Source organism: Candidatus Methylomirabilota bacterium, from assembly GCA_035709005.1.
In the GTDB taxonomy this organism is placed as follows: Bacteria; Methylomirabilota; Methylomirabilia; order Rokubacteriales; family CSP1-6; genus 40CM-4-69-5.
Map to the genome: position 1 here is coordinate 1 of DASTFB010000102.1, position 56,773 is coordinate 56,773.

54 protein-coding genes and 2 pseudogenes (1 of these 56 cut by a window edge) are annotated in these 56,773 nt (G+C 71.2%); 37 read left to right on the plus strand and 19 right to left on the minus strand.

The genetic code is table 11. The features are described 5' to 3' along the window. Window positions 1-132: 132 nt before the first annotated feature. From VFR64_18685 to VFR64_18730, 10 genes and pseudogenes are all read right to left on the minus strand, one after another. Window positions 133-852 carry a GvpL/GvpF family gas vesicle protein gene (locus VFR64_18685; protein ID HET9491764.1) on the minus strand — a complete coding sequence of 240 codons (720 nt, stop codon included), beginning with the start codon at window positions 850-852 and terminating at the stop codon, window positions 133-135. Further along, window positions 849-1,100, minus strand: coding sequence for a gas vesicle protein (locus VFR64_18690; protein ID HET9491765.1), 252 nt, complete (start codon window positions 1,098-1,100; stop codon window positions 849-851). The genes VFR64_18685 and VFR64_18690 overlap by 4 nt, the downstream gene beginning before the upstream one ends. Further along, window positions 1,097-1,885, minus strand: a complete 789-nt coding sequence (locus VFR64_18695; GenBank protein ID HET9491766.1) for a GvpL/GvpF family gas vesicle protein — start codon at window positions 1,883-1,885, stop codon at window positions 1,097-1,099. Before VFR64_18695 ends, VFR64_18690 begins: the two co-directional genes overlap by 4 nt. Before the next feature lie 19 nt (window positions 1,886-1,904). Next, on the minus strand, window positions 1,905-2,186 hold the full coding sequence (locus VFR64_18700; GenBank protein ID HET9491767.1) for a gas vesicle protein GvpG: 282 nt from the start codon (window positions 2,184-2,186) through the stop codon (window positions 1,905-1,907). After that, on the minus strand, window positions 2,183-3,043 hold the full coding sequence (locus tag VFR64_18705) for a GvpL/GvpF family gas vesicle protein (GenBank protein ID HET9491768.1): 861 nt from the start codon (window positions 3,041-3,043) through the stop codon (window positions 2,183-2,185). The genes VFR64_18700 and VFR64_18705 overlap by 4 nt, the downstream gene beginning before the upstream one ends. Then, on the minus strand, window positions 3,027-3,419 hold the full coding sequence (locus VFR64_18710) for a response regulator (GenBank protein ID HET9491769.1): 393 nt from the start codon (window positions 3,417-3,419) through the stop codon (window positions 3,027-3,029). The genes VFR64_18705 and VFR64_18710 overlap by 17 nt, the downstream gene beginning before the upstream one ends. Next, on the minus strand, window positions 3,419-5,590 hold the full coding sequence (locus tag VFR64_18715; GenBank protein ID HET9491770.1) for an ATP-binding protein: 2,172 nt from the start codon (window positions 5,588-5,590) through the stop codon (window positions 3,419-3,421). Before VFR64_18715 ends, VFR64_18710 begins: the two co-directional genes overlap by 1 nt. A gap of 129 nt (window positions 5,591-5,719) precedes the next feature. Next, a pseudogene (gene gvpJ, locus VFR64_18720) lies at window positions 5,720-5,935 on the minus strand (gas vesicle protein GvpJ). 3 nt (window positions 5,936-5,938) lie between these two features. Continuing rightward, window positions 5,939-6,298, minus strand: a complete 360-nt coding sequence (locus VFR64_18725; protein ID HET9491771.1) for a gas vesicle protein — start codon at window positions 6,296-6,298, stop codon at window positions 5,939-5,941. A 189-nt stretch (window positions 6,299-6,487) separates the two neighbouring features. Beyond that, on the minus strand, window positions 6,488-6,814 hold the full coding sequence (locus tag VFR64_18730) for an RNA-binding protein (protein ID HET9491772.1): 327 nt from the start codon (window positions 6,812-6,814) through the stop codon (window positions 6,488-6,490). A 337-nt stretch (window positions 6,815-7,151) separates the two neighbouring features. Here VFR64_18730 and VFR64_18735 point away from each other — a divergent pair, with 337 nt between their 5' ends. Further along, window positions 7,152-7,628 carry a hypothetical protein gene (locus VFR64_18735; protein HET9491773.1) on the plus strand — a complete coding sequence of 159 codons (477 nt, stop codon included), beginning with the start codon at window positions 7,152-7,154 and terminating at the stop codon, window positions 7,626-7,628. Between the two features lie 60 nt (window positions 7,629-7,688). Beyond that, entirely contained in the window at window positions 7,689-7,892 is a 204-nt protein-coding gene (locus VFR64_18740; protein ID HET9491774.1) for a hypothetical protein, read from the plus strand. A gap of 9 nt (window positions 7,893-7,901) precedes the next feature. On the opposite strand, the gene dut is transcribed toward VFR64_18740, so the two are convergent. Then, the gene (dut, locus tag VFR64_18745) at window positions 7,902-8,378 is read right to left on the minus strand and encodes a dUTP diphosphatase (protein HET9491775.1); all 477 of its coding nucleotides are present in this window, start codon (window positions 8,376-8,378) and stop codon (window positions 7,902-7,904) included. An 8-nt stretch (window positions 8,379-8,386) separates the two neighbouring features. Here dut and VFR64_18750 point away from each other — a divergent pair, with 8 nt between their 5' ends. Beyond that, on the plus strand, window positions 8,387-9,589 hold the full coding sequence (locus VFR64_18750; protein ID HET9491776.1) for a CoA transferase: 1,203 nt from the start codon (window positions 8,387-8,389) through the stop codon (window positions 9,587-9,589). Window positions 9,590-9,597: 8 nt separating this feature from the next. On the opposite strand, the gene VFR64_18755 is transcribed toward VFR64_18750, so the two are convergent. After that, on the minus strand, window positions 9,598-11,571 hold the full coding sequence (locus tag VFR64_18755) for a cyclic nucleotide-binding domain-containing protein (GenBank protein HET9491777.1): 1,974 nt from the start codon (window positions 11,569-11,571) through the stop codon (window positions 9,598-9,600). A 230-nt stretch (window positions 11,572-11,801) separates the two neighbouring features. On the opposite strand from VFR64_18755, the gene VFR64_18760 reads away from it, so the two are divergent. Further along, the gene (locus VFR64_18760) at window positions 11,802-12,209 is read left to right on the plus strand and encodes a prepilin-type N-terminal cleavage/methylation domain-containing protein (protein ID HET9491778.1); all 408 of its coding nucleotides are present in this window, start codon (window positions 11,802-11,804) and stop codon (window positions 12,207-12,209) included. Here the strand turns inward: VFR64_18760 and VFR64_18765 are convergent. Together VFR64_18765 and VFR64_18770 are read right to left on the minus strand one after the other, a co-directional pair. Next, a complete protein-coding gene (locus VFR64_18765; GenBank protein ID HET9491779.1) occupies window positions 12,206-14,770 on the minus strand; it encodes a M1 family metallopeptidase in 2,565 nt (854 codons plus the stop codon). The genes VFR64_18760 and VFR64_18765 overlap by 4 nt on opposite strands. A gap of 82 nt (window positions 14,771-14,852) precedes the next feature. Further along, entirely contained in the window at window positions 14,853-15,716 is an 864-nt protein-coding gene (locus VFR64_18770; GenBank protein HET9491780.1) for a DUF2877 domain-containing protein, read from the minus strand. 43 nt (window positions 15,717-15,759) lie between these two features. Between VFR64_18770 and VFR64_18775 the strand changes: the two genes are divergently transcribed. Continuing rightward, a complete protein-coding gene (locus VFR64_18775) occupies window positions 15,760-16,965 on the plus strand; it encodes a multiheme c-type cytochrome (GenBank protein ID HET9491781.1) in 1,206 nt (401 codons plus the stop codon). A gap of 2 nt (window positions 16,966-16,967) precedes the next feature. Here VFR64_18775 and VFR64_18780 read toward each other — a convergent pair whose 3' ends face one another. From VFR64_18780 to VFR64_18790, 3 genes are all read right to left on the minus strand, one after another. Beyond that, window positions 16,968-17,333: a PilZ domain-containing protein gene (locus VFR64_18780; protein HET9491782.1), complete on the minus strand. Its 366-nt coding sequence runs from the start codon at window positions 17,331-17,333 to the stop codon at window positions 16,968-16,970. A 77-nt stretch (window positions 17,334-17,410) separates the two neighbouring features. Next, a complete protein-coding gene (gene ggt, locus VFR64_18785; GenBank protein HET9491783.1) occupies window positions 17,411-19,024 on the minus strand; it encodes a gamma-glutamyltransferase in 1,614 nt (537 codons plus the stop codon). Beyond that, entirely contained in the window at window positions 19,021-19,422 is a 402-nt protein-coding gene (locus VFR64_18790) for a class I SAM-dependent methyltransferase (protein HET9491784.1), read from the minus strand. The genes ggt and VFR64_18790 overlap by 4 nt, the downstream gene beginning before the upstream one ends. A 486-nt stretch (window positions 19,423-19,908) precedes the next feature. Between VFR64_18790 and VFR64_18795 the strand changes: the two genes are divergently transcribed. The 7 genes from VFR64_18795 to VFR64_18825 all read left to right on the plus strand — a co-directional run bounded on the left by VFR64_18795 (window position 19,909) and on the right by VFR64_18825 (window position 26,485). After that, window positions 19,909-20,055: a hypothetical protein gene (locus tag VFR64_18795; GenBank protein ID HET9491785.1), complete on the plus strand. Its 147-nt coding sequence runs from the start codon at window positions 19,909-19,911 to the stop codon at window positions 20,053-20,055. A 58-nt stretch (window positions 20,056-20,113) separates the two neighbouring features. Further along, window positions 20,114-21,136 carry a methionine synthase gene (locus VFR64_18800; protein HET9491786.1) on the plus strand — a complete coding sequence of 341 codons (1,023 nt, stop codon included), beginning with the start codon at window positions 20,114-20,116 and terminating at the stop codon, window positions 21,134-21,136. An 18-nt stretch (window positions 21,137-21,154) separates the two neighbouring features. Then, the gene (locus tag VFR64_18805; protein HET9491787.1) at window positions 21,155-21,658 is read left to right on the plus strand and encodes an NYN domain-containing protein; all 504 of its coding nucleotides are present in this window, start codon (window positions 21,155-21,157) and stop codon (window positions 21,656-21,658) included. A gap of 80 nt (window positions 21,659-21,738) precedes the next feature. Next, on the plus strand, window positions 21,739-22,221 hold the full coding sequence (locus VFR64_18810) for a thermonuclease family protein (GenBank protein ID HET9491788.1): 483 nt from the start codon (window positions 21,739-21,741) through the stop codon (window positions 22,219-22,221). A 123-nt stretch (window positions 22,222-22,344) separates the two neighbouring features. After that, on the plus strand, window positions 22,345-25,800 hold the full coding sequence (locus tag VFR64_18815; protein HET9491789.1) for an indolepyruvate ferredoxin oxidoreductase family protein: 3,456 nt from the start codon (window positions 22,345-22,347) through the stop codon (window positions 25,798-25,800). Between the two features lie 2 nt (window positions 25,801-25,802). Next, complete coding sequence (locus VFR64_18820) at window positions 25,803-26,066, plus strand: hypothetical protein (GenBank protein HET9491790.1); 264 nt, start codon at window positions 25,803-25,805, stop codon at window positions 26,064-26,066. Window positions 26,067-26,113: 47 nt separating this feature from the next. Beyond that, a complete protein-coding gene (locus VFR64_18825) occupies window positions 26,114-26,485 on the plus strand; it encodes a hypothetical protein (GenBank protein ID HET9491791.1) in 372 nt (123 codons plus the stop codon). Here the strand turns inward: VFR64_18825 and VFR64_18830 are convergent. Further along, the gene (locus VFR64_18830) at window positions 26,482-27,891 is read right to left on the minus strand and encodes a DUF222 domain-containing protein (protein HET9491792.1); all 1,410 of its coding nucleotides are present in this window, start codon (window positions 27,889-27,891) and stop codon (window positions 26,482-26,484) included. The two genes, VFR64_18825 and VFR64_18830, sit on opposite strands and share 4 nt — an antisense overlap. Window positions 27,892-28,157: 266 nt before the next feature. Further along, window positions 28,158-28,589 (minus strand): alternative ribosome rescue aminoacyl-tRNA hydrolase ArfB, encoded by a 432-nt coding sequence (gene arfB, locus VFR64_18835; GenBank protein ID HET9491793.1) that lies wholly within the window; start codon window positions 28,587-28,589, stop codon window positions 28,158-28,160. 56 nt (window positions 28,590-28,645) lie between these two features. Here arfB and VFR64_18840 point away from each other — a divergent pair, with 56 nt between their 5' ends. From VFR64_18840 to VFR64_18960, 25 genes and pseudogenes are all read left to right on the plus strand, one after another. Beyond that, window positions 28,646-30,421 carry an adenine deaminase C-terminal domain-containing protein gene (locus tag VFR64_18840; protein HET9491794.1) on the plus strand — a complete coding sequence of 592 codons (1,776 nt, stop codon included), beginning with the start codon at window positions 28,646-28,648 and terminating at the stop codon, window positions 30,419-30,421. Between the two features lie 109 nt (window positions 30,422-30,530). Next, on the plus strand, window positions 30,531-31,784 hold the full coding sequence (locus VFR64_18845; protein ID HET9491795.1) for a DUF445 domain-containing protein: 1,254 nt from the start codon (window positions 30,531-30,533) through the stop codon (window positions 31,782-31,784). Between the two features lie 105 nt (window positions 31,785-31,889). Continuing rightward, complete coding sequence (locus VFR64_18850) at window positions 31,890-33,503, plus strand: ABC transporter substrate-binding protein (protein ID HET9491796.1); 1,614 nt, start codon at window positions 31,890-31,892, stop codon at window positions 33,501-33,503. 106 nt (window positions 33,504-33,609) lie between these two features. Next, complete coding sequence (locus VFR64_18855) at window positions 33,610-34,563, plus strand: ABC transporter permease (GenBank protein ID HET9491797.1); 954 nt, start codon at window positions 33,610-33,612, stop codon at window positions 34,561-34,563. Window positions 34,564-34,565: 2 nt separating this feature from the next. Then, a complete protein-coding gene (locus VFR64_18860) occupies window positions 34,566-35,483 on the plus strand; it encodes an ABC transporter permease (protein HET9491798.1) in 918 nt (305 codons plus the stop codon). A gap of 218 nt (window positions 35,484-35,701) precedes the next feature. Beyond that, on the plus strand, window positions 35,702-37,120 hold the full coding sequence (locus VFR64_18865) for an aldehyde dehydrogenase family protein (protein ID HET9491799.1): 1,419 nt from the start codon (window positions 35,702-35,704) through the stop codon (window positions 37,118-37,120). A gap of 4 nt (window positions 37,121-37,124) precedes the next feature. Continuing rightward, window positions 37,125-38,546 (plus strand): amidase, encoded by a 1,422-nt coding sequence (locus VFR64_18870; protein ID HET9491800.1) that lies wholly within the window; start codon window positions 37,125-37,127, stop codon window positions 38,544-38,546. 50 nt (window positions 38,547-38,596) lie between these two features. Then, complete coding sequence (locus VFR64_18875) at window positions 38,597-39,133, plus strand: DUF6212 domain-containing protein (GenBank protein ID HET9491801.1); 537 nt, start codon at window positions 38,597-38,599, stop codon at window positions 39,131-39,133. A 54-nt stretch (window positions 39,134-39,187) separates the two neighbouring features. Beyond that, entirely contained in the window at window positions 39,188-39,718 is a 531-nt protein-coding gene (locus tag VFR64_18880; GenBank protein HET9491802.1) for a hypothetical protein, read from the plus strand. 258 nt (window positions 39,719-39,976) lie between these two features. Then, window positions 39,977-40,417 carry a division/cell wall cluster transcriptional repressor MraZ gene (mraZ, locus tag VFR64_18885; GenBank protein ID HET9491803.1) on the plus strand — a complete coding sequence of 147 codons (441 nt, stop codon included), beginning with the start codon at window positions 39,977-39,979 and terminating at the stop codon, window positions 40,415-40,417. Between the two features lie 6 nt (window positions 40,418-40,423). Next, a pseudogene (gene rsmH, locus VFR64_18890) lies at window positions 40,424-41,296 on the plus strand (16S rRNA (cytosine(1402)-N(4))-methyltransferase RsmH). After that, window positions 41,293-41,703 (plus strand): cell division protein FtsL, encoded by a 411-nt coding sequence (gene ftsL, locus VFR64_18895; protein HET9491804.1) that lies wholly within the window; start codon window positions 41,293-41,295, stop codon window positions 41,701-41,703. The pseudogene rsmH and the gene ftsL overlap by 4 nt, the downstream one beginning before the upstream one ends. Next, on the plus strand, window positions 41,700-43,703 hold the full coding sequence (locus tag VFR64_18900; protein HET9491805.1) for a penicillin-binding protein: 2,004 nt from the start codon (window positions 41,700-41,702) through the stop codon (window positions 43,701-43,703). Before ftsL ends, VFR64_18900 begins: the two co-directional genes overlap by 4 nt. Before the next feature lies 1 nt (window position 43,704). Then, window positions 43,705-45,195, plus strand: a complete 1,491-nt coding sequence (locus VFR64_18905) for a UDP-N-acetylmuramoyl-L-alanyl-D-glutamate--2,6-diaminopimelate ligase (protein ID HET9491806.1) — start codon at window positions 43,705-43,707, stop codon at window positions 45,193-45,195. Window positions 45,196-45,200: 5 nt separating this feature from the next. Further along, window positions 45,201-46,595, plus strand: coding sequence for a UDP-N-acetylmuramoyl-tripeptide--D-alanyl-D-alanine ligase (gene murF, locus VFR64_18910; GenBank protein ID HET9491807.1), 1,395 nt, complete (start codon window positions 45,201-45,203; stop codon window positions 46,593-46,595). A gap of 9 nt (window positions 46,596-46,604) precedes the next feature. Continuing rightward, window positions 46,605-47,687 (plus strand): phospho-N-acetylmuramoyl-pentapeptide-transferase, encoded by a 1,083-nt coding sequence (mraY, locus tag VFR64_18915; GenBank protein HET9491808.1) that lies wholly within the window; start codon window positions 46,605-46,607, stop codon window positions 47,685-47,687. A gap of 43 nt (window positions 47,688-47,730) precedes the next feature. Next, window positions 47,731-49,152, plus strand: a complete 1,422-nt coding sequence (gene murD, locus VFR64_18920; protein ID HET9491809.1) for a UDP-N-acetylmuramoyl-L-alanine--D-glutamate ligase — start codon at window positions 47,731-47,733, stop codon at window positions 49,150-49,152. A gap of 215 nt (window positions 49,153-49,367) precedes the next feature. Continuing rightward, window positions 49,368-49,517 (plus strand): hypothetical protein, encoded by a 150-nt coding sequence (locus tag VFR64_18925; GenBank protein HET9491810.1) that lies wholly within the window; start codon window positions 49,368-49,370, stop codon window positions 49,515-49,517. Continuing rightward, window positions 49,517-50,614 carry a putative lipid II flippase FtsW gene (gene ftsW, locus VFR64_18930; protein ID HET9491811.1) on the plus strand — a complete coding sequence of 366 codons (1,098 nt, stop codon included), beginning with the start codon at window positions 49,517-49,519 and terminating at the stop codon, window positions 50,612-50,614. The genes VFR64_18925 and ftsW overlap by 1 nt, the downstream gene beginning before the upstream one ends. Continuing rightward, a complete protein-coding gene (murC, locus tag VFR64_18935) occupies window positions 50,607-52,007 on the plus strand; it encodes a UDP-N-acetylmuramate--L-alanine ligase (GenBank protein HET9491812.1) in 1,401 nt (466 codons plus the stop codon). Before ftsW ends, murC begins: the two co-directional genes overlap by 8 nt. Beyond that, a complete protein-coding gene (murB, locus tag VFR64_18940; GenBank protein ID HET9491813.1) occupies window positions 52,001-52,879 on the plus strand; it encodes a UDP-N-acetylmuramate dehydrogenase in 879 nt (292 codons plus the stop codon). Before murC ends, murB begins: the two co-directional genes overlap by 7 nt. After that, window positions 52,872-53,717: a cell division protein FtsQ/DivIB gene (locus VFR64_18945; protein HET9491814.1), complete on the plus strand. Its 846-nt coding sequence runs from the start codon at window positions 52,872-52,874 to the stop codon at window positions 53,715-53,717. Before murB ends, VFR64_18945 begins: the two co-directional genes overlap by 8 nt. Window positions 53,718-53,740: 23 nt before the next feature. Beyond that, window positions 53,741-54,967: a cell division protein FtsA gene (ftsA, locus tag VFR64_18950; GenBank protein ID HET9491815.1), complete on the plus strand. Its 1,227-nt coding sequence runs from the start codon at window positions 53,741-53,743 to the stop codon at window positions 54,965-54,967. Between the two features lie 34 nt (window positions 54,968-55,001). After that, window positions 55,002-56,159 carry a cell division protein FtsZ gene (gene ftsZ, locus VFR64_18955; protein ID HET9491816.1) on the plus strand — a complete coding sequence of 386 codons (1,158 nt, stop codon included), beginning with the start codon at window positions 55,002-55,004 and terminating at the stop codon, window positions 56,157-56,159. An 85-nt stretch (window positions 56,160-56,244) separates the two neighbouring features. Next, a protein-coding gene (locus tag VFR64_18960) for a polyphenol oxidase family protein (GenBank protein HET9491817.1) crosses the window boundary here: on the plus strand, window positions 56,245-56,773 show its 5' portion. 221 nt of this gene lie beyond the right edge of the window; 529 of the gene's 750 nt are visible here — the first part of the coding sequence; its start codon is at window positions 56,245-56,247; its stop codon lies off the right edge, out of view.

A 56,773-nucleotide genomic window follows, 5' to 3' on the forward strand; every position in this document is an offset into this window, starting at 1 on the left:
AGCGCGCGGTCTGAGCGGCGACCTGGCGCTCGAGCTCGGCCCGGAGCGGGTGGACGGCGGCGCGCGTGCCAGGTCGGCGTCGCTTCATGCCCGCCCGGGCTCGGGACTTCACCGGACCGCGCTTGCCGCGCCTCACGGCGAGTCCTGGGCGGCCATGGAGCTCTGATCGTCCACCGCGGCCGCGGCGAATGCATAGGGCGGCCAGGGGCCGCTGGCTCGCATCCTGAGCGGCCTGAGCTGCGGGCGGGCCCGGGCAAGGCTCGCCCGATAGCGCGCGCTCGTGCCGCGCGGCACCAGGTGGTGGACGCTCACCAGCAGCGGCGACCGGTCGTGGCGCTCCACGCGCTCGGCGCGAACCAGCCGGCCCAGCGCCCGGCGCAGCGGGGCGAGCTCGGGGGCGGTGCTGGCGCGCTGATGTGCGTGTAGACGGCGCGCGAGATAGCGGGCCCCGGGTCCGAGGGCCTCCAGCGCGCCAGCGGCGGGCTCCTCGACGCCGGCCGTGGCGCTCCCGTACACCCGGAGCGTCATCTGCTCGCCCCCGTCGACGAGCGAAAGCGCCTCGCGGAGGCCGGGGGCCCGTCGGCGCAGCCACTCGATGAGCGCCGGCTCGTCGCGGACGACCGACCCGAAGCGCGCCGGGAGCACGGCGGAGGCGCGACGGGCCAGGCGTCTCACCACCGCGTCGTGCGCGCGAAGCGCGGCGACCTCCACGGCAGGAGGATCGGGCAGCGTGCCGGTCACCGCGATGAGGTTCGACCAGCGCGCGAGCTCGAGCGGCTCGCCGCCCAGGCCGACCCCGAGCGCGCCGGGGGCCGGCGCCCTCAGCACCGCGTACAGGTAGCGTACGCTCACGGGCGTGCGCGCCGCGGAGGGCGCCGGCGGCGCTGCGCCCGGCGCAGGCCATCGGCCGCGCACAGCAGCGCGGACAGGCGCAGATATACGAGGTCGACGCCGGCCAGGCCGAGGACGACCTCGCCGTCGACGACGATCCCCTTGTTGAGCACCTGATCGACGAGGTCCAGGAGGCTCGGGCCGGCCCCGTCCAGGAGGGTATCAAGCCCGGCCCGAGGGCGAGACAACGCGGCCCGCCGAGGCTTCATCGGCTCCCCGCGACGAACGTGTAGGCGGGCCACGGACCGCTCACCGTGGCCCGAACGCCGGCCCGGGTGAGATCGGGCAGGAGCCGTTTCACGGCGGCCCGGAACCTTGCCGCGCGAGAGACGGGCACCAGGAAGGCCGCGTCGAGCAGGATGCGGACGCCGCCGGAGGCTTCGGCGATGGGCTGCCGACGCGACTGGTCGGCGAGCCGGGTGAGGCGCCGGTAGAGCTGGTCGGCCGCCCTCGCGGCATCCTGCCGGCGCCGGGCGACGAGCTCGCGAAGCTCCAGCTTGCGAAGCAGGAAGGCCGTGCCGCGGCCGCCGGTCGGCGCGCGCCCGGAGCTCTGGCGTCCTGCCCGGACCTCGTCCTCCGACCACGTCACGCGCACGCCCCACTCCTGGCGTCCCCCGATGCGGCGGGCCAGCCGGCGCAGGCGTCCCCGCTGGCGCCTGACGTGGGCCAGCGCCCGCTCGTCGCTGGCGAAGAGGGTGAAGAGCTTCATGGGGATCACCGTGGCGGCCCGGGAGAAGTGCTCGACTACGCCCTGGTGACTCATCGCGCAGGCCGACACCCACCGGAGATCCTTGAGCCCGCGCTCGATCGGCGCCGAGCCATAGCGGTTCAGCGGGGCGTCGGCCGTGACGAGCCACAGATCGTCGCCGGCCTCGAGGACGCGGACGTTGCTCGTGCCGGGCAAGCCGCGGGGCGCGCTGCGGAGGGACGGCGGTCGCCGGTGGTGGACCAGACAGTAGAGATACGTGGCACTGCCGTCGGCCGCCTTCACCATCGAGCGCGGGCCCCGACGATTACTCCTCGTCCCAGGTACGCGCCTCCACGCCGGTCACCTTCATGTCCCCGGGCGCCGGCTGCCCGCTCTGGGCCCGGAGCTCCCGGAGCCGGGCCAGGAGGGTCCGCTCGAGCGCGGTGAACTCCTCGGCGGACAGCTCGCCCAGCTCCAGCTGCATCTGCGCGGCCAGCAGCTCCTCGCGCAGCCGCTGCTCGTCGTCGAGCTCGGCGTCCACGGCCTGGGCGATCTTGCTCAGCACGAACTTGAGGCCGCCGACGAAGAGGCTGTCGAGGATGATCATGACGTGGCCTGCGCGCGCTCGAGCTTGAGGCGGATGTTGACGAAGTTGTACGGGGGCCACGGCCCCGTGTACCGGAAGGTGAGGGTGTCGTAGTGGGCGCCGATCTTCTTGACCCGGGCGTCGAAGGCCGGCTCCTGCTCGCGGGTCACCAGGAACGCGGCGTTCATGATCATGCGGTCGCCGATGGGCTTGTTGGCGCGGGAGGCCACGCAGACATCCCGGAGCTGGGCGAAGATCTCGCTCACGTAGCGCTCGGACCGCGCTTGCAGCGCGTGGTCGATCATCCGTCCGTACTGGACCCGGGCGAAGTACGTCGAGCCCTTCTGCGAGGCGATCTCGTTCTTGAGCCGGCGGATGTCCTCGTCGTCGCGCTCGATCTGCCGGATCACGACGTCGCGATCCCACAGGACCTTGAGCCCGAACTCCAGCTTGTCCGCCATCTTCGCCAGCACGTCGTGGAACGCGTGATAGGCGCTGCGCAGGAGCTCGACGATGTCCTCCCGGGTCTTGAACACGGTGCCGAAGGACATCGGGATCACGGTGTGGCGCTGCATCACCGTCTCGCTGACCCGCTCGTGGGCCAGGACGTTCTCGCGCGTGGGATCGTAGACCTCGATGGGCGAGTCGGAGACGACGGCCGCGATGTCCTTGTAATTGATGGTGTGAACCTCGGGGGACCCGGCCCCGATCCCGATGGGTCCGAAGCGCAGCGGGTCGGTGGCGTTGATCACGCAGTAGACGTACTTGCCCAGGTGGTCGACCGGCGCCGCGGCGTCCCGTCCCCGGCGCCGCGCGCTCGCGGGCGACGGCCGCCGCGCGGGTCTGACCGCGGCCCGCCCCTTACGCTTGCGTTTCATGTCTCTCGTTCTCCAGCAAGGCTCTGATCTCGACGACCAGCTCTTCGGGCAGACAGGGTTTGGTGATGAAGGCATCGCAGCCCGCATTGCGGGCGCCCTGCGAGTACCCCTCCAGGGCGTGACCGGTCAAGGCCAGCACGGGGATGCCCTTCGTGCGGGGGTCGCTCTTGAGCCGGCGGGTGGCTTCCCAGCCATCGAGCCCCGGCAGGGACAGGTCCATGACGATCAGGTCGGGCGACAGTTCGAAGGCGCGGGCCAGCGCCTCGTGGCCCGTGGCCGCTTCCGCCACCTGGTAGCCGACGTGCTCGAGGTAGAGCGCGTACATCTCCCGGTTGTCCGAGAAGTCGTCGACGAGCAAGATGAGGGGCCGCCCCATCACCGCGACACCGAACGGGGCAGGACCAGCGTGAACGTCGAACCCTTACCGGGCGCGCTCTGCAGCAGGATGTGCCCGCCCAGGACCGCGGCCAGCCGACGGCAGATGGCCAGGCCGAGCCCGGCCCCCCCGTACGCGCGGGAAGGCGAGTTGTCGGCCTGATTGAAGTCTTCGAAGATCCTGCTGTGATCGGCTTCGGCGATCCCGATGCCGGTGTCGGCGACGGCGATGAGGATCTGATCACGCTCGTCGTCGCAGGCCGCCGAGAGCGTGACCGTGCCTTCGGGGGTGAACTTCAGGGCGTTGGTCACGAAGTTCAGGACAATCTGCTTCACCTTCGCCCGATCGCTCTGCACCAGCGGCAGCGGCGCCGCGATCTCCTTGCTGAGCATCAGCGGGGCATGGCGGAGCATCGGCTCGACCTCGTGGATCACCTCGGTGATGAGCTCGGGCAGGGCGAACTCGGCGGTATGGATCGGCATCTTGCCGGCTTCGATCCGGGTGAGGTCGAGGATGTCGCTGATCAGGTTCAGCAAGTGGCGGGCGCTGGAGTCCACGCGGGAGAGGCCCTTCTTCTGCGGCTCGGACACGGCCCCGAGCACCCCCTGCAGCAGCATGCTCGTGTACCCCAGGATGGCGTTGAGCGGCGTCCGGAACTCGTGAGAGACGTTGGCCAGGAACTGGGACTTCAGCGCCGAGGCCTGCTCGAGGGCCAGGGCCTGGCGGCGGAGCAGCTCGTTCTGCCGTACGAGCTCGGCGGTGGCCTGCCGCACCTTCGCCTCCAGCTCGGTGGAGGCGCGCTTGACCTGCTCGTAGAGCCGTTCGCGCTCCAGGGCCACCGTCTCGTCGTGGAGAATGATGACCACGCCGATCAGCTCCTCGTGCGCGGAGCGAACCTTCCCGGCGACGGCTTCGTAGGGCACGCTCCGGCCGGTGGCCGGATCGATGAGGTCCACCGCGCCCCGGTAGCGGACGCTGTCACCGGCCACCAGGCAGCTGGCCACGAACGAGCCGATGTGCGCGTCGTTGGACTGGATCCGGGCGGTGACGTCGCCGGCGGCCCGGGGGCCAACGGTGAAGAGATGCTCGGCCGGATCGTTCATCAGGATGATGGCCCCGCCGGGGTCGGTGACGAGGACGGGGTCGGCCATGGCGTCGATCACGAGGCGCAGACGGTCGCGCTCGGCGCGAACGTCTGCCTCGGCGAAGCGCAGCCGGCGATAGTTCGCCTCCAGCTCTTCGCTGGCCGTGCGGAGGTCCGTCACGTTGTGCAGGACGGAGACGACGCGCCGCCCCGGCGCCTGCTCGCCGCCGGGGAGATCGCTGAGGACGGTGCTGATCAGCTCGAAGAGGAGGTCCGAGCCGTCGACGGGATCGACCAGGAGCAGCTCTCGCCGGGTCGGCTCGCGTTGGCCCAGGGCATGGCCGGCCAGCGCGGCGGAGAAGAGCATGTTGTTCAGGGCCACCGCCCGGCGCCGCCCCTCGCTCTCGCCTTCGACGCTGCCGAACAGTGACTCCGCCCGGCTGTTGCTCAAGACGATGCGGCCCTCTGCGTCGGTGAGGACCACGGGATCGGGGACCGCCTGGATGACGCCCTCGAAGAGGCCTCGCTCGCGCTCGAACCGCTTGCTTGCCGCCACGGCCCGGTGCGTGCGCTCTAGCCGTGCGAGCGTCGGTCCGAGCAGTCTGGCCAGCCACTCCGCCTCGCGCCGCGTGGTGTCGCCGGGCGGGCTGACCAGCAGCAGGCCGCTGGGCTCCCAGGAGCGGGAATCGCCGTCGGTCAGGGGGACGGCCAGCAGCGGAGCGCGGCCTCTGAAGGGGGCGCTCGCGCCGGGGCCGCCTCCGTTCAGCGAGATGAGGTGAGCTTCACCCCGCAGCAGCGCGGCGGCCAGGGGATGCCGCGCCCTGCCGAGATCCGCGACGAATCGGCTGGCGCGCACGGGCGACATGCCGAGGCCGGCGACGCCCACGAGCCGCGACCGCTCGGAATCGCGCACGAGGCAGAGCCCCTGCCGCACGCCGGCATGGGTACGCAGCCACTCCAGCGCCGACTGCGCGCACGCGGCGGGCTCCTCGCAGCCGAGCAGAAACTCGGCGAGGGCCAGCCGGGGCGGGCTTCCGTCGGCCCAGCCCGGGCGCGGGACGGGGCGAACCGAGGGACGAGTCGTCACCGGCTAGACGCGGGCGGGCCGCCGCCGCCGTCGGAGCAGGACGGCACCGTCGCTGGGCCCGTTGGGCGCGAGCTGGGCTCGGAGCGCGGTGTTTTCAGCGGCGAGGGACGCGGCCGTGCGCCCGTCCACGGCGGCCGGCCGGGACGCCGGAGCCACGTGGCCGACGGCTTCGGAGTACTTCAGATACGTGTCGATCGAGGCCACCACCACTCTGGCCTCGACCGTGATCAGGTCGATTCCCACCAGCGACACCCGAACCCAGGCGTCGATGACGATCCCCTTGTCGAGGACGCGATCGAGAACGTCGATCAGACTGGTGCCGCCTGACGCGCGCTCCACGGCCATCGGTCATCCTCCCTGCACGGACGCTCGGTTGCGTTGTCGACGGGGGCCGTTGCGGCGGCGCTGCGCGGCGAGTGCCGCCACCTTGCGTTCCAGGATACGGAGCTGCCGGCCCAGATCTTCGGCATCGCCCGGTGTCCGCCGGCCGGGCGCGAGATAGCGATCGTGCTTCCACCAGTCCAGGCCGATCTCTTGCGCTTTGTCGATCGAGCAGATGATCAGCCGGATCCGGATCGTGAGTAACTCCACTTCGGCGAGCGACACTTTGATGTCGCCGGCGATGGCGAGGCCCTTGTCGAGCACCCGGTCGAGGACATCGACGAGGGTACTGGCGCGGTAGTGAGTAGCGGGAAGATCGGCGCGCATCGCGGGATCCGAGCGGAAGTATAGATGGAGCGAGCCGTCCCGGAAAGGGCGACTTTCGCCCGCCGGTGGGGAATCGTTTTCTGACGGGAGCGGTCGCCGGTGCGGCGGAGGGACCCCCGATGTCAGATCGTCACATCGGCCCCTGAGACACCACGGGGGACGGCATCGCCGTCCCCCGTCGCTGCCGATCTAGCGCCAGCCGCCGCCGCCGCCGCGGCCGCCGCGGCCGCCACCGCCGTAGCCGCCGCCCCGGCCGCCGCCGCTCTCAGCCTTGGGCTTGGCGACTTCCACCTTCAGCCGGCGGCCGTCCAGCTCTCGGCCATCGAGCTCGCGGACCGCCTTCTGGGCGTCCTCCACCGTTTCCATCTCGACGAACCCGAATCCTCGCGAACGGCCCGAGAACTGATCGGTGACGACGTTGGCCGAGACCACCGTCCCCGACTGGGCGAAGAACTCACGTAGCCCCTCGCTGGTGGTGTTGAAGCTGAGACCGCCGATGAAGAGTTTTTGCGCCATGGTGGCGCCTCCTGATGCATCTTCCGCCTTGGTCTGAGCGTCTCGGAGCGCGGAAGGTTACTTGAGACGCCGTCTGACGAGGGTGACTCGGGGGTGAGCCCACAGCCGAACCAGACGGGCCCAGCTTACGTGAAAGCCCGCGCGTGCGCAATCGGCGTGGCGGGCCGGCGGTTCGGGACAGATTGACTCGCGCCGGGCAACCCCTTGTCACTCCCCGACGGGCGCGCGCGCTCGGCGCCGACCTTAACTGCCGGGCCCGGTTGAGAAAACGATTCTTCTCAGATTTGGCACCGCGCTCGCACTCCTTCGGGCCGCCATGTTCTCCAAGAAAGATTCCGTGCTCACCAGGACACGCAGCACGATGGGGCACCTGCCCCTGCGCCGGCTCATGCTCTGCGTCGACTGCGAGGTGTGCTTCGAGATCGGGGCGACGACCTGTCCGGCCTGCGGCAGCAACATCTGGGTCCCGCTGGCCCGGTTTCTCGAGGCCGCCCACCGCATGCGCCGGAGCGCCGACGCCACGAAGGTTCCCGCCAACCGCCGGCCGGGGGCCCGCCAGGTGCTCATCGTCGCGAAAAACCGTGTGAAGCTCTACCAGTACATGCGGCGGGCGTTCCAGGGGAACGAGAGCGTGCGGGTGCTCCTCGATCAGCGGGCCGGTGAGCGCCGCCGCTCTTCCAGCTCGGCTCCCGAGGCCGAGCGCCGGCAGGGTGACCGCCGTCAAGCCCGCCATGTCGACGACCTCCTCCGGGTCCTGGGCTGGGCCATCGTGCTGCAGGACGTCTCTGAGCCCCGGCGCCCGTCCACCCGCTGACCGCCCTCGCCGGCATCGTCTTTGCTCCGTAGCGCAAACGCACGGAAAGGAGGACCCCCCGTGATTGGCAGCCTGATCTTCGGTGCCCTGCTCGGCGGTGCAGCCGTCTGGTTCTACCGCGACCAGATGAGAGCGTACCTCGACGACAAGACCCGCTCCGCCCGCACCCGCGCGGCGGACACCCTGCAAGCGGCTTCCGAGAACTTGCAGGGCTCGAAGGAGACGATGGAGGGCGGGCTCGGCAAGGAGCGCCGGATCCGCTGACCGACGCGCTCAGGTTCCTGTCGACCCGAAGCCGCCACTGCCGCGCCCGCTCGGCGGGAGTTCCTCGCTCTCGCCGAGCTGGGCACGCTCCACTCGCTGGATGACGAGCTGGGCGATGCGCGTGCCCCGTTCGAAGGTCACCGGCGCCGCATCGTGGTTCACCAGGAGCACCTGGATCTCGCCGCGGTAGCCGGCATCGATCAGCCCGGGCGCATTGAGCACGGTGACGCCGTGCCGGAGCGCCACCCCCGAGCGCGGCAGCACGTATCCCGCATAGCCGGCCGGGATGGCGACGGCGATCCCGGTGGGGACGAGGGCGCGGGCGCCGGGCGCCAGCGTGACTTGGGACGCCGCCAGCAGGTCCAGACCGGCGTCGTCGGGGTGGGCGTACGTGGGCAGCGGCAGGTCGGGATCGAGACGGCGGACCGGCACGCGGACCAGGTCAGAGCCTCCCTCGTTGGGATTTGGCGCGGCGGATAGTAGCATGGTCAGCCGTGTCCGACGCCCTGACCGGCATGACGGTCGTCGACCTCGCCACCTTCCTCGCCGCCCCGATGTGCGCGACATTGCTCGGGGAGTTCGGCGCCGAGGTCATCAAAGTCGAGCAGCCGGGCGGCGGCGACGACCTGCGCCGGCTGGGGCGGGCGGTCGCTCCCGATGCCTCTTCTTACTGGTGGTTCGTCGAGGCCCGCAACAAGAAGTCCATCACCTGCAACCTGCGCTCGCCGGAAGGCCAGGCCCTGGTCAAGCGGCTGGCGGCCGGGGCGCACGTCATGGCCGAGAACTTCCGCCCGGGGACGCTCGAGCGCTGGAACATCGGCTGGGAGGCCCTGTCCGCCGTCAACCCGGCCCTGGTTCTGGTGCGGATCTCGGCCTTCGGACAGACGGGTCCCTATCGCCAGCGTCCAGGGTTCGGCCGCATCGCCGCCGCTGTCGGGGGCCTCGCCTATCTTTCCGGCTACCCCGACCGGCCTCCCGTCACGCCCGGCACGCCGACCGTGCCCGACTATCTGGCCGGCGTCTTCGGGGCGCTCGGCGCGCTGATCGCGCTGCGCCACGCCGAGCGCACGGGACAGGGCCAGGTGGTAGATGTCGCGCTCTACGAGCCGATTCTCCGCGTGCTCGATGACGCGATCGCCGTGTACGGCCGTACGGGCCACGTGCGCGAGCGTATCGGCTCCGGGACCGAGAGCGCCGTCCCCCACAACCACTATCGGACCGGCGATGGGCGATGGATCGCCATCGCCTGCACGAACGACCGGATGTTTCTCCGCCTGCTGACGGCTATGGGGCGGGCGGATCTCGGTGCCGATCCGCGGGTTGCGACGATGCCCGCCCGCCTCGCGCACCGGGCGTTCGTGGACGAGCTGGTGTCCGTCTGGGTGGCCGAGCGGGACGCGGCCCGCACGCTCGAGATCCTGGCGGCGGCCGAGGTGCCGTCGTCGCCGGTGATGAGCGTCGCCGACCTCTTCACGGATCCCCAGGTGCAGGCGCGCCACAACATCGTGTCCATCGCGGCGGGCGCGCTGGGAGCGCTGGCCATGCCGGGTGTGGTGCCGCGCCTCACCGCGACGCCGGGCCAGATCCGCTCGGCGGGGCCCGCGACGCCGGGCGAGCACAACGAGGAGATCTACTGCGGCCGGCTCGGCCTCGCCAGGGCGGAGCTCGGGCGATTGCAGGAGCGCGGGATCGTCTGACCGGGATGTCAGTGGGCGCTGCGGCTCGAGCGCTCGACCCGCCCGGCGTCGGTGGCGACCACCATCTCGCTGAGCTGGCGCAGGATCTCCTTGGTGAGCAGCGGGCGGTTGTGGATCAGCCAGTCCAGACGCTCGGCCTTGATGACCAGCAGGTCGACGTCGGTCTGGGCCACCGCTCCTGCCGAGCGCGTGCCGGACTCGCGGAAGAGCGCCATCTGCCCGAAGAGCTCGCCCTCGCCCAGCGTCGTCAGCACCCGCTCGGTGCCGTCGAATTGCCGGCGGATCTCCACGGTGCCGGCGTGGACGACGTACGCCTCGCCGTGCGGATCGTCGCCCTCCCGGAAAATCGTCTCGCCGGCCTTGACCTTGCGACGCTCGACGTCGCCGAGGGTGAGGTTCTTGTAGATCTCCAGGCCGATGGAGGGCAGCGACGATTTCGCCTCCACGGGCAGCCGGGCGTTCGTCCAGCCGCCCAGGCCGCCCTTGAGGACGCGGGCGTTGACGTAGCCGCGCTGGCGCAGGAGCCTCGCCACGCGGGCGCTCGTCTGCTCCTCGCGGCTCGTGCAGTAGGCCACGATGAGCTGCCGGGGGTCGGCGTCGAGCTTGATCCGCCCGCTCTCGGCCTCCTCGGGCTCGAGCCGCACGGCCCCGGGCAGCTTCAGCGGGCTCGTCTCGTAATCCGTCTTCGTCCGGGCGTCGAGCAACAGCGGATTCACCCCGTTCTCCATGAACCCGATCACCTGAGCGGGCAGCACGCGGTAGCGGTTGCGCCACCACCGTCGTCCGGCCATGCCCCCAAAGGCGCCGACGCTGAGCAGCGTCACGCCGATCGTCGCCCACGCCCAGGGAAAGCCGCGGGGCGGAGGGTTCTTCACCTTGAAATCTGCCTCGGCCAGGACCTTCTTGACGTCGGTCAGATTGGGTAGCAGGCGGTTGGCCTCCTCGAAGCGGGCCAGCGCCGTGCCGTAGCGTCCGGCGAACAGCGCTTCGAGCCCGGCCACCCACAGCGGGCTGAAGCGGCTCTCGCCCGGCTGCACACTGGTGCCGTCGAGAAACTTGAGCACGTCGCCGGCCGGGATGAGGAAGTTGAAGCCCTGCACGATGGCTCCACCCCCCGGCGAGAGGGAGACGGCCGTGATCACGCCGACCAGGGAGGCGTCGCTGCCGATGGCCGGTCCGCCGCTGTTGCCGTGGCTGGCCGGGGCATCGGTCTGGATGAAGTCCTGGCCGATGGCGTCCTTGGGGAAGCCGGACACGGCGCCGTTGGTGACCGAGGCCTCCGGCATCATGCTCTGGCTCAGCAGCTCGTGGGACAGCACCACGGCGGGGAAGCCGAGGATGTGGACCGGATCGCCGATCTTGGCGTCCCGGGTGGAGATGGGAAGCGCCGGGTAGGGCCCCGCGGGCACGCGCAGCAGGGCCAGGTCCCGCCCGGAATCGGGCACCGGGCGATTGCTCGCGTCGAGCAGCACCGGCGGGCTGAACTTCCTCACCTCGGCCGGCAGGCGCGTGCCGTTCGAGAGCAGGACCGTCAGCGAGGGCCGCGCCGTGAACTCCATCCGGGGCATCGCGCGGTCGGTGGCGGCGCGGCGGATCCGGTCCTCGAGCTCCGGGCTCTGGCCGCGCATGAGCCGCCGGGCCTTCAAGGCGGGGTCGACGCAGGCCTCCTCGATCGCCTTCTTTTTCAGCTCGTGGGACACCCAGGGGGGCAGGCGATGGACCGGATCGACGACGTGGGCGTTGGTGATCAGCCAGCCGCGGCCGTCCACGAACCAGCCGGTACCGGTCTCGATGAACGGCGCCGGCTTGACGATGACCGGCCCCTGCCCGCAATCGAGCGAGACCTCCGCGTCGACTCGAGCGGTGATGAGCGTGACGGCTGGCTTGGCGCGGAGGATTGCCTCCTGCACGGTCAGGGCGTGGCCCGCACCAGGCAACGCGAGTCCGGCGATGATGACGAGCGTGCCGAGCCAGCGTGACATCGTCCGCACCCTACCATGGAGCCCGAATGCTCTGCACAGCCCGGGCCGAGACTCGCGGGGGGTGACGTGTCCTGTCACGTCGCTGACGGTTTTGGCAAGCCCCCGCGGGGGTTTGGTGTAGCCCCAGGCTTCACTACCGAGATTCTAACAGCTTGATTTCGCTGAGGTGATTCAAGTTTTACCGGTCTGGCATCGCCGGTGCACCACCAGCGTCCTGGAGGCGCTGAGCCATGATGGGGCTGTGGAGTCGGATCCTGAGCCGGATGCGGGACCGCCGCGGCTTCACGCTCGTGGAGCTGATCATGGCCGTGGCGATCATCGCCATCCTCGCCTCGATCGCCATCCACCTTTATGTGAACCTGGCCGCCAAGACCCGGCTGACGAAGGCCCAGAGCGAGGTCCGGACCATCGCGACGGCCGTGTCGGTGTTCGAGGGTCACATGGGGGCGCTGCCGCCGAACCTGGGCGCGCTCACGGCGCCCGCCACCAATGCAGCCGGCATGACGGCCGGACCTTTCCTGGCCCAGGTGCCCACGCCGCCCGGCGGGATGTGGACCCCTTACGTCTATCTCCCGAACCCCGACGGGACGTTCGCGGTCACGGTCTCGGGAGAGGGCAACACCATCAGCTTCCCCTAGAAGCGCGCGAGGTAGCGCGCCAGCGGAGGCGCTTCCCGCTCTCCCAGCCGGACGGCGACCCGCAGCTGCTCGAGGTATTGCTCGAGCGTCCGGCCTCCCAGGTGGATCTTGCGCTCGGTGAAGAAGGCATGCACGTCCCGTTCGAGCTCGGCCGCGGCCAGGCCGATCACGCCCTCGCACATCCGACGCAGTCCGTGCTTGGGGAAGATCCGGTCCATCTGCTCCCAGCGGTCCTTGACGAACTGCCAGGCGCGCTCGCGCGCGTGCACGCTCATGAGCGCGGCTCGCAGCACGAACGGGCCGTCCTGGGTGCGGACCTCTCCGTTGACCGTCCGCTCGAGTGTCTGGGCGACGAGCTCGGGCGGCCGGAAGCCGATGAGCGCGTAGAGGTAGCGTTGCTCTTCCTGGGGCGTGGCGGCGGTGCGGAAGCGCTGCAGGAACTGGGCGTAGCGACTGGCGTCGCCGGCGTGGGCCAGGATGGCGATGAGGGCCGGCACCACGCTGGCATCCACGGTGGTGGGGTCCCGCAGCCACTCGGCGTACAACTCGGCGGCGCGCGCCTGGGTGACGGGATCGTTGCCCAGCGTGCCCATCGCCCGCAGCACGTCGGCGCGGAGCTGTCGCGTCAGGTCGTCTTCTCCCTCGCGGGGGGCCCAGCCCAGGTCGGACACGATGGGGGCGAGCAGAGCTCGGGCGAAGGCTTCCAGCCGCGGGCGGTCGGTCGGGCCGAGGACGCGGTTGAGCGTCCCCAGCGAGGCCAGCAGGAGTGTCCACACGTTGCGGTCACGCTCGCCGTGGAAGCGGGTCGCCAGATCCAGGTACTCGGTGGCCGGCATGAGGCCGGCGGTGACGGCGGCCCAGGCGTCTGACACGAGGTTGAACCGCTCGATCGGCGCCAGGGTGTCGAGCCGCTGCACCAGCGCGTCCAGGAGATCGCCGGCGTAGCGGACCCGATAGAAGCCGTGCCCGCCGGCGTTCACAAGCGCCCACTGGAACCCCCGGGGCAGGGCGATTCGGGTCTCGGCATCCGTCAGCAGCAGCCGTTCGGTGGCCGTGCCGCCCGATGCTCCGAGCTGGAGCTGCACCGGAATCTGCCAGCGCTGGTCCCGGCCGTCCGCCGCCGTGGTGAAGGGCGGAGGCTCCGGCAGCGAGGTGAAGCGTTGCTGGGAGAGCACGAGGTGGGTGCCCTCCCGGCGGGCGCTCACCAGCGGGAAGCCCGGCTTGAAGACCCAGGCGTCCATGACGGCGGCGATGTCCGCTCCCGAGACGCGGCCCAGCGCGGCCCACAGGTCCCCGGTGTCCGCGTTGGCGTAGCTGTGGGCGCGCAGGTAATCACGGACGCCCGCCCGAAAGACGTCGGCCCCGAGGTACTGCTCCAGCATGCGCAGGACGGAGGCGCCCTTCTCGTACGTGAGCACGTCGAACATCGCGTCGGCATCCCGGGCCGCCCGCACCGCGTACTCGATGGGGCGCGTCGACCAGAGGCCGTCCACGGTGAACGCGGCCGTCCGAGAGACCCCGAAGGTGTTCCAGCGCTTCCACTCGGGCTTCCAGGCGTCCACGGCCAGCATCTCCATGAACGTGGCGAAGGCCTCGTTGAGCCAGATGCCGTTCCACCAGGACATGGTGACCAGGTCGCCGAACCACATGTGGGCATTCTCGTGGGCGACGACGTCGGCGATGCGCTCGAGCTCGCTGTGCGTGGCCTGGCGCTCGTCGACCAGGAGGGCCGTCTCCCGGAAGGTGATCGCGCCGAGGTTCTCCATCGCCCCGGCGGCAAAGTCCGGGATGGCCAGCAGGTCCAGCTTGTCGCCCGGATAGGGCAGCGCGTAGTACCGCTCGAAGAACGCCAGCGACGCCGCTGCCACCTGGAGCCCGAAGCCGGCCAGCCGGCGCTTGCCGGGCACGCACCAGACGCGGACCGGCGCCTGACCGACCGGCACCGGGTCGGTGGCCTCCAGCTCGCCGACCACGAACGCGACCAGATAGGTGGACATCCGGATCGTGTCGGCGAAGGTGACGACCTTCTTGCCGCCTGCGATCCGCTCCCCCGTGATGCGGGTGTTGCTGACCGCGGTGAGCGCGGGATCGATCACGAGGGTGGAAGCGAACACGGCCTTGAAGCTCGGCTCGTCCCAGCACGGAAAGGCCCGCCGGGCGTCGGTGGCTTCGAACTGGGTGGCGGCCAGTGTCCGGGTCGCTCCGCTGGCGTCCTTATAGGTGCTGCGATAGAAGCCGCGGAGCTTGTCGTTGAGCGTTCCCTGGAAGGCCAGACGGAGCTGCCAGGTGCCCGGGCCCAGCGGCTGCTCGAAGGCGAGGCGGCACCGCTCGAGGTCCTCCTCCAGGCTCACCGCAGCGCGGTACGTCGCGCCGGCCCCGCCGGTGACGACCGCCTCGGTGATCTTCAGCTCGGCGGCGTTCAGCACGATCTCCGCGGTCGCTTCGGTCACCTCGAGGGTGACGACCTCCGAGGCGGCGAAGCTGGCCGTGGTGAGATCGGGCTCGAGGCGCAGCTCGTAACGCGTGGGGGCGACGTGGCGAGGTAGCCGGTACGGATCCACCGTGTTGACCTCCCGGGTGAGCGATGACCGCGCTCCCACTCTACTCCAGGAGTGGACGCGTGTGCGGCCGCCGTCGTCCGTTTCATGTTGATTCGTCCCCGACCGAGCGTGCTGCAGCCGCGGTGCGATCCAAAGCGGCTGCTCCCAGCACGCCGGCGAGCAGACCCGCCAGCAGGTCCCACCCGGAGGAATGGCCGATCCGGGTGAGCCGGCCGGCGGCTACGATGGCGCTCGAGGTGGATCCGGCCGCCAGGGCGCCCGCGAGGTCGTGGAGCGGTTCGTAGCCTTCGCCCGCGAGCAGATCCGCCAGCAGCACGGCGCTGATGGGATGGGTGCGGGCGCGGGCGACGGCCCGGAGCCGCGCGGCCGCGCCGGCCCAGTCCTTCGCGGTCCGATCGTTGCTTCCGAGCAGCGCGCGCGCGAAGAAGGCGCCCCCGACGAAGTCGTCGCCGGCGGGGGTCAGGCCCGGCCCCAGCCCGATCAGGCCCTCGGCAGCGAGGGCAGCCGCGGCCGGGTCGTCCTCGGCGCACGCGCGAGCCAGAGCCGTGGCCGCCTCCCTCGCGCCGTCGAGGGGAAAGGCCGGGACCCGGCCCAGCAGCAGCACGCCGAGGCCCGCGGCCTGGCCAAGCCTCGGCAGGACGCTGCGCAGCGCGCGGCAGGCATCCGCCAGCCGGGCGCGGTCGGCGCGATCCACCGGCGACGGCCGCCAGACGGAGGCCTGCGAAGCGTCCAGGCTCACGCCCTCGAGCTGATCGGGCAGGCGGGGCACCAGGACGGCACGGGGGTGCAGGCTCGCACCCGCCCGGCCGAGCCAGATGAGCTCACCGCCCGCCGCGAGGTAGGCGGATGCCGAGAAGGCTCCGATCGGGTGTATCGCGTCGGCACGCGCGAGGGCGACCTGCGCCCGCCAGCCTATGCAGAGGACGGTCAGCGGGGACGGAGCCACGGGGCGGAGGCTACCACGTGGCCTGTCCTGATAAGGTGAGGCGGTGCGCCTCACTCGGCTCGCGGCACTGGCTCTCTCGCTGAGTCTCGTCGCCGCCGCGCCCGGCGAGCGGACCGCCGTCGAGGAGTTCGTGCAGCGCCACTGGAAGACCCCGCTGGCCGAGCAGGGGCCCGCGCCGGCAAGGTTCTCCCCGCTCGAGGCCTCGCTGCACCCCGAACAGTGCGGCGCCTGCCATCCCGCGCAATACGCGGACTGGCGCACGAGCTGGCACGCCGCCGCGATGGGACCGGGAGTGCTGGGGCAGGTGCGCGAGATGCTGGCGAGCTCGCCGGCCCAGGCGCTGTCCTGCCTGGGCTGCCACGCCCCGCTCGCGGAGCAGGCGCCCGTCGTTCGGGCGGCCGAGGAGTTTCGTATCAATCCCGTGTTCGAGGCCGATCTCCTCGGCAAGGGATTGACGTGCGCGGGCTGCCACGTGCGCGCGCACCAGCGCTTCGGACCGCCGCGGCGCGATGGCACGCTGGAGAGCCCCGGACCGCGGGAGCGTCTGCCCCACGGCGGCGCCACCCGGACGGCGGCGTTCCTGGCGGCCGAGTTCTGCCGGGGCTGCCACCAGTTCGACTCCCGGGGCCTGGCTCTCAACGGCAAGCTTCTGGAGAACACCTACGAAGAGTGGAAGGCCAGCCGATTCGCGCGCGCGGGCGTGCAGTGCCAGGACTGCCACATGCCCGACCGCCGCCATCTCTGGCGCGGCATCCACGATCCCGACATGGTTCGGGCAGGGTTGACGATCACCGCCGAGGCCGGTGCGGCCCGCTACCGCGTCGGCGACACGGCGATCGTCACCCTCCGCATCGCCAGCACGGCCGTCGGCCATGCCTTCCCGACGTACGTGACGCCGCGCGTGGTCGCCGCCATCGAGGTGGTCGATGCCGCGGGCCGGGCCGTCGAGGGCAGCCGGGTCGAGACGGTGATCGGTCGTGAGGTCTCGCTGGATCTCTCGCGCGAGCTATCCGACACGCGCCTGAGCCCCGGGCAGAGCGCGAGCCTGGTCTATCGAGGACGGGTCGAGCGACCGGGCCTTCGCGCGCGGGCCAGCGTGACGGTGTACCCGGATGCCTTCTACACCCGCTTCTTCGAGGCCTTGCTGGCCCAGGGGGCCGGGCAGGGCGCCCCGGAAATCCGGCAGGCCCTGGAACAGACGCGCCGCTCGTCCTTCAGGCTGTTCGACACGGAGCTACCGCTGAGCTGACCTCAATCGGGCAGGCGCTCGCCCGGCCACGCCCAGAACAGAAGGTCCACCTCCGGCTCGGTGAACCTGAGCCCGTGCCGGAACGGGGCGCTGGGAAGGGGCGCGAGCTGGGAGACCCATACGACGGTGGCGGACTTTTTTATCTCGCGACGAGCGGGCGCCTCGTCGCTCGTCGGCAGGAAGGCCAGCTCGATGGCAGAGCCGGGGCGCAGCGACTCGGGCAGGACGACCGATGCGCCTTCCATGCTGACGTCGCCGGCGACGCCCGCGGAGTAGCCCCACGCCGGTTGCTCGGACTCCTGAGAGTACTTGACCAGGACCGGCGCATTGCACGACAGCCGGAACGTCCGGCGCTCGCGTAACGACATCCCGCCTCCTCGAAGGGTCTCCAACCCTAACAGGCGACGCCCGGGCCTGCCAAGGGGAACGCGCTGATGCAATTTGCCTAGCAGCCAGCGGCGGCGCCGTCGGCCCTGGAATCGGACCCCGCCGCCAGGTCATCCCCTTCGAGCCGAATCACCTGGGCGTGACCCATGAGGTCGCTCCAGGCCTCGACGACACGGACATCGTGGCCGCGCGCGCGCAGGGCGTCGGCGACGTCAGGGGCGAAGCGGGCCTCCAGCCTGAGCGCGTGGGAGCGCTCGCCCCAGGTTCGCCCGTAGAGCCAGCGCGGGGCGTCGACGGCCGCCTGCGGTGAGAGCCCGCGGAGGACCATGCGTGTCAGCACCGCGGCCTGCGTCTGGGGCTGGCCGTCGCCACCCATGGTGCCGTACACGATGCGCGGGCGGCCCCCGACCAGGTACATGGAGGGAATGAGCGTGTGCGCCGGGCGCTTCCGCGGGGCCAGGCAGTTGGGATGCGCGGGATCGAGGGAGAAGGAGGCGCCCCGGTTCTGCAGCAACACGCCGGTGTCGCCGGCCACCACGCCGGCCCCGAACTCGTGGTACGTGCTCTGGATGACGACCACCGCGTTGCCCGCGGTGTCGGCGGCGACGACGGCCACCGTGTCTCCCGCCGCCGGCTTGGCCACCGGCGGCGCGGCCAGGCGGGAGATGGCCTGACGTCGGCGGGCCAGCCGCTGGGGATCCAGACAGAGGTCCACCGGTACGGGAGCGACCGTGGGATCGGCCAGATAACGGTCGCGGTCCTCGAAGGCGAGCTTCGTGGCCTCGACGGCCAGGTGGACGTACTCGGCGTCGTCGACCGCGTCGAGCGGGAAGCCCGCGAGCAGGCTCACGATGGCCAGGGCGGCGAATCCCTGGGTCGGTGGCGGGGCGCTCGCCACCTCGCCGTCGCGATAGGGCACGCGCAGCGGATCGACCCAGTCGGCCCGGTGCTCGGCCAGGTCGGTGGCGCGCAGCGGGCTTCCCGCCGCCGCCGCACCGGCGGCGATGCGGCGGGCCAGAGCCCCCCGATAGAACTCCTCGGCGCCGCCCTCGGCGATGGCGGTCAGCGTCGCCGCCAGCGCCGGCTGCGCGAACCGATCGCAGGCCAGCCGGTCCGGGTGGTAGATCGGCCACAGCGAGCGCTTGATCTCGTCGGCCGCCTCGTCGGCGAAGAGGGCGGCGGCCTGGGCCGTCACCCGCCGCTGGCCGGCCGAAACGGCGAACCCCGAGCGGGCGTGGGCGATGGCGTTCTCGAACAGCGCGCTCCACCGGATGGGGGAGTGCATCCGCTCGCGGCTGGCCACGTGCGCGTCCCACCACCCGGAGACCGCGCCGGGCACCGTCAGCGCCGCGGGCCCGCCGCGGGTGGGAAGCGCGGAGCCGTACCGGGCCCGGTAGCTCTCGGCGTCGACGGCCGCCGCCGAGCGGCCCGCGGCATTGAGCACGCGCAGCGTCGCGTTGCGCGCATCGAACACCAGCCAGAAGCTGTCGCCCCCGACGCTGTTCATGTGCGGGTAGACGACGGCGATCGTGATGGCGGTGGCGATGGCCGCATCCAGCGCGTTGCCTCCCTGGCGGAGGATCGCGCGGCCGGCCTGGGAGGCCAGGACGTGGGGCGAGGCGACCAGCCCTCGCTGAGCGGGCGCCTGGGGCCGGTCGGCGGCGCGACTCACGGCCCGGTCAGGATCGCGGTTCCATCGTCGGCCGCGAGGCCTTCCCTGGCCAGCATCTCACGGGGCAGGGCCACCACGCCCGGAGCGGGGTCGAGGCCGCTGACCCGATGGCCCCGCTCGAGCAGCGCGATGAGGTCCCGTCCCGTGCCGCAGCCGATCAGGAAGATCCGGTCGTCGGGCTTCAGCGCGTGCCCGTACAGCTCTTCCCAGGACATGAGCCCCGACAGAATCGCCGCTTCGTGGCGGCCGAAGTCGGCCCAGGCGCTGGCGATGCCGTGTCGCAGATCGGAGAGTCGCAGGATTCCTGCGGCGAGGTACATCGCGGCCCGTGCGGAGAGGTCCAGACCTCGCGCGGCGCCCCACAGCAGCGTGTACGGCACCGCGCGCCCGCCGGACATGGCTGGATGATACTCCGCGCCGTTCAGAAAACGCCGGGCGTTCGTCGACCGGCTCCGGGCGCGGAGCCTGCTGACGGTCGGGGCGGCCCCCCCAGGCGCGGGCCGTGGCCGGGCATGGGTGCCGCCTGCGCGGCCATGATGATGAAGAACTCCTGAGGACCGCCGGCCTCGTGCCCGATCTGACCGGCTGGCTGTTCGACAAGACCGCATCCCCCTGTCCGTGCACATCGACCTGACCATGCGGTGCAACGAGCCTGGGACAGTACTGCGAGATCCGCGCCCTGGCCGACGGCCTCGGTGTCCTCTGCGGGTTCGATCCCATGATCACGGCCAGGAACGACGGGGACGCATCGCCGGTCGCGCTCCGGATCAGGCCGGCCGACCTCGAGCGGGTCCTGCGAGATCCGCTGGTGAACCCGGATGCGGGCGCGACGCCGGCGGGCGGGTGCCCGCCGCAGCGTCCCGATCCCGCCGACATTCCCTGCGGTGCCTCCCACAATGCCTCACCGGCTGGCCGACGCGCACTCGTGGAGCTTCGACCTGGCCTACGATCGGGCGACGCTCTACGCGGGGCCCGGCGGCGTTCACGTGGATCTGCACTGGTCGCTGGGCGACGCGGATCGGCGGCCCTGACCCTGCGCGCGGGCTGGCGTTGCGCACGGCCGGGGCCCGCGGCTACCATCGGCACCGCATGCTGCCCACCACCATCGTCGGCAGCCTTCCCAAGCCACGCTGGCTGGCCGAGCCCGAGCGGCTGTGGGCGCCCTGGCGGCTGGCGCCGGAGACGCTCGCCGAGGGCCGGCGCGACGCCGTGCTGGTGGCCCTCAAGGAGCAGGAGGCAGCCGGCATCGACGTCGTCACCGATGGCGAGCAGACCCGCCAGCATTTCGTCCACGGATTTCTCGAGTCGCTCGAGGGCATCGACTTCGGCCGGCGCGTCACGATCGGCATCCGCGCCAACCGATACAAGGCCGAGGTCCCCACGGTGACCGGGCCGCTGCGCCGTCGCCGGGCCGTGCACCTGGAGGAGATCCGCTGGGCCCGCGCCCACACCGAGCGGCGGCTGAAGTTCACCATCCCCGGTCCCATGACGATCGTCGACACGCTGGCCGACGAGCACTATCGCGACCGGGCCAGGCTGGCCCTGGAGTTCGCCCGCATCATCAACGAGGAGGCGCGGGATTTGGTGGCGGCCGGGCTCGACGTCCTGCAGCTCGACGAGCCGGCGTTCAACGTCTACATGGACGACGTGGCGGCGTGGGGCATCACGGCCCTCGAGCGGGCGATCGAGGGGCTCGCCTGCGCCACGGCCGTTCACATCTGTTACGGCTACGGCATCGACGCCAACATCGAGTGGAAGCGGACCCTGGGCTCGCAGTGGCGGCAGTACGAGAAGACGTTCCCGCTGCTGGCGGGCAGTCGCCTCGACGAGGTCTCGCTGGAGTGCGCCAACTCGCGCGTCCCCCTGGAGCTCGTCGAGCTGCTGGCGGGCAAGCGGGTGGCCGTCGGGTGCATCGACGTGGCCACGCACGAGATCGAGACCGCGGAGGCCGTGGCCGCGACGATCCGGCAGGTGATGCGCCACGTCCCGCCGGAGCGGATCTCGCCGAGCACCAACTGCGGCATGGTGCCGCTGCCCCGCGATGTCGCCCGCGGCAAGCTTCGCGCGCTGGGCGCCGGCGCCCGTCTGGTCAGGCGCGAGCTGGCGGGCTGAACGCCGCTCCGCCGGGCGATGCGCTGGCTCATCGACGGCTACAACGTGATTCGCGCCGATCCCGATCTGCGGGCCGTCGAGGCCCAGGGGCTTCCGGCCGGCCGGGCCGCCCTGCTGCGCCTGGTCGCCGGGGCGGCCGGCCGCGCCGGCGACCTGTTCACCGTCGTGTTCGACGGGGCGCCGATTCCGGGCGCGGCCGCGCCGCCGGGCCGGCTGCAGGTGGTGTTCTCGCGCCCGCCGCAGCGGGCCGACGACGTCCTGGTCCGCATGGCACGCCAGTACGGTAACGGCGCCGTCGTGGTCAGCTCCGACCGGGCCGTCCAGGACGCCGCGCGCCGGGCGGGCTGCGCCGTGCTCGGCGCCCCCGAGTTCCTGGGCGGGCTCGCGAGCCCGGCCGATACCGCCGAGACCGCCGACGACGCGGAGCCCGATCGCGCCGCTCCCAAGCGCGGCAACCCGCGTCGGCCTTCCAAGCGCGCCCGGGCCGCGGCGCGCGCGCTCAAGCGCCTGCGCCCGCGCTGACCGGCCTCGCCGGCGCCTGCCGGCGCCCCTGACGTATCCATAAATTGACACCGGACGGGGCGTCGTGACACCGTCGCCGCATGCTCCACCGGCTGCGGCTCGTCGTCTGGCCGCTGCTCGCCCTGCTCCTCAGCGCTGCCGCCACGGCGGCCCAGCCGGGCAGCGTCCCGAGCGTCGTCGTGCGCGTGGTCGACGGCGACACCATCCACGTGCGCGTCGACGGCCGGCTGGAGCGGGTCCGCTACATCGGCATCAACACGCCCGAGCTGCACCATCCCGCGCGCGGCGCCGAGCCCGGCGGGCAAGAGGCGCGGGAGGTCAACCGGGAGCTCGTCGACGGCCAGCCGGCGCGCCTGGAGCTCGACGCCCAGCGGCGCGACCGCCACGGCCGGCTGCTGGCCTACGTGTGGGTGCGCGGAGTCATGGTGAACGCCGAGCTCGTTCGCCGCGGCTACGCTCAGGTGATGACGGTGCCGCCCAACGTTCGCTATCAGGAGCTGTTCCTGACCCTGCAGCGCGAGGCCCGCCAGTCGGGGCGCGGGCTCTGGGGCGGCGCGTCGTGAGGCTGTCGGCGTGACGGTGTCCGGCCCCGTGTTTGCGCCTGTCGGCGCGGCCCCGTATCATACGAGCGACCCGTCTCACTCACACGGACGGTCAGGTTTGGAGGGACGGTGGTCACACCTCACGTGAGAGCGTTCACGCTCGAGGCGAAGTATCGCACCGAGGAAGGAACGATCTTCCTGTCCGGCATTCAGGCGCTGGTCCGGCTTCCCCTCGACCAGCACCGGGCCGACCGGCGGCGGGGCCTGCGCACGGCCACGCTCATTTCCGGGTACCGCGGCTCGCCGCTGGGCGGGCTCGACCAGGCCCTCGAGCGCAACGGGTCACTCCTGCGCGAGCACGACGTCGTCTTCGTGTCCGGCGTCAACGAGGACATGGGGGCGACCGCGGTCTACGGCAGCCAGCTCGCCAACCTGTTCCCGCGGCCCCGGTACGACGGCGTCCTCGGCATGTGGTACGGCAAGGGGCCGGGCGTCGACCGCACCGGCGACGTCTTCAAGCACGCCAACTACGCCGGCGTCGGCCGCCACGGCGGCGTGCTGGCGCTCGGCGGTGACGATCCGCTCTCGAAGTCCTCGACGATCCCCTCGCATTCCGAGGTGGCGTTCTACGACGCGCTCATGCCCGTGCTCTTCCCCGGCAACGTGCAGGAGATCCTGGACCTGGGGCGCCTGGGCTTCGAGCTCTCGCGCTACTCGGGACTCTGGGTGGCGTTCAAGATCGTCACCAACGTGGCCGACGAGATCTCCACCGCCGAGATGTCGGCCGACCGCATCGTCGTGCGCGACCCCGGGTTCGCCTTCGAGGGCCGCCCCTGGCAGGCCCAGCAGGCGCCCATGCTGATGCCGCCGTTCGGGCTCGAGACGGAGCGGGTCATCCAGTACGGGCGGCTGGAGGCGGCCCGGGCGTTCGCCGCCGCGCACGGGATCAACCGCATCACGGTGCCCACCGCCGATGCCTGGCTCGGGATCGCCGCTCCCGGCAAGACGTACTACGACCTCCGCGAGGCGCTGCGCGACCTGGGCCTCGACGAGGCGGCGCTGCGGCGCTACGGGGTGCGGCTGCTCAAGATCGGCATGCTCTTTCCCCTGGAGGCCGGCATCGTGCGGGAGTTCGCCCGGGGCCTGGAGGAGCTGCTCGTCGTGGAGGAGAAGCGCGCCTTCACCGAGCTGTTCATCCGCGACATCCTCTACAATCAGGCCGAGCGGCCCCGGGTGGTGGGTAAGTTCGACACGGCGGGCGCGCCGCTCGTGCCGGCCAGCGGGGAGCTCGATGCCGACCGCATCGCCCAGCTGGTGGCCTCGCGACTCGAGCGGCGCGTGCACCTAGAGTCGGTCACCGCCCGCGTGGCCCTCCTGGAGGCGCTGCGCGAGCGGCCGCAGCCGATCACGCTCGCCCGCCAGCCCTATTTCTGCTCGGGCTGCCCGCACAACCGCTCCACGACCGTGCCGGAGGGCTCCATCGCCGGGGCCGGCATCGGCTGCCACGGGATGGCGCTCTACATGGACCGCCAGACGATGGGCCTCACGCACATGGGGGGCGAGGGCGGGCAATGGGTGGGCATGGCGCCGTTCACCGAGACGCCGCACATCTTCCAGAACCTGGGCGACGGGACGCTCTTCCACTCGGGTTCCCTGGCGATCCGCCAGGCGGTCGCCGCCGGCGCCACCATCACGTTCAAGATCCTCTACAACTCGGCGGTGGCCATGACGGGCGGGCAGAACGCGGCCGGGGCCCTGCCCGTCCCGGACCTGACCCGGGCGCTCGAGGCCGAAGGCGTCAAGCGGATCCTGGTCGTGACCGACGAGCCCGGGAAATACCCGCGCGGGACGCGGTGGGCCACGGGCGTCGAGGTGTGGCACCGGGACCGTCTCGACGAGGCCCAGCGCCTGCTGCGCGAGACGCCCGGCGTGAGCGCGCTGATCTACGATCAGCGGTGCGCCGCCGAGAAGCGCCGGCTGCGCAAGCGCGGCCGGCTCCCCGACCCGGCGATGCGGGTCTACATCAACGAGGCGGTGTGCGAGGGCTGCGGCGACTGTGGGGTCAAGTCCAACTGTCTGAGCGTCCATCCCGTCGACACCGAGTTCGGGCGGAAGACCCAGATCCACCAGTCGTCGTGCAACAAAGACTACTCGTGCCTCGACGGCGACTGTCCCTCGTTCGTCACGATCGTGCCCCGGGGCGCCTCGCGCCGAAAGGAACATCCGGCGTTCACGGTGGAGCGCGAGCTGCCCGAGCCCGTCCTGCGCGTGGGCCGGCAGTGCAACGTCTTCATGACCGGGATCGGCGGCACGGGCGTGGTCACCGTGAACCAGATCCTGGGCACCGCCGCGCTGCTCGACGGCAAGCACGTGCTCGGGCTCGATCAGACCGGCCTCAGCCAGAAGGGTGGCCCCGTCGTCTCGCACCTGAAGATCTACGACCGCGCCGAGGAGGTGTCCAACAAGGTGGGGGCCGGGGAGGCCGACGCCTACCTGGGCTTCGACATCCTGGTCGCGACGTCGGCGCAGAATCTCGACCACGCCAGCCCGGACAAGACGCTGGCGGTCGTGTCCACCAGCAAGGTGCCCACCGGGGCCATGGTGACGTCCACCGAGGTGCAATTCCCCGAGACGGCGGGACTGCGGGCCAGCGTCGATCGCGTGAGCCGCAAGGACGACAACGTCTTCCTCGACGCCCTGGCCCTGGCCGAGCGCCTGTTCGACGATCACATGGCGGCCAACCTGATCGTCCTGGGCGCCGCCTATCAGGCGGGCGCCATTCCGGTCAGCGCCGCCGCCATCGAGCAGGCGATCACCCTCAACGGCGTCGCCGTGCCGATGAACACCCAGGCCTTCCGGGCCGGACGCCTCGCCGTGGCCGACCCCGAATGGGCTGCCGGCGTGGTGGCCAGGCGCCCGGGGGCCGCGCCCATGGCCCAGGCCCTCACCGCGGAGGCGCGGGCCCTCGTCGATAGTGTTCCGGCCGACGCCGAGCTGCGCCGGCTGCTCGAGGTCCGCGTGCCCGAGCTCGTCGCCTACCAGGACGCCCGGTACGCCCGCCAGTACGTCGAGTTCGTGCGGCAGGTGCGGGAGGCCGAGCAGCGAGCCCTGCCGGGCGAGAGCCGCCTCAGCGAGGCCGTGGCCCGCTACCTCTTCAAGCTCATGGCCTACAAGGACGAGTACGAGGTGGCCCGGCTGCACCTGCGTGACGATCTGCCCCGGCGCCTCGCCGACGAGTTCCCGGACGGGGTGGAGGTGCACTACCGCCTCCACCCGCCGTTCCTGCGGGCCATCGGCTTGCGCAAGAAGCTGAGGCTCGGAACGTGGTTCGACGTCGTCTTCCGCCTGCTCGTCAGCCTGCGCGGCGTGCGCGGGACCGCGCTCGACCCGTTCGGCTATGCTCGCGTGCGTCAGGCGGAGCGCGAGCTGATCGGCGAGTACCGGGCCCTGGTCGACAAGGCGCTGGTGGACCTGTCCGAGACCGGCTACGAGCGCGCCGTCGCGCTGGCCCGGCTCCCCGACCTCGTTCGTGGGTACGAAGACATCAAGCTCGGCAACGTCAAGCGTTTCCGCGAGGCGGTCCGGGCACTGGGGTTTTAGCGATGAGCAATCTCGAACGTCAGCTCGACACGCTGCAGCGGCAACTCAAGACCCTCCGCGCCCAGACGGAGAAGGCGCGCGGAGAAGCCCAGAGCCGGCTCACCGATCTGGAGCGTCAGGCCCGGGGGGCGCTGGAACGGGCCCTGCGTGGGGCGGAGCCGACCATGCGCCGGGCGATGGTCGAGGCGACGGCGATCGCCCGCGGGCTCAAGGCCGGCGTGAAGGCGGGCGTGACCGCCTACCGCGCCGGCGGGCGGAAGCGTTGAGGCTCGCCGTGCCACCGGCACTACTGACCGCCACCAGGAGGTGGAGCATGTTCCGTCGCGTCGTCGCAGTGCTGGTGCTGACCATGGCCGGGGCCGCGCCGGCGGCCGGGCAATCGTCTCCGGCCCCGCGGGTGTGGACCCAGGTCGAGGGGACCGTCGTGTCGATCGAGGCGACCCGGCTCACGCTCAAGACGGATCTGGGCTCGCGGATCAAGGTCGACATCTCGTCGATGGGCATCGCCGACCGCAATGCGCTGGCCCAGGGTCGGCGGGCGGCGCTGATCGGGTACACGGAGGCCCGCTCGGGGGAGTTCGTGGCGTGGTTCGTTCCCGCCGGGGCCGAGGAGCCCGTGGCCCAGGCGTCCCCACCGACCACACCGGCGGCGAAGGCGGCGCCGATTCCGCTTCCGTCGCGCTAGCCGGCGGGCGGCAATCTCCTCAGAGCGTGAGGATGCAGGACGTCGATCGCCCAGCGCACATCCAAGCGCTCGCCGAGCCAGCCTGGGCAGGATGTCCGCGGGTGGATGTTGAGGTCTTGCGCGACGTGGCCTGAGCGAAGGGCGTGCGCCGGATCGTTCGGCACTCCGGTTGCCGGTGGGACCTCGGGGAGGAGGCGGCCATCCGGTCGACGGAATCGCAGCGTCCCATCGGGTTCTCGATCGATCTGGAAGCCTTCTTCGTGGACTGCGCGGTGGTGCCGGCGACAGAGCAGCGTGAGGTTCGAGAGCGTCGTTGGGCCGCCTTGCGCCCAGTGGCGGATGTGATGCCCCTGGCCGAAGCGCACGCCGCACCCCGGGAAGCGGCAGCCGCGGTCCCGATGCTGGAGCGCCCGGCGTAACGCGGGTGGGATCGTGCGGGTACGGGCGCCGACTTCCAGTAGGTGACCGGCTTTGTCGTGGCGCATCATCACCCTGCTCGCGTCGCATGCCAGGCGCTGGGACGTTCCAGCTGGAACGCGTGTGCCCTCCTCAAGCACGGATTGACCAGGCGCGTCCTGGTTTGCCAGGACCTCGGCGTCGACGTGGACCACGATCTGGTAGCGCTCACCCGGGGCCCCGGGGTCGAGGCTGTGGTGCAGGGCGGTCTCCGCCAGCAGGGCTAGGGCGTCGGCCTGCTGCTGGGCCAGGGTGGAGATGTCCGGGAGCACCGTCGCCGGAGACATTCCAGCGGGAACGTCGCCTGACCCGGTGTCGCGCTCCGGCTTTTTGGCGCGCGCTGTCTGATACAAGGCCTCCCGCGCCGCCGCCAGCGCCTGCATGAGCAGCGCGCCGACCTCGGGTTCCAGCCGCCCCCGCACGACGACCATGCCGTCGTCATCGTGATACATGTGCAGACCCCGGCTCTTGTGCCGCTGTGCGGCCTCCTGCGCCTCGGCTCGCCGGTCGACTTTGCGCCAGCCCCGCACGATGCGCTCGACGTGCTCCGCCGTGCCCGCCCGGCCGACCGCGAGCAGTCGCTCTTCGGTATCAGGAGTGGCTACCCTGGTCAGGGCCCGGACCTTCGAGTACGAGAGCTCCCCGCGGGCCAGAGCCTGGGTCAGCAGCGGCAACGTCCCCAGGGCGCGGGCCACGCGCACGTGCTCGCGGGCCGCGCCGGGAGCCAGCCCGATCCGCCAGGTCAACCAGTGGGCGCAGGACGTGAACCCGTTGCCCCAGCCACCGCGCGCGTCGAACTCCCGGATCAGATCCAGGAGTCGCGCCGTCGCGGCATCGAGATGGGCCGCCAGCTCGGCGATCTCGTCGCCCAGCCGGTCCAGCTCTGCGGTGCGATCGTCAGTGGGAACACGATCGTCAGTCGGAACACGAATCGGCGAGTGAGTATGCATGTCGCCCCCTTCGTTGGGGCGACTGTACACCCCGATTTCCCAGGCCACTGAGAGGCGCCACAAACGCCGATCGTTCGGGGTCGGGATTTCTCGCAACGACATCGCTTTCTCTGGCCCTACAGCCCTTTGCGGCCCACTGGGCACGACTCTCAGTGGAGCGCCGGGGCGGGGGCGGCGCGACCCTCAGAACTTGTCAAGTGAGCAAAATTTCAGACACAGGGTGCTAGCCTAGTGTCCTGAGTTCGAGACACTAGCGGCGCGCTGCCTCAATCCTCCCCGGCCGGGCGGGCTCGCCAGCGCTTTATCACCGCCCGCCGCTTCTTGCCGGCCAGGCGCGCCTCGCCGACCGCCGCCGGAGGCCGCGTCGGGCGCCGAATCCGCGGCTCGCGGAGCGCCGCGGTCACGAGGTCCCGCACCCGCTCGCGGGCCAGCTCCAGATTGCGGACCTGGTCGCGCGTGGCCTGGCTGACCACCACCAGGTGACCCCGCGCGTCGAGCCTGCGGCCGGCCAGCAACCGCAAGCGCCGGCGAGCCGGCTCGGTCAGCCCTTCGATGGCATCCAGATCCACGCGAAGATCGACCTTGCTGGCCACCTTGTTCACGTTCTGCCCGCCCGGACCGGACGCGCGCACGGCGCGCACGGTCAGCGCGCGCGCCGGGATGCGCACGGCGTCGGTGACGACGATGGCGCGGCTCACAAGGTTATTGTAACGAAGCCGCGAGGGTGGGCTGTCGTGACTATAATCGCCGTGAGATGACGAATCGGCGTGACGTGACGGCGGCCCAGCGGCGCGAGCTGGCGCGGGTGGCCCGGGGCGAGGCGTCCGCCGACCTCTATGTGCGCGGCGGCACGCTCCTCAACGTCTACACCGGCGAGCTCTATCCCGCCAACGTGGCGGTGCGCGGCGAGCGCATCGCCTACGTCGGCACTCGCGACGACATGGTGGGCTCGCGCACACGGGTGCTCGAGGTCACCGGGCGGATCCTCGTCCCCGGCTACATCGATCCTCACGTGCACCCGGCGCATCTGGTCACCCCGTCGGCGCTGGCCAGCCACCTGCTCCCGCTCGGCACGACGAGCGTCTTCGCCGACACGCTGCAGCTGTGGGAGCTCGGCGGGCTGGCCGGGTTTCGAGCGGTGGCCGACGCGCTGGCCCGCTCGCCGCTGAAGTTCTACTGGATGATCCGGCCGCACGCCCAGTCGCGCTCCCCGGACGAGACGCGCCGGTTTCGCCTGGCGGACCTGGCCCGGGCCCTGGCCCACCCCCAGGCGGTGGCCCTGGGCGAGGTGACGCGCTGGCCCGATGCCTGGAAGGGCCAGCCCGACATGCTCAGGCGGCTCGGGCTGGCCGGCGGCCGGCGCGTCGAGGGCCACACGGCCGGCGCGACGCCCGAGAAGCTCGCCGCCATCGCCGCCGCCGGCTTCACGTCCGACCACGAGCCGATCACCGCCGCGGAGGTCCTGGCCCGGGCGCGTCAGGGCATCGCGGTGATGCTGCGCCAGTCGTCGCTGCGCCCGGACCTCAGCGGCCTGCTCGACGCCTTGAAGGAGGCGCCGGGGCTCGCCTCCCGGGTGATGCTGACCTGCGACGGCTCGATGCCGGCCTTCATCCGCGCCCACGGCTTCGTGGACCATCTGCTTCGAGTCGCGCTCGATCGCGGCGTGCCGCCGATCGACGCCTACCGGATGGCGACGCTGAATCCGGCCACCTACTACGGGCTCGACGCCGACCTGGGCGGCATCGCGCCGGGCCGCTGGGCCGACCTCTGCGTGCTGCGCGACCTCAGCGAGCCCCGGCCTCAGACGGTCGTGGCGCGGGGGGCGGTGGCGGCTGAGGACGGCCACCTGCGCGTCCCGGTGCCCGAGGTGCCGTGGCGGCGGGTGACCGCCTCGCCGCGCGCCCGGCTCACCGTGCGCTGGCGGGCGCGGGCCGAGGACTTCGCCCTCCCCCGGCGAGAGCGCTATCCGGTGATCCGCCTGGTGAGCGCGGTCATCACCCGTCTGGAAGACCGCGCGCTGGCGCCCGGCGACCTGTTCGCCGCGCTGGTCGACCGCGACGGCCGCTGGGTCGCGCCCGCGGTCGTCGCCGGCTTCGCGGAGCGGCTCGACGGCCTGGCCTCCAGCATCACCACCGACTTCAACATCCTGGTGCTCGGTCGCAGCCCGGCCGCCATGGCCGCGGCCGTGAACCGTCTCCTCGACCTCCACGGAGGCATCGTGATCGTCGACGGCGATCGCGTGGCGCACGAGCTGCCGCTGCCGCTGGGCGGGGTGATGATGCCCGGCTCGCTCGAGGCCGCGGCGGTCCGCGAGGACGCCCTGCGCGCGGCGCTGGTCGCCCGCGGCTATCCGCATCACGAGCCGCTGTTCACGCTGTTCTTCCTGGCGGCGGACTTCCTGCCCGCCGCGCGGCTCACGCCGCGCGGCGTCTGGGACGTCAAGCAGAACCGGGTCCTGCTTCCCGCCCGCCGCGTACGGCGAATGCAGCCGCGCGCAACGAACGGGCGTGACGGAGCCACGCGTGCCTAGAGCAGCCCACCCTCGGCCATAACCGAGCAAGCGGCTCCGTTACAGACGTGGCCACACGTACCCAGAGCAGCCCACCCTCGCTCCTAGCCGGGCTCGCGGCTCCGTTACAATGAAAACCAGGCGACGGCTGGCGCTCAGCGTGCTCCTGGGAGCGGTGGCGCTCGCCGTCGCGGCCTTTCCGTTCCGCGCCACCTGGTGGGGCGGGTGGATCCTGGCCGTGGCCGAGGCCGGCATCGTCGGCGGGCTGGCCGACTGGTTCGCGGTGACCGCGCTGTTCCGCCGCCCGCTGGGACTCCCCATCCCTCACACCGCGATCATCCCCGCCAACTGGGAGCTGCTGGCCCGCCGCGTGGGCACCATGGTGGGCGACCGCGTCCTCACCCGCGAGTATCTCGTGCGCGAGATCGACCGACTGGATCTGGCGCAGTGGCTGGCTCGCACGGCCGAGCGGGTGGGGCGCGCCGACGCCGAGTCGGCCGTGCGTACCGTGCTGGACTGGATGGCCCGCGAAGCACCGGTGGCCTCGGCCGGCGATCTGGTGACACGCCTGCAGCGGCTGCTCGTGGCCCGGCCACTCGCGCCGGCCCTCGGCGCGGCGCTGGAGCTGGCGCGCCAGCACGGCTGGGACCAGCGGGCCATCGGCGCCACGGCGGCAGCCCTGGTCGACGCGCTCAAGCGCCCGGCGCTGCGCGACGCCGTCGGCCAGCTGGTCGACGAGCTGCTCGCCCGCTACCGCGAGCGGATCAGCTTCTACCCGCGGGTCGCGCTGGGCCTGGCCGACCTGTTCGGCCTCATCAATCGCGAGCGCATCGTGGCCGCCGTCGCCGCCGGCCTGGAAGAGCTCGCCGCCGAGCCTGCCCATCCGATCCGCACGCGCCTCGGCGACGCCCTCGCGGACTTCGCCCTGCGCCTGCGCACGGACGCCGCCCTGGCCGCCCGGGTCGAGGCCGTCAAGGACGAGTTGCTGGGCAGCCCGGTGGCGGCGCGGCTGGCCGACGACGCGGCCCGGGCCCTGCGCCAGGCCTTGCTGGCCGATCTCGAGCGCCCGGACTCGGAGGTCGTGGGCTGGGTGACCGAGCGGCTGGAGCGCGCCCGTCACGCGCTCCTCACGGATGCCGATCTGCGCCGGCGGATCGAGACCTGGGTGAAGTCCCGGGCGGTGGAGTCGGTGGACCGTTTCCACGGGCGCATCGCGACGTTCATCGAAAAGGGCGTGCACGCCCTGGGCCCCGAGGGCGCCGTGCACCTCATCGAGGAGCACGCGGGCGACGATCTGCAGTACATCCGGGTGAACGGGACCGTGGTGGGCGGCCTGGCCGGCGGCCTGCTCTACGCGATCCACCTCCTGCTCAAGCTCGTCTGACGGCGAGCCCCGTGCGGTGACCGGCGGCCGATCATTTGTCGGCCTGCTGATTTTCACGTACACTCCAGTCAACTTCGATCGCTCACGCCCCCGGGAGGTCGTGGAATGACACGCTCGTGCGCTCTGACAGTCCTCGGTATCCTGCTGTCCATCGCTCTCGCCGTCACGATCGTCAAACCCGCCGTTGGTCAGGCCCCGAAGTCCGGCGGGGTGCTCAACGTCACCCAGCGCGAAGACCTGGCCCAGGGGTTTTCGATCCACGAGACGGCGACGATCTCCACCGTTTGGCCCAGTAGTCCTTGCTTCAACAACCTCGTGCTCTTCGACCCGACGAAGCCGGTGGAGAGCATGGACACCATCGTTCCCGAGCTGGCCGAGAAGTGGTCGTGGCAGGACAATAACCGCAACCTGGTGCTGTTCCTGCGCAAAGGCGTGAAGTGGCACGACGGTCAGCCCTTCACCTCCAAGGACGTCAAGTACACGTTCGACGTGGTGCGCGAGGCCAAGGACGCGCCGGCCAAGCTCCGCATCAATCCTCGCAAGGACTGGTACGCCAATGTCACCAACATCGAGGCGCCCGACCCGCACACGGTCATCTTCCATCTCAAGCGGCCCCAGCCGTCGTTGCTGATGATGCTGGCCACGGGCTACTCGCCGGTGTACCCGGCCCACGTCCCGCCGGCCGAGTTCAGAACGCGCTGCGTCGGGACTGGTCCCTTCAAGCTCAAGGAGTGGAGGCGGGGCGAGTACATCGAGTACGTCAAGAACCCCGATTACTGGGCCAAAGGCCGCCCCTACCTGGACGGCCTCCGCTACGTGATCATCCCCGAGCGCGGCACCCGCACGGCGGCCATCCAGGCCGGCCGGGTCGACATCTCGTTTCCGGGTGAGACCTCGAAGGCCGCCTCCGAGCAGATCAAGGCGGCGGTACCCAAGATGGTCATCCGCCAGGTCGGCTCCAACGTCAATGACAACCTCCTCCTCAACACGAAGAAGCCCCCATTCGACAACGTGAAAGTCCGGCGGGCCTTCAGCCTGGCCATCGACCGCCGGTCCTACGTCAAGGCCGTGCACCAGGGCGGCGCGGTGGTCGGCGCGTCGATGCAGCCCAAGCCCTACGGATTCTGGGGGCTGCTGGACAAGGACCTCAACCAGCTTCCCGGATATGGCAAGCCCACCGATGACAAAGCGAAGGCCAAGCAGTTGCTGGCCGAGGCGGGTTTCACTCCGGCCAACCCGCTCAAGGTGGAGGTCAAGACCCGGGCCATCGCCATCTACGTGGATTTTTCCTCGTTCGTGATCAACGAGCTCAAGCAAGTCGGCGTCGACGCCACGCTCACCCAGATCGAAACGGCCCAGTGGCATCCGCTGGCCACGCGGCGGGACTACCTGGTCGGCACGAACCTCACCGGGCTCGGCATCGACGATCCCGATGGAAACTTCTACGAGAACTTCGCCTGTGGCTCGCCGCGCAACTACACCGACTACTGCGACGAGGAAGTCATGAAGAGGTTCGACCAGCAGTCACAGGAGCTGGATACCAAGAAGCGCATGGCGATGGTATGGGATATCCAGAAGCGCCTGGAGATGGACGGGGCCCGGCCCATGATGGGCTGGCGGCTCGACTACTTCACCCACTGGCCGTACGTCAAGGGCCTGGTGCCGCACCACAACATCTACAACTACGGACGGCTGCAGGACGTCTGGATCGACAAGTGATGATGACGGAGAGGGCTCTCTCGCGGCGCGCCCGCCCGGGCGCGCCGCGCCTCGTCCGCCGCAGCCCGCAGGAGGGATGGGGCCGGGTACGCCGGCCAGCGAACTGTTGAAAACGTACGTCGCTCATCGACTCGGAATCGCCGTGCTGACGCTGTTCGGCATGTCGGTCGTCATCTTCGTTCTCATGCGCCTGGCCCCCGGGGACATCGTCGACATCCTCTTCGCGGCGGCGGGCTACGTGAACGAGGCCGACAAGAAGCTCATCATGCAGGAGCTGGGCATCGACCAGCCGATCTGGGTGCAGTACGTCGAGTGGCTCAAGGGCATCTTCAGCGGCGACCTGGGCAAGTCCTACCGATACGATCAGCCGGCCTGGGACGTGATCCGCCCGCTCATTCCCGTGACGGTGGAGCTGGCCATCCTGGCGACGGTCATCTCGGTGATCATCGGGGTGCCGACGGGCGTGATCAGCGCCGTGCGCCAGGACACCACGCTGGACTACGTGTTGCGCGTCTTCTCGCTGGCCGGCCTCAGCATGCCGTCCTTCTGGCTGGGCATGGTGATCATCCTGGGACTGGTGGCGTGGGCAGGGTGGATCCCTCCGCTGACCTACGTCTCGCCGCGGGAGAATTTCCCGATCCACGCCGTGCAGTTCCTGCTGCCGGCGCTGGCCGTGGGCTACCGGTCCTCCGCGCTGCTCATGCGGATCACCCGCTCGGCCGTGCTGGAAGTCATGCGGGAGGACTACGTGAGGACGGCGCGGGCCAAGGGGCAGCGAGAGCGGCTGGTGATCTGGCGCCACGCCTTCAAAAACGCCGTGCTGCCGGTGGTCACCGTCATCGACATCGAGTTCGCGTTCCTCATCGGCGGGCTCGTCGTCACCGAGACCGTGTTCAACATGCCCGGGGTGGCTCGCTTCCTGGTCCAGGCGATCTTGTGGCGCGACTATCCGGTCGTCCAGAACCTGGTCATGTTCATCGCCGTCGTCGTGATCCTCTCGAACCTCGTGGTCGACCTCCTCTACGGATGGCTCGATCCGAGGGTCCGCTACGCCGAGTAGCCATGGCCACCAAGCCCGTCGTCGCCGACACCGGCCTGGAGCTCATCGCCGCCGCTTCCCGGGGCCCGTCCCGGGCGAGCGCCGGGACGGTCCTGTTGCGCTTCATCCGCCGCAAGCCGCTGGGGGCGGCCGGGGCCGCCCTGATGCTGGCCATGCTGGTGTGCGCGGTGTTTGCCGACGTGCTGGCCACCCACGATCCCATCGCCACCGACGCGGCCTACACCCTGGCCCCGCCCGGCGCCGAGCACTGGCTGGGCTCGGACCACCTGGGCCGCGATATCTACAGCCGGATCGTGCACGGCGCCCGGGTTTCCCTAATCGTGGGTGTGTCGTCGACGCTGCTGGGCTCGGTGCTGGGCGGCATCATTGGTCTGCTCAGCGCCTACTTCGGGGGCAAGACGGATCTGATCAGCCAGCGTGTGCTCGACATCCTGCAGGGCCTGCCCCTCCTCGTGCTGGCCCTCGTCATGTCGGCCGCCCTCGGCCCCGCTGTTCACAACGTCATCATTGCCATTTCCATCCCGATCATCCCGCGGGCGGCGCGCGTGATCCGGGCCAGCGTGCTGTCCATCCGTGAGATGCAGTACATCGAGGCGGCGCGGGCGCTCGGTATCGGGCACCTGCGCACTGCGTTCGGTCACATCCTGCCCAATACCATCGGGCCGTTCATCGTGCTGGGGACGGCGCAGCTGGGCAGCGCCGTCCTTGTCGAGGCGACGCTCTCATTCCTCGGTCTCGGCGTGCCCGAGCCCTATCCCTCTTGGGGACGCATGCTGTCCGTCTCCGCCGCGGAATACGCACAGAAGGCGCCCCACCTGGTGCTCTTCCCCGGCATCGCCATCAGCCTGGCCGTCTTCGGCTCCAACTTGCTGGGCGACGCGCTCCGCGATACCCTCGACCCCCGTTTGCGAGGCCGCTAGGACATTTACAGATGTGGATGATCAACCGCCGCGGGCGATCGCGGCGGGGCACGGGCGGGCGAAGCCCGGGCGCCCGTGCTCAGGTAAGCGGCCGCAGGGACAGCGTCCCGTGCAGTCGCGACGCAGATCGGGCGAATGATCAACCGCCGCGGGTGATCGCGGCGGGGCCCGGGCGGGCGAAGCCCGGGCGCCCGTGCCCAGTTCAATGGAGGTTTCCCATGAAAATGTTCATCGCTGGCGAATGGGTCGACAAGCCGCAGCGAATCGAGGTGCGCAATCCCTACGACAACTCCGTCATCGACACGGTGCCGCGAGCCGAGCGCGCCGACGTCGAGCGCGCGCTGCAATCGGCCGAGCGCGGCGCCCGGGTGATGGCGAAGCTGACGGGGTACGACCGCTGGAAGATCCTGAGCAAGGCGGCCGAGCTCATGGCGGCCCGCCAGGAGGACCTCGGCCGCACCATCTCCGCCGAGGAGGGCAAGATCATCGCCGAGGGCCGCCTGGAGGCCAATCGCGCTTACGAGACCATCGTGGGCTCGGCCGAGGAAGCCAAGCGACTGCACGGCGAGACGGTGCCCCTGGATGGGGCTCCGGGCGGCGCCGGCAAGTTCGGTGTCACCATCCGGGTGCCCTGCGGAGTGGTGGTCGCGATCACCCCGTTCAACTTCCCGCTGAACCTCGTCTGCCACAAGGTGGGGCCGGCCCTGGCCGGCGGCAACGCCGTCATCGTCAAGCCGGCCACCGACACGCCGTTGAGCGCGCTCAAGCTCACCGAGATCTTGCTGGAGGCCGGGCTGCCGCCCGAGGGGATCAACACGCTCACCGGGTCGGGCGGCGACATCGGCGACCTGCTCATCACCGACCGCCGGGTGCGGAAGATCACCTTCACGGGTAGCCGTGACGTCGGCGAGCACATCTGCACGCGCGCCGGCATCAAGCGGGTCACCATGGAGCTGGGCAGCAACGCCCCGGTCATCGTGATGCCCGACGCCGACCTGGGCAAGGTGGCGGCCGCCGTGGCCGCCACCGGCTACGCCAATGCCGGACAGGTCTGCATCTCCACCCAGCGGGTGCTGGCGGCCGGCAAGGTGTACGGCGACTTCCTCGACGCGCTCACGCCGAAGGTGCAGGCGCTCCGCATCGGCGACCAGTTCGACGAAAGCGTGAAAGTGGGACCGCTGGTCCGCGAGCGCGAGGCGGCGCGGGTGGAGGAGTGGGTGAAGGAAGCGGTGGCCGGCGGGGCGCGCCTCGTCACCGGCGGCCGCCGGCAGGGCGCCCTCTACGAGCCGACCATCGTGGCCGACGTGAAGCCGAACATGAAGATCTCCTGCGACGAGCTGTTCGGGCCCGCGGTGGCCGTGACGCCGTTCACCGACATCGACGAGGCCATCGCCCTGGCCAACGACACCAACTACGGGCTGGCGGCCGGCATCTTCACCGAGAACCTGGAATGGGCGTGGAAGTTCGCCCGCGAGGTCCAGTCCGGCAACCTGCACATCAACTGGGGGCCGCAGTGGCGCGCCGACCTTATGCCCTACGGCGGGCTCAAGGAGTCGGGGTTCGGCAAGGAGGGACCGGCCTACGCCATCAAAGAGATGACCGAGCTCAAGATGGTCGTGTTCCACCTGGCCAGCTGAGCTCATGGCGGCCGCCGAGGAGCTGTGCTGGCTGTCCGCCAGCGAGCTGGCCGCGCGTTATCGCAAGCGCACGCTCTCCCCGGTGGAGGTGGTGGAGGCCGTGCTCGGCCGCATCGGCAAGGTCAACCCCGGGCTCAACGCCTTCGTGACCGTCACCGCCGAGTCGGCGCGCCGCCAGGCCCGGCTGGCCGAGCGCGCCCTGACCCGGCGCAGCGCCCGGCTGGGCCCCCTGCACGGGGTGCCCTTCTCGGTGAAGGACCTCGTCATCACCAGCGGCGTGCGGACGACCTTCGGCACGCCGCTCTACCGCGACCATGTGCCCACGGAGGACGCGCCCATCGTCGAGCGCATGAAGGCGGCGGGCGCCATCCTGCTCGGCAAGACGAACACGCCGACCCTGGGGTGGATCGGCGCCACCCATAACCTGCTCTTCGGCACGACCCGCAACCCCTGGGACTCGAGCCGCACGCCGGGGGGTTCCAGTGGCGGCGCCTCGGCGGCGGCCGCCGCCGGGTTGGGACCTCTGCACGTCGGCACCGACGGCGGCGGCTCCATTCGCATTCCCGCCTCCTGCGCGGGCATCTTCGGCCACAAGCCCTCGTTCGGCCGCATCCCGACCTATCCGCCCAGCGCCGCGTGGAGCCTCTCGCATGTCGGCCCGATGACGCGAACGGTGCACGACGCCGCCCTGATGCTGGCCGTCTGCGCGGGCCCGGACCCCCGCGATCGGTATTCGTTGCCGGCCGAGAGCGTGGACTACGTGCGCGCGCTGCGGGGCGGCGTCAAGGGACTGCGGGTCGCCTACAGCGACGACCTCGGTTTCGTCGAGGCGCTCGACCCGGAAGTGCGGGACATCTGTGCCGCCGCGGCCGGGACGTTTCGGAAGCTCGGGTGCCGAGTCCTGGAGGTGCATCCAGGCTGGCCCTCACCCCGGGAAGCCTGGGAGCTCATCTTCTGCGGTGGCCTCGCGACCCGCCTGGCCCCCTCCCTGGACCGACGTGAGGAGATCGAGCCCGGGCTGCTGGCGATCATCGAGGACTACCTCACGCGGCGGCCCACGGCCTACGTGCAGGCCTGGTTCGACCGATTGCAGTGGGAGCAGCACCCGCGGGCGCTCTTCGCGCAGTACGACCTGCTGCTGACGCCGACGATCGCTTGCCCGCCGTTCCCGGTGGGTCTGGACAACCCCCCCGAGATCGCGGGGCGGCCGATCTCGGCGTACGGCTGGATCCCGTTCACGTACCCGTTCAACATGACGGGTCAGCCCGCCGCCTCCGTCCCCTGCGGCTTCACGCGGGCGGGCCTGCCGGTCGGGCTGCAGATCGTGGGCCGGCGCAACGACGATGTCTCGGTGCTCCGGGCCGCGGCCGCCTTCGAGCGTATCCGCCCCTGGCAGGGCCGCCGCCCTGATGCATTTGGCGGATAGCCGGATGATTCATGAGGCCCGGGCAGCGCGGCTCGTGGACAATCGCATTCATGGAGGACAACGAGAGCCTCGAAGTCGCCGAGCCCGATATTCAAGACCTCGTCTCGCGGTGGGCAGGGGAGAGCAAGCGCCTGCTCGTTGCGCTGCCCGGAGTCCTGGCCAAGCTGGACGACCTCGCCGCGGAAGCGGAGCGCCTCCGGCAGCGGCTCGCTGACATGGAACGCGAGAACCACACCCTTCGCCAGAGCCGGGAAGAGATGGCCGAGACCTTCGCCAAGCTCAAGACGCTGATCGGGGGCACCAGCCTCGGCGAAGCGCTGCCGGATCTCGATACCCAGCGGCCCCGTCCCGCGCCGCCGCAGCCCGCCAGCGCAGAGCCGACGGAGCTCGAGGCCACGGTGAACGGCCAGCCCGCGAGCCCTGCACCGGCCACTCCCGAGCCGCCCGCCGCCGAGCCGGCGAGTCCGGAGCCAAGCCCGCGGTTCGCCGGCCGCCAGGAAAAGCCTCCTGCGACCAAGGAGGAATCGCCGCCCGGGTCGCCCAAAGTGCGATTCGCGTCCGTCTTCCGACCGCCGACGAGGTCCTGAGCGTCCGAGACTTCGGACATTGACGCGGGAGGGGCGTGAGTACACCCTCACCGCGTGTCGCTCGCCGAGCTTCTCGCCGCCCTCGCCGTGCTCGGTCTCGTGCTGGCTGCCGCGGTCATGTTTCTCGTCTCCGGGCAACGGGCGTATCTGGCCGGGACCGCGCGCGTGGAGAGTCAGCAGAGCGCGCGTCTGGCGCTGGCGCGCATGGCTCGGGAGATTCGTCAGGCCGGCTTTGGCCCCGCCGGTGCCGCCTTCACCGCGATCTCCGTCTTCGAGCCCAAACGGCTCGTCCTCCACATGGACAACGACGTCGACGGCGTCATCAGCGGGCGATCGGAGACGATCACCTGGCTCCTGGGCGCCGATGGCGTGCTACGGCGTGATGCCGGCGGGGGCGCACAGCCGGTGATCAATGGCGTGCGCTCGCTCGCGTTCACGTATCTCGGCGCCGACGGGGCGCCGGCCGCCGCGCCGAGCGACGTGAGGTCCGTCGTCATCCGACTGACGACCGGGCCCGACGGGCCGCTCACGCGTCGCGACGGGCTCACGACGCTGGAAACCGAAGTCCGCCTGCGGAACCGCTAGCGGCAGGGGGCGAGCCCCCCTTGCGGTCACGGCGGGTCCTGCCTCCGGCTCCTCCCGCCCAACTTCCCACTGGGACCACCCACCCCACCCAGGGTGGGAGTAGCCGGAGCGCCCCCAACCGATTGTCGAATTTTCTCTAGCAGAGATCTGCTTATAAATCGTGTGTTTTTCCTTGACACGACTTTTTGACAACTGTAATCTCGCCAGCCAGGTGGGGCAAAGTGGGATGAAGTGGAGTCTCGCCCCCACCCGGGGGACATGTTTCGAGGGCGCTACCAGCACACGATCGACCCGAAAGGACGGCTCAGTGTGCCGGCGAAATTCCGCGACGTGCTGGCGCAGTACGAGGGCGCGTTGATCGTCGTCCCCAACGAGAATGCCCTCGAGGTGCACCCCCTCGAAGAGTGGGAGCGGCTGGAGAGTCGGATCAGCGAACAGTCGCAGTTCGATCCCGAGGTGCGCAAGCTCGGGCGCCTCTACGTGTCCCGGGCCAAGGAGGTTGCCCTGGACGGCGCGGGCCGGATCCTCGTCCCGCCGGACAGCCGCCAGCAGGGCGGGCTCGCCAAAGAGGTGACCTTGGTCGGCCCGGGACGGCGGTTCTTCGAGGTGTGGGATCGCAAGCGATTCGAAGAGTACGAGCGGACGAACGGCGACGGCCTGCCGTCCCTGTTCGAGCGGTTGTCGCGGCTGGGAGTGTAAGGAGTTCACGTCCCGGTCCTCGTCGATGAGGTCACGTTCCTGTTGCGGCCGGGTCGGGAGGGTTGGTTGATCGACGGAACGGTGGGCATGGGGGGACACGCGGAAGCGTTGCTGGCGGCGACCCCTCCGGGCGTGCGATTGCTCGGCCTCGACGCGGACCCCGCGGCCCTGGCCAGCGCCTCGGCGCGCCTGGCCCGCTTCGCCGAGCGGGTGCAGCTGGCCCGGGCGAACTTTCGTGAGCTGGGGGAGGTCGCGCGAGCTCGGAGTGTGGCGCCGGTCCAGGGCGTGCTGCTCGACCTCGGCGTGTCTTCGGCCCAGCTCGAAGAGTCGGGGCGGGGATTCTCGTTTCAGGCCGACGAGCCACTCGACATGCGGCTCGACCCCGACGCCGCCCAGACCGCCGAGGCGCTGCTCAACCGCCTGCCTGAACACGAGCTGGAGCGGATCCTGAGAGAGTACGGCGACGAACCCCACGCCCGCCGGATCGCCCGGGCCATCGTCCGGGCGCGACCCTTGCGGACCACGTCGGATCTGGTGGCCGCCGTGAAACGCGCCGTCCCGCGCCGGGCCTGGCCGCGCCGGCTTCACGTCGCCACCCGCACGTTCCAGGCCGTTCGCATGGCCGTCAACGACGAGCCGGGCGCGCTACGGGCCGCGCTGCCGGCTGCGGCGGCGTTGCTCGATCCTGGGGCCCGGCTCGCTGTCATCTCCTTTCATTCGGGCGAAGATCGCATCGTCAAGCTGGCGTTTCGCTCGCTCACGGCGGATGGTGGGTATGCTGTCGTCGAGCCGTCGCCCCTGGCGCCCGGGGCCGACGAGGTGCGGGCCAATCCCCGCTCCAGGAGCGCGAAGCTGCGAGTGCTGGAGCGCGAATCGTGAAGAGACCACAGCGACTGCATCGCGAGCACGACCCCCGGCTGCGCCGGTCCCTGACGCTGGCGCTCGCAGGGGCGCTCCTCGTCGTCCTGACCGGCCTGGTGGTAGTCGGCCTGCGCGTCCACCAGGTGCAGCTGGCCTACCAGCTGGACGCCCTCCGTGACGAGCGCGGCCGGCTGGGCGCTCTCGTCCGGCAGCTGGAGGTCGAGGTCGCGACCCTCCGCTCGCCGCGGCGAATCGAGCAGCGCGCCCGCCAGCTCGGCTTGGCGCCGCCGGCGCCGGGCCAGGTACGTCTGGCCCGCGAGTTCGTGGCCGGGACCACCGGACTGGCCGCCGAGCGGAACCGCATGGCCATGTACGGGCTCGTGCCGTCGGCGCCGGCGGACGGGAGGACAGTGCTCCAGCCGTGAGCCTGCCTGGCCTGCGCATCCGCGTCCTCGTTCTCGCGGCCCTCCTGGCCGTCGCGTTCGCAGGTGTCGCGGTGCGTCTGGCTCACCTGCAGCTCGTGCGTCACGCGGAGCTGGCGGCTCTGGCCGAGCGGCAGTACTCGCGGACCGTCGCGCTGCATCCCCGGCGCGGGCCCATCGTGGACCGCCACGGCGCGCCTCTCGCGGTGTCGAGCCCGGCGGCGTCCCTGTTCGGGCAACCTCGCCACGTCGCCGACCCCGGCCGGGTGGCGGCGCGGCTCGCGCCCATCATCCAGATACCGGCGGCGACCATCCGCGGCTTGCTGTCCAGCTCGCGATCCTTCGTCTGGCTGCGCCGGCGGCTGCCGCCCGCCGTGGCCGAGCAGGTCCGGGCGCTGCGCGAGCCGGGGATCGGTCTGGTCGACGAGCCGCTGCGGCTCTACCCCAACCGGGAGCTGGCCGCGCACGTGGTCGGGTTCGAAGGCGTCGACGGCGGGCTCGAGGGGATCGAGCGTGCCTGGCAGAAACCGCTGGCCGGCGCGCCGGGGCGGGCGATCGTCGGTCGCGATGCGCTCGGACGAGACATCCCCACCGAGGTGGTGCTGCAGCCACCCGTGCCGGGCCACGGCGTGATGCTCACCATCGACGCCAACATCCAGCACGCCGCCGAGCGAGAGCTGGATGCGGCCTGGCGGCGGACGCGGGCCCAGGCCGGCATGGTGATCGTGCTCGACCCGCGCACCGGGGACATCATGGCCCTGGCCATCCGTCCTACCTTCAACCCGAACACTTTCCTGGACGTCCCGTCGCCCGACCTCTGGCGCAACCGGGCCATCACCGACCCGTTCGAGCCGGGATCCACGATCAAGATGATCCTGGCCGCCGCCGCCCTGGAGGAAGGCGTGATGCGGCCGGACGACCCGATCTTCGCCGAGAACGGCGCCATCACCATCGCCCGAACGACGATCCACGACTGGAAGAAGTATGGCTGGCTCACGTTCGCGGAGGTCCTGCAGAAGTCCTCGAACGTGGGCTCGATCAAGATCGGTCTGGCTCTGGGTCCGGCGCGTTACTACCGCTACCTGACGGCGTTCGGCTTCGGCGCCCCCACCGGCATCGGACTGGCCGGGGAGAGCCGGGGCATGCTGCGCGAGCCCGAGCGCTGGTCGGCGCTGTCGCTGCCGACACTGTCGATCGGCCAGGAGATCTCGGTCACCGCGCTCCAGCTGGTGGCGGCGTTCGGCGCCGTCGCCAACGGCGGTACGCTCATGCGGCCGCGACTGGTGCGGGCGGTGTTCGACGATCAGGGGCGCGAGATCCGTCGGGTGGAGCCTCTCGCCGTGCGCAAGGTGATCTCGCCCGCGACGGTGCGCGTCCTCACGCGCGTGCTGACCCAGGTCGTCGAGCTCGGCACCGGTCACAAAGCCACGATCCCGGGCTACGCGGTGGCCGGCAAGACCGGCACCGCCCAGAAGCCCGACCCGGTCACCAAGCGCTATGCCCGGACGCCGGGCGTGCTCTCCTTCGTGGGGTTCGCGCCCGCCGACGAGCCGCGCTTCGCCATGCTGGTCTTGCTCGACGAGCCCAAGACGCAGCGATGGGGCAGCGAGGCGGCCGCGCCGATCTTCGCGGCGGTCGGGGCCGAGATCCTCCGCTACCTGGGCGTGCCGCCTCGCGACACACCGCCGGTGCAGATCGTCACCAACCCCGGCGATCCCCCGCCGGCCCTGCCCGTGCGGCTGGTGAGCATGGGCTCCGAGCCGGCGGACGACGGCCCTCCGCGCATGCCGGATCTGCGCGGGCAACCGCTGCGACAGGCGCTGACCGCGCTGGCTCCCTTCGGCGTGCGGGTCGACCTCGAGGGCCACGGCGTCGTGGTGCAGCAGGCGCCGGCGCCCGGGGCAGGCCTGCCGGCGGACAAGGCAGCGCGACTGGTCCTGGCACCACGGTCGGAGACCGGCGCCCGCATCCGAGCGCCGGCGACCAGGGGCGCGGCTCGATGACATGGAACGCGAGATGCCGTTGAGCGAGCTCCTGGCGTCCCTGCCCGAGAAGACCGTGGTCGGCACGCCCCCCGCCTGGGTCCGGGCCATCCGCGACGATTCGCGGAAGGTCGGGCCGGAGGAATGCTTCGTCGCTGTGCCCGGGCTGCGTCAGGACGCCCGCCGCTTCGTCCCCGAAGCGCTGCGGCGCGGCGCCGCGCTGCTGGTCACCGAACCGCCCGCCCTGCCCGAGCTCCCGATTGCCCAGATCGTGGTGCCCTCGGCCCGAGTCGCCCTGGGCCGGATCGCCGCCGCCTACTACGAGCACCCGTCGCGCCGGCTCGCCATCGTGGGCATCACGGGAACAAACGGCAAGACGACCACGTCATACCTGGTGGAGGCCCTGTTGCAGGCCCGGGGATGGCGAACGGGAGTGATCGGGACCGTCCAGTACCGCGTGGGCGACCGGTTGCTCCCGGCCGGGCAGACCACGCCGGACGCGCTCGAGCTCCAGTCGATGCTGGCGGCGATGCGCGACGACGGCGTGGGGGGCGTAGCGATGGAAGTCTCCTCGCACGCGCTGGCCCTGGCCCGGGTCGATGAGGTGGCGTTCGACATCGGGGTCTTCACGAACCTCACGCAGGACCACCTCGATTTTCACGGCACCCTCGACGACTACCGCCGGGCCAAGCGACGCCTCTTCGAGCTGCTCGAGCGCTCGCCCAAGCCGGCGCGCACCGCCGTCGTCAACGGCGACGATCCCTCCGGACCCGAGATGACCCGGAGCCTCGACCTGCCGGTGGTGACGTTCGGTCTGCGGCCCCCTGCGGCCGTCCGGGCCACCGAGTGGCAGTCCAGCCTCGATGGCTTGCGGCTCACCGCGACGACGCCGGGCGGCTTGGTCGAGCTTCGCTCGCCGCTCATCGGCGAGCACAATGTCATGAACGTGCTGGGAGCGGTCGCCACGGGGCTGGCGCTCGGGCTCGCCCCGGACGTCCTGGCGGCGACGCTGGCCCGGGTCGGCGCCGTGCCCGGCCGCTTCGAGCAGGTGCGCGCTGGGCAGCCCTTCCTCGTCGTGGTCGACTACGCCCACACCCCCGACGCCCTGGAGCGCGTCCTCGGCACGGCGCGCAAGTTGACCCGCGGGCGGCTGGCGGTGGTGTTCGGCTGCGGTGGCGACCGTGATCGGGGCAAGCGTCCCATCATGGGCGCGATCGCGGCCTGTCTGGCCGACCGGGTGTGGGTGACTTCCGACAACCCGCGCTCGGAGCCGCCGGGGGCGATCATCGACGAGGTCGTGGCCGGCGTGTCGGGGCCGGAGGCGGCCGGGCGCCTCGTGCGCGAGGCCGATCGCCGCGCGGCGATCGCCGCGGCGCTGGGCTGGGCTGCGGCCGGCGATGCCGTCGTGATCGCCGGCAAGGGGCACGAGAACTATCAGATCGTGGGCAACGCGGTACTGCCATTCGACGACCGCGACGTGGCGCGCCAGATCCTCCAGGAGCGCTGGGGCTGAGGACCATGCCGACCTTCACCGTGCACGAGATCGTGCGGGCGACGCAGGGAGCCCTGGTCGTGGGCGACCTGGCCGTGACCGTCACCGGAGTGTCGATCGATTCCCGGACGCTGGCCGTGGGCGAGGCCTTCTTCGCCATCCGGGGACACCGCCTGGACGGCCACGATTTCGTGGGCGAGGCGGCCAGCCGCGGCGCCGCCTGCCTGGTGGTTCACAGTGTCCCCGATCCCGTCCCGGCCGGCGTGCCCCTGGTGCTCGTGGAAGACACCACCAGAGCCCTCGGCCGCCTGGCCGCATTGCATCGGGCCAAGTTCAACCTCCCGGTCGTAGCGATCACGGGTTCTAATGGCAAGACCACGACCAAAGAGATGACGGCGGCCGTGCTCGGCTCGCGTTGGCGGGTGCTCCGGACGGAGTCGAGCTTCAACAACCAGTGGGGCCTCCCGCTGACGCTGCTCCGGCTGGCGCCGGAGCACGAGGCGGTCGTCGTCGAGGTCGGCACCAATCAGCCCGGCGAGATCGCGTACCTGGCCAGTCTGGCGGCGCCGACGGTCGGCGTCGTCACGAGCGTGGCCGCCGTGCACACGCAGTTCCTGGGTTCGCTCGGCGGCGTGCGTGAGGAGAAGGCCGCGCTGGTTCGGGCCCTCGGCCCCGAGGGCGCCGCGGTGCTCAACGCCGACGATCCCCGCGTGGCCGACATGGCGCGGGACACGGTGGCGCGGGTGACGACGTTCGGGCTGGCGGAGAGCGCCGCCGTGCGGGCGGTCGGCGACGTGATCGAGACGGCCGAGGGCATGCGGTTCACGGTGGACGCGAACGGAGAGCGCCAGGCCCTGCGGCTCGGCCTCGTGGGCCGCCACAACGTGAGCAACGCGCTGGCGGCGGTCGCGGTGGGCACCGTGCTCGATCTCGACCTCGCCGACATCGCGCGCGGCCTGGAGGCGGCCCGTCCGGTCAAGGGCCGCTGCGTGTGGCGCCAGGCCGACGGGGTGCGGATCCTCGACGACACGTACAACGCCAACCCCGCCTCGGTGCAGGCCGCGCTGTCGACGGCCGTCGCGCACCAGGCGGGCAGCCGGCTGGTGGTCGTCCTCGGCGACATGCTCGAGCTCGGTCCCGCCGGCGAGGCCGCCCACCGTGAGGCCGGTCGCCAGGTGGCCGCGGCCGGAGCCGGTCTGTTCGTCGCCCTGGGATCGCAAATGCGGATCGCGGTGGACGCGGCCCGTCAGCACGGGCTGGCCGAGGCCTACCACGCCGCCACGTTCGAGGACGCGGTGGCTCACCTGCTCAAGCGCCTGACGGCGGGTGACCTGGTGCTGGTCAAAGGCTCCCGCGGGATGCGGATGGAGCGCATCGCCGATGCGCTGGCCGCGCGCCTCACCCGGGGCGAGGAGAAATGAGCGCGAGCGATGCTGTACCACCTGCTCGTCCCGCTGGCCACCGAGCACATCGTCTTCAACGTGTTCAGGTACCTCACGTTCCGGTCCGTCATGGCCCTCATCTCGGCCCTGGTGATCTCGCTGTTGATCGGGCCCCCCATCATCCGGCGCCTGCGCGAGCTGCAGTACGGCAGCAACACGGTGCGCGAGGATACGCCGGAGCGGCACCTCACCAAGAAGGGCACGCCGACGATGGGCGGCCTGGTGATCCTCTACGCCCTGGTGCTGTCCACGCTGCTCTGGGCCAATCTCCTGAACCGCTACGTCTGGGTCGTGGTGCTGGGCACGGCGGCATTCGGGCTGATCGGGCTGGGGGACGACCTCCTCAAGCTCCGCTGGCGACGCGGGCTATCGGGGCGGGCGAAGCTCGGGCTGCAGTTCGCCGTGGCCTTCGGCGTGCTGCAGATCGTGTTCTGGCAGCCCGCGGCCAACGGATGGGAGCCGGTTCTGGCCATTCCGTTCCTCAAAGGATGGATCCTCGACCTCGGGTGGTGGTGGATCCCGGTCGGCATGCTGGTGATCGTCGGGGCCTCGAACGCGGTCAACCTCACGGACGGCCTCGACGGCCTGGCCATCGGCCCCATCATCATGGCCGGCGGGGCCTTCGGCATCCTCGCGTACCTGACGGGCAACTTCAAGGCCGCCGACTATCTCAAGATCATCAACGTCAAGGGTGCCGGCGAGCTCAGCGTGTTCTGCGGGGCCCTCATCGGCGCGGCCATCGGCTTCCTCTGGTTCAACTGCCATCCGGCGCAGGTCTTCATGGGCGACGTGGGCTCGCTGGCCCTGGGCGGAGCCGTCGGCACCCTGGCCGTGCTGACCAAATCCGAGCTGCTGCTGCCGCTCATCGGCGGACTGTACGTCGTGGAGGCGGCGTCGGTCATTCTCCAGGTCGCGAGCTTCAAGCTGACCGGACGGCGAATCTTTCGGATGGCCCCGCTGCACCATCACTACGAGCTGGCCGGTTGGGCCGAGCCGAAGATCGTCGTCCGGTTCTGGATCGTCTCTTTCGCGCTGGCGCTGCTGGCGCTGTCCACGCTCAAGCTGCGATGACGCGTCTGTTCATTGCCCCACCCTCTGACGCGGAGGCGGTGCCATGGCAAAGATGGCCATCCGAGTGAGTCTGCTGGAGGAGGAGCTGGCGACCCGGGGACGCGCGTATCTGGAATCCCTGAGGGGCAAGGTCGTGGCCGTCGTGGGGCTGGCCCGGAGTGGTCTGGCCGCCGTCCGGCTCCTCCACACAGCGGGCGCCCGCGTCATCGCGACCGACACCAAGCCGCTGGCCGCCCTGCGACCCGAGGTGCGCGACCTGGCCCGACTCGGCATCCGCGTCCTGGTCGGAGGCGTGTACCCGGAGGCCATGCGCGATGCCGCGCTCGTGGTCGTCAGTCCCGGCGTGCCGCCGGCCACCGACCAGCTCGCGGCGGCCCGCTCCTCGGGCACTCCCGTGGTGGGGGAGCTCGAGCTGGGCTGGCGGGCCATGGAGGCGGAAACCCTCGCCATCACGGGGACCAACGGCAAGACCACGACGACCACGTTGACGGGCGCCCTGCTCGCCGAGCAGCCCCGTCCCGTCCTGATCGCCGGCAACATCGGCACCCCGCTGGCCGCTCACGCGCTGACGTTCCCGGCCGACGGCCTGGTGGTGTGTGAGGTGTCGAGCTTTCAGCTGGAGACCACTGAGGCTTTCCATCCTCGGGTGGCCGCCGTTCTCAACATCACTCCCGATCACCTCGACCGGCACGGCACCTTCCAGGGCTACGTCGAAGCCAAGACGCGGATCTTCCTCAATCAGACCGAGGCCGATTGCGCGGTGCTCAATGCCGATGACGATGCCGCCCGGGCCCTGGCCGGCCACACCCGGGCCCGTGTCGTCTGGTTCAGTCGCCGCCGCCCGCTGGAGCACGGGGTGTTCGTCCAGGACGAGTGGATCGTCGCCAACCTCGGCGGGGAGGTCGAGCGCATCGCGCCGCTGGCCGAGATCTCCCTGCGCGGCGCCCACAACGTGGAAAACGTGCTGGCGGCGACGGCCTGCGCCCTCTGGACCGGGGTCGCGCCGGCGGCCATCCGGCGCGCCATCGCCCGCTTCCGCGGCGTGCCCCATCGGATCGAGTTCATTCGCGACCTCGAGGGCGTCCACTACTACAACGACTCGAAGGGCACCAACGTGGACTCGACCATCCGGGCCCTGGAGAGCTTCGACGAGCGCATCGTCCTCCTCGCCGGCGGTCTGGGCAAGGGCCAGGACTTCCGCCCCCTGGCCGAGGCGGCCCGCGGTCGCGTGGCGCACGCGGTGGTCATCGGACAGGACGGTTCCGCCATCGGCGCGGCGCTGGCGGGTGTCGGCATCCCGATCACCCCCGCGGTCTCGCTCGAAGCAGCGCTGCAAGCGGCGCGAACCGTGGCCCGCCCGGGCGACGTCGTCCTGCTCTCGCCGGCGTGCGCGTCGTTCGACATGTTCCAGGACTTCGAGCACCGTGGCGACGTGTTCCGCGGCCTCGTCGGCGGGCTCACGTGATCTACGCAAGTGCGCGCCGGCAGACCGGCGGCGCCGGGGCGGGGAGGGGTCGCGAGACCACGAGGGCGGTGGCCGCAGGAACCGGCTGTGGCTGGGCTCCATCGACGCGCGACGCTCCGGTACTACGCAGCGGGAAACGGGTCTCTTCGACCCCTCCCCGCCCCGGCGCCACCGGTCTGCCGGCGATCTGGCGGGGCCGCGGTCGGGAGGGGTCAGTGAGACCCGTTTCCCGCCGCGTGTTTCCGGACCGCTGCGTGCCGCTGGAGCCCAGCCGCAACCGGTCCCTGCGGGCGCCGGCCACGTGGTCGAACGATCCCTCCCGACCGCGGCCCCGCCAGATCGCCGACGAGCGCGAGGTGGCGTAATGCCCAGGAAGCTGAGGCCGGACTGGTGGCTGTTGGGGGTGGCGGTGCTGCTGCTGTCGGTCGGCGTCGTCATGGTCTATTCGGCGAGCGCCATCGTGGCCGCGGATCGCTTCGACGATCCCTACCTGTTCCTCAAGAAGCAGCTCGTCTGGGCCCTGCTGGGGGGGGCCTGTCTGCTGGGCGCGCTGCACATCGACTACCGGCGGCTGGAAGGTCTGGGCTGGCCCCTCCTGGTGACGGTCGGGGTGCTGCTGATCCTCGTGCTGGTGCCGCCGCTGGGGCAGCCGATCAACGGCACCTGGCGGTGGCTACGCTTCGGCCCCCTGTCGATCCAGCCAGCCGAGCTCGCCAAGCTCGCGCTCATCATCTATCTGGCCGCGTTCCTGGCCCGACACCGCGACCAGCTAGGCGACTGGCGGCGCGGCTTCCTGCCGCCCCTGGCGGTGGCCGGCGGCCTGGCCGCCCTGATCCTGGCCCAGCCCGATCTCGGGAACTCGCTCACGCTCATCGCGGTGACCTTCGCGCTGCTCTACCTGGCGGGCAGCCGGCTGCGGCACCTGCTCTTGCTGGTGGCCGCGGCCGTCCCCCTGTTGGGCCTGGCCGTGTGGCTGGCGCCTTACCGCTTGCGGCGGATCACGACGTTCATGGATCCGTGGTCGGATCCGCGGGGCAGCGGTTTTCAGATCATCCAGTCCTGGCTGGCCATCGGCGGCGGCGGCCTCTTCGGCCGCGGGGTGGGGGAATCGCGCCAGAAGCTGTTCTACCTGCCCGAGGCCCACACCGATTTCATCTTCGCCGTCCTGGGCGAGGAACTGGGCTTCATCGGCGCCAGCCTCGTGCTCGCGGCATTCGCGGTCCTCGTCTGGCGCGGCCTGCGCGTGGGGCTGCGGGCGCCGGACGCCTTCGGCACCTACCTGGCCCTCGGCATCACCGCCCTCATCGCCACCCAGACGCTCGTGAACCTGGGCGTCGTCACCGGGCTGCTGCCCACCAAGGGCTTGCCGCTGCCCTTCATCTCCTTCGGCGGGTCGGCGCTGCTCACCACGATGGTCGCCACCGGTCTGCTCCTCAACGTGTCGCAGCACGCCAATGTTTAAACGCTACCGGCACATCCACTTCGTGGGCATCGGCGGCAGCGGCATGTCAGGCATCGCCGAGATCCTGGTCAACCTGGGCTACCGGGTGACCGGCTCGGACCAGCGGCGCAACGAGGCGGTGGAGCGGCTCGAGCAGATGGGCGCGAAGGTCGTCATCGGCCACGACGCCGCGCACGTCGACGCCGCCCACGTGGTCGTCTACTCCTCGGCCGTCTCCCCGGACAACGTGGAGGTCCACGAGGCCCGGCAGCGGGGCATCCCGACCATCCCGCGCGCCGAGATGCTCGCCGAGTTGATGCGCCTCAAGTACGGCATCGCCGTCGCCGGGACGCACGGCAAGACCACCACGACGTCGATGGTCGGCGCGGTGCTGGCCGAGGCGCGCTACGACCCCACGATCGTGGTGGGCGGACGGGTCATGAGCCTGGGGTCCAATGCCCGCCTGGGCCAGGGGGAGTACCTGGTGGCCGAGGCCGACGAATCGGACGGCTCGTTCCTGACCCTGGCGCCCACCATCGCGGTCATCACCACCATCGACGCCGAGCATCTCGACCACTACGGCACCCTGGACGCCATCCGCGCGGCATTTCTGGCCTTTGTCAACAAGGTCCCCTTCTATGGCTGCGCCGTGCTGTGTCTGGACCAGCCCAACATCCAGATGCTCATTCCCCGCATTACCAAGCGCGTCGTCACGTACGGCCTGGAGTCCGGCGCCGACCTGGTGGCGCGCCACGTCCGCCTGGCCGGGCTCACCAGTGGCTTCGAGGTCTACCAGCGGGGCGACCTGCTGGGCGACTGTGAGCTCCACGTTCCCGGGCAGCACAATGTGCTCAACGCCCTGGCCGCCATCGCGGTCGGGCTCGATCTCGAAGTCCCGTTCACCACTATCCGGACGGCGCTGGCCGCCTTTGCCGGTGTTCAGCGTCGCTTCCAGGTGCGGGGTCAGGCTGCAGGCGTCACCGTCGTCGACGACTATGGTCATCACCCCGCCGAGATCCGCGCTACGCTGGCCGCCGCCAAGGCCGGCTTCGACGCGCGGGTGGTCACCGTGTTCCAGCCGCACCGCTATTCACGGACGCTCCACCTGCGTCAGGACTTTCTGACCGCATTCAACCAGGCCGACGTCCTCCTCGTGATGGACATCTACCCCGCCGGCGAGGCCCCCATCCTCGGCGTGAGCGGGGCCGACCTGGCCGACGGTATTCGGGCCCACGGTCACCGGGATGTCACGTACGTGGGGGGCGACAAGGGCCGCGTGGTGGAGCGGCTGGCCGAGCTCACGCGGCCGGGCGATCTCGTGCTGACGCTCGGCGCCGGCGACGTCGGCCACATTGGACCAGAACTATTGCTCCGACTCGGGGCTGAACCGCTCAGAGGGAGGCCCACATGCTAGGAGAGATCCGTGGGGAAGTGCGGTTCAAAGAGCCGCTGAGCTTCCACACCTCGCTGCGCATCGGCGGCCCGGCGGACATCTTCATCGTGCCCCAGGACGTCGATGACATCCGTCACGCGCTGGCCTTCGCCGACCGGGAGCAATTACCGGTGGTGGTGGTCGGCGGGGGGAACAACCTGCTGGTGCGTGACCGCGGCGTGCGGGGCGTGGTGCTCAAGCTGGAAGGCTGTCTGGGCCGCGCCGAGTTCCACGGCGAGGAGGCCGTGGCCGGCGCCGGAGCCGGCCTCTCGGCGCTGATTCGCGAGGCGGCCGCGCTGAACCTGGGCGGGATCGAATGCCTGGCCGGCATTCCCGCCACCATCGGCGGCGCCCTGGCCATGAATGCCGGCACGCCCGACGGCGCCATCGGCGACTTCGTGTCGGCCGCCTACTTCCTGTACCCCGACGGCACCCTCGGCGAATACAAGCCGAATGCGGGCGGCTTCGGCTATCGCGCCCTGCACGTTCCTCCGGGGGCGGTGCTCATCGGCTGTCGGCTACGGCTGACGCGTCGGGCCTTGCCCGACATCCAGAAAGAGATCAAGCAGCGGCTGAAGGTCAAGAAAGCCACGCAACCGCTGGCGCTGGCCTCGGCGGGTTGCGTGTGGAAGAACCCGCCCGGTGAGCAGGCCGGGCGCCTGATCGAGCGCGTCGGTTTGCGAGGCAAGCGGATCAACGGCGCCGAGATCTCGACCAAGCACTCGAATTTCATCGTCAACCGCGGGGGCGCGACGTCGGCGGACGTCCACAGTCTCATGGAGCTGACCCGCGAGCGCGTGCACAGTCACTTCGGCCTCACGCTCGAGACCGAGATCCGCCTCATCGGTGAGTAAGGCCGGGCTCGTCTCCCCCCGCGGCCGCGCGCCCGCGCTCTCCGACCTGGGCGAGCGCGATGGGCTCATCGCCCGTCAACGGCTGCCCCGCCCCCGCCGGTGGCGCCGGCTGGGCCGCGCCCTGACGTTGACGTGTTGTGGCCTGCTGGTGCTGGCCGTGCAGGCAGCGGGGGTGGCGTGGCTGCTCACCACGGAGCACTTCGCGGTCCGGATGGTGGAGGTCCGGGGCGCCTCGCGGGTCTCGCCCGACGGGATCCTGGCCGCCGCCGGCATCGCGGCGGGCACCAATCTCTGGCGACTGGACCGGGCCACGGTGACGGCGCGCGTGGAGAGCCTGCCCGAGGTCCGACGCGCCGAGCTCATCCGGGAGCTGCCCGACCGTGTCGTCATCCTGGTCGAGGAGCGCCGGCCGTTCACGCTGGTCCACGGCACCCGGCTGCACTGGGTCGACGAGGAGGGCCGCGCCCTGGGCGAGGCGCGCGAGGCGGTGGCGCCGCCGGCGCCCGTCATCAGCGGGTTGACCGAGGAGGAGCTGGCGGCGATGCGGACCCGGCCGTCCCCCCGAGCCCGCGCGGCCATCGCGCTGATTCGCGCGCTGCTGCGTAGCGGCAGCCCGCTGGCCAGCCAGATCTCCGAGATCGACATGAGCCGCCGCGACGGTCCGGTCCTCTACACCGACAGCGGCATCGAGGTGCGACTCGGCCACGAGGAGTGGGAACAGCGCCTGGCGCGCCTCGAGGGCGTCCTGGCGCAGGTGGGGAGCCAGGAAACAGCAGTGAGCGCCATCGACCTCAGGTATCAGGACCAGGTCATCCTCAAGAAGGGAGGTCGGGGATAGCGCGGTCCAAGCTTCCGGAGCTCGTGGTCGGCCTGGACGTCGGCACGACCAAGATCTGCGCGGTCATCGCTCAGCCGAACTCTGCCCACGGCATCGACATCGTCGGCATCGGCGCCGCGGCTTCCCGCGGCCTGCGCAAAGGGGTTGTGGTCAACATCGAGGCCACGGTCGACGCGATCCGGCAGGCCGTCGCCGAGGCCGAGCAGATGGCCGGGGTCGAGGCCGCCGGCGTCTACGCCGGCGTCGCGGGAGGACACATCCGCGGGATCAACAGTCGCGGCGCGGTCACCGTGTCCGGCAAGGATCGCGAGGTGACGGCGGCCGACGTCCAGCGGGCCGTCGAGGTGGCCCGGGCCGTCAGCCTGCCCCAGGACCGGGAGATCCTGCACGTCCTGCCCCAGGCGTTCGTGGTCGACGACCAGGACGGCATCCGGGCCCCGGTCGGGATGTCGGGGTCCCGGCTGGAAGTCGAGGTCCACATCGTGACGGGCGCGGTCAGCGCGATTCACAACGTGATCCGCTCCGTGAATCGCGCCGGGCTCGCCGTGTACGACGTCGTCCTCGAACCGCTGGCCTCGGCGGAGGCGGTCCTGTCGGCCGACGAGATGGAGCTCGGCGTCGTCCTCGTCGACATCGGCGGCGGCACCACCGACCTGGCCTTCTTCCGGGACGGCGCCGTGTGGCACTCGGCGATCCTGCCTCTGGGCGGTGATCACGTCACCAACGACATCGCGGTAGGGCTGCGCGCGCCGGTGGGCGACGCCGAGGAGCTCAAGCGGCGGTATGGCTGCGCGCTCACCGCGCTCGTGTCCGCCGAGGAGACGATCGATGTGCCGTCCATCGGCGGACGCCGGCCGCGCCAGCTCTCCCGGCAGGTCCTGTCCGGCATCATCCAGCCCCGCATGGAAGAGATCATCACGCTGGCCGCCCGGGAGATGGTCAAGCTCGGCTTTCAGGGAGCCGCTACCGCGGGGGTGGTGGTCACCGGAGGCACCTCGATCATGGAGGGCGTCCCCGAGCTGGCCGAGGCCATCTTCGAGCTGCCCGTGCGACGCGGGCTGCCCGAGACGGTGGGCGGCCTCGCCGATGTGGTCAAGAGCCCGATCTATGCGACGGGGGTGGGGCTGGCCCTGTACGGCGCCCGGACCGGTCCGCCGGCCGGCGTCGACGAGGCGCCGGCCGGCGGCAGCGAAGGCGGCCTCGGCGGCCTGGCCCGGCGGTTCATGGATTGGTTCGGTGAAATCTTCTAAGAACGCTCACGCGGAGACGCGAAAGGAGGCGCGGATGGAGAAGGAACGCGGCCGGCGTCCGCTGTTCGAGCTCGAGGAGACTCCCCAGGCGGCCAAGATCAAGGTGATCGGCCTGGGCGGCGGCGGTAGCAACGCCGTGAGTCGGATGATCAACGCGCAGTTCACCGGCGTGGACTTCATCGTCGCCAATACCGACAGCCAGGCGCTGCGCGCCTCACCCGCCCCCATCAAGCTGCACCTCGGCGCCAAGCTGACTCAAGGGCTCGGGGCCGGCTCCAACCCGGCCATCGGGCGCGACGCCGCGCTGGAAGACCCCGAGCAGATCACCCGCCTTCTCGAGGGGGCCGACATGGTCTTCATCACGGCTGGCCTGGGCGGGGGCACGGGCACCGGCGCCGCTCCCGTGGTGGCCTCGCTGGCCAAAGACCTCGGCATCCTCACCGTGGCCGTCGTGACCAAGCCCTTCCACTTCGAGGGGCGCCGGCGGATGCAGCAGGCCGAGGCCGGCCAGGACGAGCTGCGGGTCGTGGTCGACACGTTGATCACCATCCCCAACCAGCGCCTGCTCGCGGTCGTCGAGCGGGGGACGGCGCTGATGGATGCCTTCAAGGTCGCCGACTCCGTGCTCCATCAAGCGGTTCAGGGCATCTCCGACCTGATCCTGGTTCCCGGTCTCATCAACCTCGACTTCGCCGACGTGCGCACCATCATGTCGGGGATGGGCATGGCCATGATGGGCACCGGCGTCGGCCGCGGTGAGCACCGCGCCCTCGACGCGGCCCACAAGGCCGTGGCCAGCCCCCTGCTCGACGACTCCTCGATCGACGGGGCCAAGGGGGTGCTGATCAACTTCACCGGCGGCCCTGATCTGTCGCTGCACGAAGTGGAAGAGGCCGCCCGCATCGTGCAGGAGGCGGCCAACGACGAGGCCAACATCATCTTCGGCGCGGTCATCGACCACAGCCTCGGCGACGAAGTGCGAATGACGGTGATCGCCACCGGCTTCCCCGAGAAGCGGGAATCGCTGACACCTAGCGGCAAGGTCGTCGACCTGCCGCGCGTGAACCGGGCGCCCAGCCTGGCCACCGCCGGCGCCTGGCGGCGACGGGCGGCCGAGGTGCGGGAGGACGGCGACGAGGCCGGCGGCAGCGACTTCGACGTGCCGGCGTTCCTGCGGCGTCAGGCCGACTAGCGCTCGCGCTCCGGCGCGAGTCGTGAGGGCGGGATGGCACCGGGCCTCGCGCGGCCTCGGGCGCGGGGCGGCGCATACTGATCGCATGAGCTTCGTCGGGTACGGGGAGCCGCCGCAGTTCTTCACGTTCGGCAGTCTCGACGCGCTCGGGCTGCCCCATGCGACGACGACGCGGCATTGCCCGGGGGTCGGCGCCGGGTCGGAATCCTCGGGACCCTTTCGGCCGGAAGCCGGGCGGGCGCTGGCCGGCGCCGGCCTCGATCTCGGCCGGGTGGCCTGGGCGCGGCAGGTGCACGAAGCCGAAGCCGTGCGCGTCACGCCGGCCGGCGGGTTCGCCGGGACGGGGGACGTCCTCGTCAGCGCGGAGCCCGGCGTCGCGCTTTCCATCTTCACCGCGGACTGCCTGGCCATCGTGCTGTACGACGCGGAGGCCCGCGCGGTCGCCGTGGCCCACGTCGGCTGGCGGGGCACCGTGCGCGGCGCGGCCCAGGCGGCCGTGACGGCGCTGACCGGACTGGGCGCGCGCCCCGAGCGGCTGCGAGCGGCGATCGCGCCCTCCATCGGCCCCTGCTGTTACGAGATCGATGCGCCGGTCGCGGCGGAGTTCAGGCGGG

Bases quoted from the DNA above. Each gene is read 5' to 3' on its own strand.
- dut (HET9491775.1), bottom strand. From the start codon at position 8,378: ATGCTACTATCCGCCGCGCCAAATCCCAACGAGGGAGGCTCTGACCTG.
- VFR64_18840 (HET9491794.1), top strand. From the start codon at position 28,646: ATGACGAATCGGCGTGACGTGACGGCGGCCCAGCGGCGCGAGCTGGCG.
- VFR64_18845 (HET9491795.1), top strand. From the start codon at position 30,531: ATGAAAACCAGGCGACGGCTGGCGCTCAGCGTGCTCCTGGGAGCGGTG.
- ftsZ (HET9491816.1), top strand. From the start codon at position 55,002: ATGGAGAAGGAACGCGGCCGGCGTCCGCTGTTCGAGCTCGAGGAGACT.
- VFR64_18800 (HET9491786.1), top strand. From the start codon at position 20,114: ATGCTGCCCACCACCATCGTCGGCAGCCTTCCCAAGCCACGCTGGCTG.
- murD (HET9491809.1), top strand. From the start codon at position 47,731: ATGGCAAAGATGGCCATCCGAGTGAGTCTGCTGGAGGAGGAGCTGGCG.
- VFR64_18690 (HET9491765.1), bottom strand. From the start codon at position 1,100: ATGAAGCCTCGGCGGGCCGCGTTGTCTCGCCCTCGGGCCGGGCTTGAT.
- VFR64_18905 (HET9491806.1), top strand. From the start codon at position 43,705: ATGGAACGCGAGATGCCGTTGAGCGAGCTCCTGGCGTCCCTGCCCGAG.
- VFR64_18820 (HET9491790.1), top strand. From the start codon at position 25,803: ATGAGCAATCTCGAACGTCAGCTCGACACGCTGCAGCGGCAACTCAAG.
- murB (HET9491813.1), top strand. From the start codon at position 52,001: ATGCTAGGAGAGATCCGTGGGGAAGTGCGGTTCAAAGAGCCGCTGAGC.
- murF (HET9491807.1), top strand. From the start codon at position 45,201: ATGCCGACCTTCACCGTGCACGAGATCGTGCGGGCGACGCAGGGAGCC.
- VFR64_18875 (HET9491801.1), top strand. From the start codon at position 38,597: ATGGAGGACAACGAGAGCCTCGAAGTCGCCGAGCCCGATATTCAAGAC.
- VFR64_18780 (HET9491782.1), bottom strand. From the start codon at position 17,333: ATGTCGTTACGCGAGCGCCGGACGTTCCGGCTGTCGTGCAATGCGCCG.
- mraZ (HET9491803.1), top strand. From the start codon at position 39,977: ATGTTTCGAGGGCGCTACCAGCACACGATCGACCCGAAAGGACGGCTC.
- VFR64_18710 (HET9491769.1), bottom strand. From the start codon at position 3,419: ATGGGGCGGCCCCTCATCTTGCTCGTCGACGACTTCTCGGACAACCGG.
- VFR64_18790 (HET9491784.1), bottom strand. From the start codon at position 19,422: ATGTCCGGCGGGCGCGCGGTGCCGTACACGCTGCTGTGGGGCGCCGCG.
- ftsW (HET9491811.1), top strand. From the start codon at position 49,517: ATGCCCAGGAAGCTGAGGCCGGACTGGTGGCTGTTGGGGGTGGCGGTG.
- VFR64_18810 (HET9491788.1), top strand. From the start codon at position 21,739: ATGCTCCACCGGCTGCGGCTCGTCGTCTGGCCGCTGCTCGCCCTGCTC.
- VFR64_18695 (HET9491766.1), bottom strand. From the start codon at position 1,885: ATGGTGAAGGCGGCCGACGGCAGTGCCACGTATCTCTACTGTCTGGTC.
- VFR64_18700 (HET9491767.1), bottom strand. From the start codon at position 2,186: ATGATCATCCTCGACAGCCTCTTCGTCGGCGGCCTCAAGTTCGTGCTG.
- VFR64_18705 (HET9491768.1), bottom strand. From the start codon at position 3,043: ATGAAACGCAAGCGTAAGGGGCGGGCCGCGGTCAGACCCGCGCGGCGG.
- VFR64_18865 (HET9491799.1), top strand. From the start codon at position 35,702: ATGAAAATGTTCATCGCTGGCGAATGGGTCGACAAGCCGCAGCGAATC.
- VFR64_18730 (HET9491772.1), bottom strand. From the start codon at position 6,814: ATGGCGCAAAAACTCTTCATCGGCGGTCTCAGCTTCAACACCACCAGC.
- VFR64_18755 (HET9491777.1), bottom strand. From the start codon at position 11,571: ATGTCACGCTGGCTCGGCACGCTCGTCATCATCGCCGGACTCGCGTTG.
- VFR64_18830 (HET9491792.1), bottom strand. From the start codon at position 27,891: ATGCATACTCACTCGCCGATTCGTGTTCCGACTGACGATCGTGTTCCC.
- VFR64_18850 (HET9491796.1), top strand. From the start codon at position 31,890: ATGACACGCTCGTGCGCTCTGACAGTCCTCGGTATCCTGCTGTCCATC.
- mraY (HET9491808.1), top strand. From the start codon at position 46,605: ATGCTGTACCACCTGCTCGTCCCGCTGGCCACCGAGCACATCGTCTTC.
- VFR64_18725 (HET9491771.1), bottom strand. From the start codon at position 6,298: ATGCGCGCCGATCTTCCCGCTACTCACTACCGCGCCAGTACCCTCGTC.
- murC (HET9491812.1), top strand. From the start codon at position 50,607: ATGTTTAAACGCTACCGGCACATCCACTTCGTGGGCATCGGCGGCAGC.
- VFR64_18870 (HET9491800.1), top strand. From the start codon at position 37,125: ATGGCGGCCGCCGAGGAGCTGTGCTGGCTGTCCGCCAGCGAGCTGGCC.
- VFR64_18805 (HET9491787.1), top strand. From the start codon at position 21,155: ATGCGCTGGCTCATCGACGGCTACAACGTGATTCGCGCCGATCCCGAT.
- VFR64_18825 (HET9491791.1), top strand. From the start codon at position 26,114: ATGTTCCGTCGCGTCGTCGCAGTGCTGGTGCTGACCATGGCCGGGGCC.
- VFR64_18760 (HET9491778.1), top strand. From the start codon at position 11,802: ATGATGGGGCTGTGGAGTCGGATCCTGAGCCGGATGCGGGACCGCCGC.
- VFR64_18860 (HET9491798.1), top strand. From the start codon at position 34,566: ATGGCCACCAAGCCCGTCGTCGCCGACACCGGCCTGGAGCTCATCGCC.